The following is a 54,356-nucleotide window of genomic DNA, read 5'->3' as shown; positions in this document are numbered from 1 at the left end:
GCATCCTGCAGATCTTCTAATCCGGCTACTTTTGTGTCACTGTCTTTTAATGATATCAGGACTACTTGATTGTTTACTACATTCGCCCTTGTGCCTGCCTTCACAAGTCCGTCTGTTTCCAATTGATCCATCTGCTTTTGGGCTGCCGAAAAGAAGATATCGCATTCGTAACCTTCTTCAATCTGGGTCAGCAGGGTGCCTGAGCTGTCTGCATTAAATGTAATCTTCACTTCCGGATGTTCTTTATGATAAGCCTCTGCCAGTTCCTGCATGACCGTATTCAGGCTTGCTGCAATAAATACCTGAATTTCCGTTTCCTCTGCTTCCTTCTTTGTGTCTGCCTTAGCTTCTGTTTTGCCACTGTCACTTTTAGAAGCGCAGCCTGTAATGCCTGCTGCCATACATAATACCAGTAATACGGAACATACCTTTTTTTTCATCGTTTTTCTCCTTTAATTCTGTTTTACTTTCTGGCTTATTCAATAATGTGAATCTCGTCTCCAGGCTTGATATGTCCGCCTTTCAACACCTCGGTAAATATGCCCTCTCTGGGCATAATACAGTCCCCCATCACTTTATATATCTCACAATGTGCATGGCACTGCTTTCCGATCTGCGTCAGCCGGAGCACTGCATCTCCAGCCTGAAACCGGGTTCCTATGGGGAGTCTGCTTAAATCATATCCTTCCACGATAAGGTTTTCACCGAATGCACCGAATTCTACTTCCGCACCTTTTTTCCGAAATTCTTCTATCTTCTCAAAGGATAACAGACTGACCTGCCTGTGCCATTTCCCCGCATGGGCATCTCCCGCAATCCCCCAATCTTCCCGGAGCTCTGCCTGATATACTTCTTGTTTTCGTGTCCCCTTTTTTTCACTGACACATATCCCTTTAATTACGCCCATGTCTATCCTCCTATCTGGCTCATGTCTTTCTTTTCTGTAATCGCAGCTTCCTGCTCAAACTGATGCATCCCGGGTTTATTTCTAATCGCCTTTTCAAGCAGCCGGCGAACCTTTGCCAGGTCCCCTGACCGAACTGCCTCCTTTACAGAAATACTCTCTCCAAAACAGAGGCATGGCTTCAATTGTCCTGTTGACGTCAGGCGGATACGGTTGCACTGGCTGCAGAATTTCCCATGTATTGCACTGATGAATCCGATACTGCCTCGAAACCCGGCTATCTTATAATAAATAGCCGGGCCGTTCCCATGCAGGCTTTCGTCTCGTATGACCGCCCCGAATTCCTCTTGTATCTTTTCTAAAACAACCGTATTGGCTATCGTCTCATAGGATTTCCCATGCCCTATAGGCATCATCTCTATAAACCGCACATCCAACGGATAGGTGGCAGCTAACCTGGCAATAGGCTTCCACTCTTCCTCATTCATATCACGCTGCAGAACAGCGTTCACCTTTACACGGATACCAAGCTCCAGGCTTTGAATTATTCCGTTTAGAACAGCGGGAAGAGCATCAAATCCGGTAATCTCCCGATATTTCTCCTGGTCTAACGTATCCAGGCTAACGTTAATCCCATCGATTCCGGCCTTTCTTAAGTCCCCGGCATAATCCGGGAGCAGGACTCCATTGGTGGTAAGAGTCACCTGTGTAATTCCGGTGATCCTCTTCAGGCTGTGTACCAAAGACACGCAGTCTTTTCTTACAAGCGGCTCTCCCCCTGTTATCTTAAGCTTATGGATGCCGAGCGCTGCGGCCTCTTTACAGATCAGTTCAATCTCATCTAACGTAAGAATCTCATCTCTTGGCAATAGCTCTATACCGTCAGGCATACAATACCTGCATCTTAGATTACAGCGGTCAGTAATGGACAGGCGCATATAATCTATTTCTCGTTCATAGGTATCTTTCATAATCCGGCCCCTTTACCAAAACCACAATTGGGATATGTACATACATCGCAGGATAGACACAGGCCGCCTTCTCCCATGCCGATAAAATCCGATGCCGCAAGCCTCTCCCCCGCCAGCACCCTCGGCAGTATCAAGTCAAAAATGGTTCTTTTCGCATACATCACACAGCCCGGCAGTCCCATGACCGGCACTCCATTCTTACCGTAGGACAAGAGGAACATCGCTCCCGGAAGCACCGGTGCACCATAGGTGATAATGTGAGCGCCTGTATTCTTAATTGCAAGCGGGGTGCGGTCGTCCGGGTCTACGCTCATCCCTCCGGTACAAATAATCATATCCATTCCATTTTCCTGCATCTTTAAAATCGCCGCGGTAATCATCTCATGATTATCATCACAAATATCGTGCATAGCCATCCGGCTTCCGTATTCTTTTAATTTTTCTTCCAGGACAGGGGTAAATGCATCTTTTATTCTTCCTTTATACACTTCGCTGCCTGTTGTAACTACACCCACTTTTTTAGGCTCAATCGGCAGTATTTGAAAAACAGGCCCTCCCTGCCCTGCTTCTTCCGCCTTTTCTAATTTTTCTTTCTCTATCATCAGCGGAATAATCCTCGTACCTGCAATCTTATCTCCCTTTTTTACCGGAAAGTCACCATGCCTTGAAGCAATCATCATCTCGCCCAATGCATTGATCTTGCGAAGTTTTGGACGGTCTATCTTCAATAAGCCATCACGGTCGGCAATCAGTTCGATCTTCCCTTCTTTCACCTCGCTGCCATGCATGTGATTGCCTTTGCAGATATGATATAAGACAGCCGCCGCATCATTTTCATGTATCATATGTTCGCTGTTCTCCCAGATATACAGATGCTCCTTGCCGACGCTTAACAGAAGCGGGATATCCTCTTCCCGCACGATGTGTCCTTTCCGAAACACCGCATCCTTCGTCACACCTGGAATAATCTGTGTAATATCGTGACATAGCATATGTCCGACTGCATCTTCTGTCCTCACCATTTTCATAACTTTCATCCCCCTCCGTCATCGGCCGTCTACGCTTTTATAATCCCCGCTCTTACCGCCGGTTTTCTCCAGCAGATGGATATCTGTCATTACCATGCTTTTATCCATGGCCTTACACATATCATATATGGTCAGCAGCGCCACACTTACCCCTGTCAGCGCCTCCATCTCCACGCCTGTCTTCCCGTCTGTTTTGACGGAGCAGACAACCCGTATTTCACTGTCTTCCTCATTGATGTCAAAATCAATGGTGCATTTCCGGATAAGAAGTACGTGACACATTGGGATGATTGCCGCCGTTTGTTTCACTGCCATGATTCCTGCCACTCTGGCTACCCCAAGCACATCCCCTTTTGCAGCAGACTGCTGTACGACAGCGCGTATAACTTCGGGGCTCGTCTTAATAATTCCGGCCGCCGCTGCCGTTCTGTCCGTCACCTTCTTTTCAGATACATCTACCATTATCGCATTTCCTGCCTTGTCAAAATGTGTAAATTCGCTCAACGTATTTTACTCCTGACTATTCATATTTTCAAATAACTTCTGTGCATATTCTTTAATCTGCCTGTCCACTTTCGAGTATACGCTCATCAATTCTTTCCCCTGTTCCGTCACGATACAGCCGCCGCCATTTTTCCCGCCGTGAAGTCTTTGTACCAGCGGAAAGCCAAGTTCCTTTTCCGCCGTGTTCAGAATTTTCCATGCTTTAGAATAAGAAAGCTTTGATATTCTGCATGCATCCTTCATGGTTCCCGTTGATATCAGCTCTTTTAAAAGCATGGCAACTCCCGGTCCGAAAAACACATTGTCCCCAGCTATTCTTACAGTAATTACGGGACGGTACCGCGTCTTATTTCCTGACTTTTCCTCCATTTTTCTGCTCCTCTATCCTGAAAGTTTTCCTGCTGCCCGCTTACATATCAGCTCTCCTGCAATGCTGACCGCAATCTCTGCCGGTGTCTCTGCCTTGATGGCTGTACCAATCGGCATGTGGCACTTGCCGATCTCCTCTTTCGTATACCCGTCATTCAACAGACGCCCGGATACATAAGCGATCTTATTACGGCTTCCCATAATTCCCATGTAGAATGGATGATACTTTAGAAGCCGCGTCTGCACCTCATAGTCATGCTGATGCCCTCTCGTCATAATTACCACATAGTCACAACTTTTAATATGGATATGTTCCTCTATTTCATTATAGTCGCAGACCAGCGTCTCCACAGCATCCGGGAACCGCTCTTTGCTGGCGAATTCCCTTCGGTCATCTGTGACGAAGCACGGAAAGCCCAGATGTGATAAAAGAGGCACCAGTTCCTGTGCCACATGTCCACCGCCAAAGACATAGACGATCCCGGTTTCTACCAATGATTCTATATAATAATTACCAGAGCCGGTTTCCAGATAAGCCGGCTTGTTTTTCATCAATTTTATTATCTCTTCATACTCCTTGTAGCCTGCCGCTTCCTCTTTGGTCATTACACGCATATCCCAGGTGTCTGCGTCTGTCACATGAAGCAATAGCCATGCATCCTGTGCCTTCCCGCACTGTGCGATGACCGCCTCCATGCACGGAATATCCTTCTTGCATAAGTACTGGAACAAGACTTGTACCTGGCCTCCGCATACCATACCCATATCCGCGATATCCGATTGTCCCAGGTTATATCCGGTCATAAAGGACCTCTTTCGCTCCAGCAGCTCTCTCGCCTTAATTGCTGCCTGGTATTCTACATTGCCGCCGCCGATAGTTCCTGACATCTCCCCGTCCCTGGACAGCCACATCCTTGCGCCTGCCCCTCGGGGGACAGAACCCTTTCCGGCAATAATCGTGACTAAGATCACATCGATATCTTCCTCTAATTTTCGTTTTATCTGTCTAAATGTTTTTTCCATATTATCCTCCCGAGTTTTTTTATAAAACAACTCGTTGTCTTATCATCATATCACGTTATTTTTTCAACTGCAAGAACAGTTTTATTTGCAATACAGAGTTCACTCTGTTTCGTTGAAAAACAAAGTTCCATATGCTATACTTGGATTAGCGTCAGTTTACAAGGGCACACACGCCCTTGTAAACTGACGCTAAACAAAAACGTACATATCAAGAAGGGATTATTCTATACTATGACTGAAATAAATGAAACACAGGAACTATCCAGGCAGCAGCTAAAGTCAAAGGAAACGAAGGCCAGGATATTCCGCGCCGCCAAGTCTATCTTGAAGAAGCAGGGATATGAGGCGCTGTCTATCAAAAACATCTGCGAGGAAGCCGGCGTCTCTAACGGCAGCTTCTACCACCACTTTAAGACAAAAGACGATCTTCTCTCCTACTATATCGAAGAGCAGCCGAGCATCAATCCCGACTACCTAGACCTTCCGGGTAATACAGAGGAAGCCAAGACGACCATCGTCCATGTGTATCTGAATTACGTAACCTACTGCAGAGAGCTCGGCGTGGAGTTCATCTCCAACTACTATACGCCCAAGAACCAATCGCTGAACCCGCTCATACGTACGGAACGCCCTTATCCAATCGTAACGGTGCGCAACTACCTGGACAAGGCAATCAAGGCGGGCATCGTCACCCCCCGCACGAGCCTTGACGATATCACCACAGACATCCGGATGATCGTCATCGGCAACGTATTTGAATGGTGTCTCAAAAGCGGCAAAGCAGACTTCGAGGGCAACATGCGCCGCTCGCTGGAGACATATCTGGACGGGGCGCTGTAAACTTTCTTACCAGTCAGGAGGCCATACATGTATACTTTCATCGTCAACCCAAATGCCCGCTCCGGACTTGGGCACAAGGTCTGGAAAGATATCGAATGCTCGTTAAAGGAACGCGGAACGGATTATCGGGCATATCTGACAAAGTACCAGCGTCATGCCACCAGTATTGCAAGAGAACTCACCTGCGGCGGGCAGCCATGTACGCTTATCGTGCTCGGCGGCGACGGTACCGTCAATGAGGTCGTGAATGGTATCACGGATCTGAGCCAGGTGACATTCGGCTACATCCCCATCGGCTCGAGCAATGACTTCGCCCGCGGCCTCGGACTGTCTACGGATCCCCTGACGGCACTTGGTCATATTCTGGCACCGTCCAAATATACATATATTAATGTAGGGGTCATGTCCTATCAAGGTAAGAGGCGGCGTTTCGCGGTAAGCACCGGTATCGGCTTCGATGCGGGCGTCTGCCACCAGGTCGTGGTCTCCCGTCTCAAAGTCCTGTTGAACAAGATCGGGCTCGGCAAGCTGTCTTATGCCGGAGTCGCGCTGAGTCTCATGATGTCCCTGAAACCGGGCAAAATGACCGTCACGCTCGATGACAGCCGGAAGATGGAGTTTGAATCTGTCTATTTTACTGCTGCCATGAACACGCGTTACGAAGGAGGAGGCTTCAAATTCTGCCCGGATGCCGACCCCTCGGACGGCCTTCTCGATGTCATCGTGATCGCCAACATGTCCAAGCTGAAGGCGCTCGCCCTCCTTCCCACTGCCTTTAAGGGCTGGCACGTCCGTTTCAAAGGGATTCATATCTTTACTTGCAGGAAGGCGGATATCGTGAGCAGGACACCGCTTCCGGTCCACACGGACGGCGAACCGATCTTCCTCCAGAGGCATATTTGCGCCTCCCTCGAGCCCCAGAAAATGAAACTCATATTATCTTAGATTAAGGAAAGGGATTCCGCCGTTATGTATATGATACTTGTTATCTTCCTTCTTATCCTCCCGCTCTATTTCTTTGCCGTCTGGCCACGTACCTCGAGGAAAGAGCAGATGCGGCGCTATGAGCACACGCTTTTTGCCCACCGGGGATACCACTGTATATCACGGGGCATCCCGGAGAACTCTCTGTCTGCCTTTCGGGCTGCTGTTAAGAAGGGATATGGAATTGAACTGGATGTCCATCTGACCCGGGACCGGAGGCTGGCCGTGTTCCACGATGACGACCTGCTGCGCGTGTGCGGCAGCAAGGAATCCATAGAGAATCTCACATACGAAGAACTGGGGCGCTACCGCCTGTCTGGCACGAAAGAGCATATTCCCCTGTTCACAGACGTGCTCTCTCTCGTCAACGGCCAGGTGCCGCTGCTCATAGAGATGAAGATTCCCTCTTCTGCCACCGATATCTGCAGCGTCTTATATGAGACGCTGCAAAGCTATCGCGGGCCTTTTCTGGTCCAGTCCTTCAACACGATGGGGATACGCTGGTTCAAGCAGCACGCGCCAGGCGTGCTGCGAGGGCAGCTGTCTGATAACCTGACGAAAAAGAAGAGCAGGGAACCGTGGATTCTGCGGTTTATGGTGCGCTATCTCCTCACCAATTTTCTCGGAAGGCCGGACTTCATCTCCTACAAGCTGGCAGATCTCCCGAACCTCAGCGTATCCGCCCTCCGCTCTCTGGCCCATACCCCTGTAGCCGTGTGGACGCTGCGTACAGAAGCCGCCCTTGCGGAAGGGATCCGCTGCTACGATATGCAGATATTTGAAAAACAAAATGAAAATTATTAACAAATAATGAACATTGTTGTTGATTCTTTTTTTTCATGTTATAATCCGTGTTGAACCAAGAATATGATTTTATTGGCCGAAAAAGAAAAAGGGGTAATATGAATGAAAGCCTGGAATAAGGTAACGCATTTTATTAAAAAATACAGGCACGCATGGGTGTTCTTATACGTATTCATCTATATGCCATGGTTCGTCTATCTGGAAAAGCATGTCACCAGTCATTTTTACCTGATACATTCACCGCTGGACGACTACATTCCATTTGTGGAATACTTTATAGTGCCCTATCTGCTCTGGTTCTTCTTTATCGCGCTTGCCATCGGTTATTTCTTCTTTACCGACAGGAAGGGATTTTACCAGCTCACCGCGTTTTTGTTTACAGGGATGACCATATTCCTCATCATCTGCTCGGTGTTCCCGAATGGTTTGAATCTCCGTCCGGTCGTGTTTGAAAGGGATAACATGTTTGTAGATATGGTACAGAGGCTCTATACTACCGATACGCCTACGAACGTCCTGCCAAGCATCCACGTGTTCAATTCCATCGGTGTTACGATAGCCGTGTCCCACAGCAGTGCGCTTAAGAAGCATAAGACCATCCAGTACGGCACCTATATGATGGCATTTTTGATTATTCTATCTACCATGTTCCTGAAACAGCATTCCGTGACAGACGTTATTGCCGCCGCGGCAATGGCATGTGTCCTCTACCCGCTCGTATATGTAACTCAGGAAAAGAAAGCGCCGAAGCTTTCCCATCAGCCAATCTGAAAGGCTGGCTTACTACAATAATAAAGGAGACGATAACTATGTATGCAGAATTCAGTGAAAACCTCGTGACAGGAAATGAGATGATTGACGCTCAGCACAAAGAATTGATCGAAAGGATGAACGGCCTGCTCGAGAGCTGTGAAGGCGGCAATGAGAAGCTCACCGCTATCAAGACCCTTGACTATCTGTCCGATTATACAGATTACCATTTCAAGGCAGAAGAACAGCTCCAGAAGGACATCGAATATCCGGGATACGAGAAGCACAAGGCACAGCATGAAGTATTCAAGCAGACGATCAATGAACTTCAGGAGATGCTGCAGGAAGAAGAAGGCCCGTCAGAGGCTTTCGTGGAGAAGGTAGAAGAAAACATCGTAAAATGGTTCTACGTCCACATCGAAGGATTTGACCGCTCTGTAGCAGAGTACAAGTTCATGCGCGGCAACAACGAGAGACTGTAAAATCTGACAACATAAAAAGAAGGGGCCTGGCCCCTTCTTTTTTCTGTCCGTTGGACTTTCATGTTCCTGCACTGCCGTACGCATGTCCCTCGTCCTGCACCAGTGTTACTGCCTGTACTTCTCCTGTCCAAGCCGGATGTCGATGAAGTCTGTATAATGTTCAAATGCTGCGGGTACCGGATACTTCTCCTGGACCTCTTCCGGGCGGACGAACAGGAAATCTTCGGAACAGGAATTCTCGAGCTCGTCCACCCGGATGAGATATCCCGTCATGTGCCACTCGACATGGCTGAAAATATGCTTTGCATCCCCAAGGCACCTTATGTGGATCGGGGCCAGCCCGATACGCCTGCTATAGTCAAGCGCCTCCTCTTCTGTCAGCCTGCCCTTTACATTGGGCAGCTCATACATTCCGGCAAGCAATCCCTTCCTGGGACGCTTTCTGACCGCCGCAGTCTCCCCGTCCCGGAAGATGAACACCGTCCGCTCCTCGACTCTTCGCGCACGCTGCTTTTTCTTTACCGGGAGGTCCGGCTCTATCCCCATCTGGTGCGCCCTGCACAGCTTCCGGGCCGGACATTCCCCGCATTTTGGCTCTCCGTTCGGCAGACAGACGATAGCTCCAAGCTCAATCAATCCCTGGTTGAAGTCGCTGGCCGCGTCCGCGGGAATGACCTCTTGAAGCTTCCTCTCGATGTCTTTGCGGACACTCTGCTTCATAATGTCCTCCGTGCTGGCCAGTATCCGCGAGACGACCCTCAGCACGTTACCGTCCACGGCAGGCCTCGGGATACCGTAGGCAAACGCGCTGACTGCACCGGCCGTATAGCTCCCGATCCCTTTCAGCGATAGTATCTCCTCATAGGTTCCCGGGAATTCGCCGCCGTAGTCTGCCATGATCTGCTGTGCCGCCTTCTGCATATTGCGCACCCTGTTATAGTATCCAAGCCCTTCCCAGAGCTTTAGCAGCGTATCCTCATCGGCCTGCGCCAGATCCTTTACCGTCGGAAGCGCTTTCAGGAACCGTTCGTAATAGGGCTTCACCGCTTCTACCCTCGTCTGCTGGAGCATGATTTCCGACACCCATACATGATAGGCATCCGGCTGCTCTCTCCATGGCAGATCCCTCTTATTGCTGCGGTACCAGCGGGTGAGAGGTTCTGCCAGCTCATACAGAAGCGGCTCATGAAGGATTACGGGAACCTCTTTGTCGAGCGTGATGCTGCCGGGATCCACTTCACAGTCATAGGCCACCACATGGACGCCGGCTCCGGCAGCCTTTCTAAGCGCCTCGCCAAAGGCCGGATGCGTGTCCATATTCGGGGTAAAGCAGCGCACATCCTGCATCTGTATGACAAAGAACACATATGCCTCATATCCTTCCTTCACCGCTTCGGTAAGCTCCTGCACATGTTTGACGGCCCTCTCGCTGGGGGCATCCGGGAACCGCACGACGCCGTCTTCTTCCAGCGTCACGCCCTTCACCTCCACAAGAATCTTCCTGTCCCCGGCCTCCACATACAGGTCGATCCTGGAATTACGGTACGTATACTCCGGACGGATGAGACGGATGCCTTCTGTAAAATGCCCCTCCTCCATCCACTCCTGCACCACCCGGTTCGGTATCTGGGAATCCATGTTGATCATGCGGTCCCCTTTTCTGACGCTGATCAGATCCCATGCCGTCTTCCTCTTAGGGTTCTTTGACTCCTGCACGTATACCTCCGCCCCCGTAAGGAGAAGCTCTGCGCAGCGGCCCGTGTTCTTGACATGGACCGTCTCCTTCCTTCCGTCTAACTCGATATATGCGATAAACCGGTTCGGACGCTCCAGAAACGTCCCTTTCCTGATTCGTTCGTACTTCATCGTTCTTCTCTCCTGACCTTTCCCTTACGTTTACAAAAGCCATTCTAGCACAGTCTGCGGCTTCCCGCCAATACAGAATCATATTCTTCCTGAATTTGCATAGTCATCTTCTATAGCCATATCAGTATTTTCTATAGGCAAATGTATCGTTTGTCCTATACAATGCCGCCATAACAACGTACAATATTCCTACAGCTATAAAAATGAAGAAAGAGAGGTTTACGTGTAATGGATTTACAGACACCCATATATGAAATAAAGCTGCTCAGCTCACTTGTGAAGGTCTTCCCGGACGAGGCTCCTGTCTATCGGCCGGAGTGCCTTCCCTTAAGCTCGCTCAAAGGGGAGACCGTATCCTTCCAGGCCGCCTGCACCGTTTCCAACACCTTTTTCAAGACAGAGGCGAAAGTAGCCATCCAGTCTCCGCTAAAGGACTTGATCCGGGTGCGCAATGTGCAGAACGTTCCCGTAGGCCGCGCATGCAATCCGGAGACAGACGACAACTATCTGAGGACCACCTCAGGAATGTACCCCGATCTGCTGCGGGACCTGACCGATGACACTACATACATCTATCCCGGAATGTGGCGCAGCCTCTGGATTGATATCAGAGTCCCGGAAGATATGGTTCCTGGCGTATATCCGATAAAAATATCATTGGTGGATGAGGGGCGAACGCTCTGCAGCTCTGAAAGCTCCGTCACCATATATGATGCCGTGCTGCCGAAGCAGGAGATCATGCACACCGAATGGATGCATGCCGACTGCCTTGCAGACTACTATCATGTCCCTGTATTTTCTGAGGAGCACTGGGCGATCTTAAAGAACTTCTTCCTGGAATATACGGACAGAGGATGCAACATGATGCTGACCCCGTTATTCACTCCTGCTCTTGACACGGCTTTCGGAGGGGACAGGACCACGGTACAGCTTATAGACGTCACCGTAGAAGGCGGTACTTATACCTTTGGCTTCAGCCGGCTGAAGCGCTGGGTGGACCTCTGCCGTGCATGCGGCATAGAATACTTTGAGATGTCCCATCTCTTCTCCCAGTGGGGCGCCAAATATCCGCCGAAGATCATGGCCGACGTGGAAGGCCGGCAGGAAAAGATATTCGGCTGGCACACGCCCGCCGTCGGAGAATATACCCGCTTTCTCCACGCCTTCCTTCCCGAGCTTACCGGTAAGCTCAAAGAATGGGGCATAGATAAGGTTACCTACTTCCATCTGTCGGATGAGCCCCGCCCGGACGACCTGGATACGTACCGGCAGGCGAAAGAATCTGTGGCAGGCCTGCTGGAAGGCTTCCATACCTTCGACGCCCTCTCCAGCTACGAATTCTACCGGCACGGCCTTGTAGACAAACCGATTCCCGGCAATAATGAGATCGACGAGTTCCTCGGGCACGGGCTTACCGATATGTGGACCTATTACTGCGTCGGACAGTACCTCGAAGTGAGCAACCGGTTCATGTCCATGCCGTCGCTGCGCAACCGAATCTATGGCATCCAGTTATATAAGTACAACATCATCGGCATCCTGCACTGGGGATACAATTTCTATAACAGCCAGTTCTCCCTTGAGCATATCAATCCGTATGAAGTCACGGACGCAGGGGGAGGCTTCCCCGCTGGTGATGCATTCCTCGTATATCCGGGAGCCGGCGGACAGCCGGAAGAGTCCTTACGCATGATGGTCCACTACGAGGCGCTCTGCGATCTTCGGGCCTGCCGTCTGCTGGAATCCCTCACAAGCAGGGAATATGTCATGGAGCTTATCGAAGAAAATCTGGCGGAGCCTCTGACGTTCAAGCGGTTCCCGAAATCAGACATGTACATGATCTGGCTCCGCAACCGGATCAACAAAGAGATTGCCGCAAGGACTTCACTTCATACCGCTTAAGGTCATGCCTTTGATGAACTGCTTCTGGAACAGAATGAATATGACGATCATGGGCATCATGATCATCGCTGCCGCCGCCATCGTGGCGGATAAGTCTACCGTCCTCTGGCTGTCGAAGATGACAAGTCCGAGGGGCAGCGTCATCTTGTCGATATCATTGAGCATCAGCAGCGGATTCAGATAATCGTTCCAGTTTGCCATGGCTGTAAAGATGCCGATGGAGCCGATGGCCGGCTTTATATTGGGCAGTATCACGCTCCAGTATATCCGCAACGGCCCGGCTCCATCCATCTTTGCCGCCTCACAGAGGCTGTCCGGCACGTCCGCGATGAACTGCTTCGCCAGATAGATGGAAAACGCGCTCACAAGCGCCGGAACGATCAGCGCCCACTTCGTGTTGAACAGATGCAGCTTCTGTATCATCAGATACCGTGGAATCATCGTCACCTGCGGCGGCACCATCATCGTCGCAAGCAGCAAGACGAACAGCATCTTCTTCGCCCGGAACTGATACTTGGCAAATACATACCCAATCAGCGTACTTGTGAGTATGACTGCTGCCGTGATACAAACGGTGATAAACATGCTGTTCGCAAACCAGTGCCCGATAGGGGCTTTGGCAAAGGCAGTCTTATACCCTTCCAGCGTCCATTCCTCCGGAAAGAACTTTGTCTTGTTCGTACGGATGTCCGCATTCGTCTTAAAGGATATCATCAGCATCCATGCCATGGGATACATCATGGCAGCGGAAAACAGGCTCAGGAATGTAACGATTACATAATGGTATTTCTTCTTCATCATTCATAACTCCAATCTGCACGCATCATCTTGTTCTGTATCATCGCCACCACAAATACGATCAGAAACAGTCCTGCCGCAATGGCAGAGGCATACCCCATATCAAAGCTTATGAAGCTTGTCCTGTATATATAGTTCGTCAGCACCATGGCCGAGTTGTTCATGCCGCCCTTCGGGGCAAAGATGCGGAACTGGGCAAACATCTGAAAATAGTTCGCCATCGTCATAATGGCGACAAACGCGAACGTACGGCCCATCAGAGGCAGCTTGATCGATAGGAACCGTCGTATGGGACCTGCGCCGTCGATAGCCGCGGCTTCGTCAAATTCCTTCGGCACCCCTTCTATGCCGGCGGTAAACAGCACGACATTATAACCGATATCCGCCCAGAGCGTATACACGATTATAAGCATCATCAGAGGAAGTGTCGTGAGGAACCAGTTCTTGGGAGCTGTCCCGAAGACTCTTCTATCCCCTGTCTCTTATATTCTTCATGCAGTTCCGCCGCAAAAGACACGTACAGGTACAAAAGGAGCTGTTCCTTCTGTTCCTCTCTCCCGGCCTCCCGCAGAAATCGTTCCGTATCCTTGTAGAATAACTCCTTCCACCTCCCGCTCCTTTTCTTCATAATATTTCTCTCAATCATATGTGCGATTGTATCGATGTCCGGAACGATTTCCGGATAACGGCATATATATTTCGGATACGGGCTGTCTTTCAATCCTTCCAGCAATATTACGTCCGTCTCCGGAAATGCCTGTACAAGCTCACGTTCTGTGATGCCCGGCATGCGTACCGTTTTAAACCGCCTGTCTCCGGTCATGTGATGCAGGACGGGACGGACGAGAAGTTCCATCCCTGCCGCAGCTCCGAACGGTCTTGACTATTCTTCTCTCTGACATATGAATCCTCTACTTTCTCACATAGACAATACTTGTTATTTTATGTTATATTGATACTGCTGTCCACCTATGGCAGCAGCAAAGGAGTTATCGAACCATGAGTATTTTAACTGTAGATCATCTATCCCATGGCTTTGGCGACCGTGCCATCTTCCATGATGTCTCCTTCCGTATGCAGAAGGGCGAGCACATCGGTCTGGTAGGCGCGAACGGGGAAGGTAAGTCAACTTTTTTTAATATCGTGACCGGCAGGCTGATACCGGATTCCGGCAGAGTAGAATGGGCCAAAGGCATCCACATCGGCTATCTGGACCAGCATACCGTTCTGGAAAAAGGGATGGCCATACGTGATGTCCTAAAATCTGCCTTCTCCCATCTCTTTGATCTGGAGGCAAGGATGAACGACATCTGCACCGAACTTGGCTCGGCGGACGAAGACCGCATGAACCTCCTGATGGAAGAGCTGGGCACGATACAGGATACGCTGACCCTGCACGATTTTTATATGATAGATGCCAAGGCAGAAGAAGTAGCACGTGCGCTCGGACTTATGGACATCGGGCTGGATAAGGATGTCACCGACTTAAGCGGAGGCCAGAGGACACGGGTCCTGCTCGGCAAGCTGCTCCTTCAGAAGCCGGATATCCTGCTGCTCGACGAGCCTACCAATTATCTCGATGAAGAGCATATCAGCTGGCTGAAACGCTACCTTGATGAATACGAGAATGCTTTTGTCCTCATATCCCATGATATCCCGTTCTTAAATGACGTGGTCAATATCATCTACCATATGGAACATCAGGAACTGAACCGGTATGTAGGAGATTATGACGAGTTCCTGAAAGTATACGAGGTCAAGAAAGCACAGCTGGAGGCCGCCTACAAACGCCAGCAGCAGGAAATCAGCCAGCTTAAGGACTTCGTCGCCAGAAACAAGGCCCGGGTCTCCACCCGCAACATGGCCATGTCAAGACAGAAAAAGCTGGACAAGATGGACGTTATCGAGCTGGCGGCAGAACGGCCCAGGCCGGAGTTCCATTTCCGCACCGGGCGTACGCCTGGCAAATATATCTTTGAAGTCCGGGATTTCGTAATCGGATATGACGAACCCCTTTCCCAACCGCTGGACTTCGTGCTTGAGAGGGGGCAGAAAATTGCCCTGACCGGGGCCAATGGCATCGGTAAGACGACATTGATTAAGAGCCTCCTGGGTCTTGTCCCTCCGCTTTCCGGCACGTGCGAAACAGGGGAAAATATACTGCCCGGCTATTTCGAGCAGGAAGGGGATTATAACAACAAGACGACCTGCATCGAAGAGATCTGGCAGGAATTCCCTTCCTTAAGCCAGTATGAAGTGCGCTCTGCCCTTGCAAAGTGCGGGCTCACGACAAAGCATATCGAGAGCCAGGTGCGGGTGCTCAGTGGCGGGGAGCAGGCGAAGGTACGCCTGTGCAAGCTTGTGAACCGTGATACCAACGTCTTGCTCCTGGACGAGCCTACCAACCATCTCGATACAGACGCCAAGGACGCTCTAAAGTCTGCTTTAGAGGAATACAGGGGAACCATGCTTCTCATCTGCCATGAACCTGAATTCTATCAGGACATCGTCAATGAAGTGTGGGACTGCAGCAAATGGACGACCAGAATCGTATAGGCCGTCCATTCCTCAGTTTTCTCCCGAATGCTGCCGTATCGCCTCTGTCACGGATATTCGGGAAATATCATGCTCTCCGTAAATATCCGCTCATAGCTCTCCGTCTCCGCCAGCTCCATATACTCCATCTTCCGGGCCAGTTCTTCCACTTCCTGCCTCGCCCTTTTTGACATCAGTGTCATATAGGCTCCGGTCTTAGAAGAATTTCCTACATATATCAGCTTATCTTCCACTTCTATCGGCAGGATTCCGGTTCCTGTCAGCGAATCTGCCGACAGATGGGCACCGAACTGGCCGGCTATCATCACTTTATCAAGGTCATGCATAGAGATTCCGGCCTTGGCAAGCAGAGCCGTAAACCCGGAAAGTATCGCCCCTTTGGCGAGCTGTACCTGCCGGACATCCCCCTGGGTGACGAGCAGCCTCGGCTCTTCATGCAGGATAAACTCCCGTTTGGAACCGTTCATCTGTATCATCGGATACCGGTAATCTGTTTCCGGCAGCTTATCTTTCTTGATAAATGCCCCGGTCTTTCTGACAATCCCAGTGCGCAGAAGCTCCTTCACCACTGCCAGGATTCCACTGCCGCAGATTCCCGCCGGCTCTTTGTTATCTATCGTTGAAAGCTTCACTCCCTGTTCCGTAATCACGGCGTACTCTACCGCTCCTTCCGCGGCACGCATCCCGGAGCTGATGTTCATCCCCTCCAATGCCGGGCCCGCGGCACAGGAACAGCACAGCAGCCTTCCGCCGCTTGCAAGCACAATCTCGCCATTTGTCCCGATATCGATGAACAGCACGTTCTCTTTTTCTTCCTGGAGGCGGCACACGTAAGCACCCGCCACGATATCTGCACCGTTATATCCGGACACTTGTGGCAGACAGTAGAGCTTCGTACCCTCTCCGGCCTCTAGCCCGATCTCCTTGGCCGCCAGTTCACGGGCCTCTTTAAATACCGGTTCATAAGGCGCCCTTCCAATCGGCCGGGCATCCACGCCAAGAAGCATATGCATCATCGTGCAGTTGGCAGCCACATGGATTGCACAGATTCCTTCCTTGTCCACAGCCGCCTCCCGGCACACCTCTTCTATCATGGCGTTGATGGAGCGGACGATTGCGTCCTTCAGCTCCTCTGCTCCCTGGTCCGGATTCTCATACTCATAAGTAATCCTCGTCAGCACATCCTGTCCGTATCGCTTCTGGGCATTGAGCATAGATGCATCCGCCAGCTCCTTTCCTGTTCGGAGCTCGACCAGGGCCGTTACGACTGTGGTCGTACCGATGTCTATGACAATGCCGTATCCATCCTCAAAAGAATCCATCTCGAACTCCGGCACATATCCATTTGTCAGCACCTTGTGTATTTGGTCCCTGTTCAGCAGTTCCACTTCCACATCGCCCTGGACATCCGCCATACAGGCCAGCCGGATTCCGGCCTCCTGCTCCATGGGGCTTAACCGGCTGCTTTCCGTGCCGGTCGGCTCTGACAGTATTCCGCTTGATACCTTAATCTTGCATTTTCCGCATACTCCAGTTCCGTTACACGGATTATCTATGAATATGCCGGATTCCAACAGCACGTTCAGCAGATTCTCCCCCGTCCTGCAGGAAATCTTCTCCCCGCTTTCCCTTATCGTCACCGAAGCCATCTTACACATCCTCCTTCTGACACTCTGGCCGCCTCCTCCACATCATCTTCTTCCATATCAACTACGCCGTCCGACAGCTTTTCAACAATTCTTCCTTTTCACCCATCTGTCCTCTCCTTTACATTAGCTTCACCGTCTTTATGACTGCATTCTCCAGCTTATAGTGTATATTTTTGATACACATCTGCCCTACAAATGCTGTTTTGCCGACCATCTCGATACAGGCGTCGCCATAATCTGACGGTCCGGACAATCGTGCATCCAAAAGCTCTGCCTTCTTTGTCCCGAGAAGAGCAAATGTAGTCTTTGGACATAGAAGTACGAGCGTCTCGCCTTCCATCCTCTCCTCGACTCTTTTCAGAAATTCATAGGTAAAGTCTTCCACTACCTGCTCTGCCATCTTCGGGCCAAGGATACTAAGCCCTCCGGAAGAATCTGCATAGCTGATCATATCCACCCCATACTTCCTGGCTTCTTCCATAAAACGCAGAATCTCTTCCCCAAACTTCCAGAATACGTCTTTCATCAGATCTGGCTTTTTGCGCATAGCCTTGAATACATATTTCGCATCGATCAGTACATTCAGAATGGTAAATGGCCCGGACACCTGGAGCACTACATGTTCGCCTTCCCTTCTAAGCGCCTGACAGGCAAGGAGCACTTCATGAATCCTTCCTTTCCGGAAGTCCATCTCCGGCAGCTCTAGCAGCTCTTCCGGAGCCGTACAGATATATGCTTTGGCCCTTGGGCCCGTCTTTTCATTCCCATAATTGATGATGCCGCCCATCGCTTCGGCCTCAACCGTATGGCAGAAGGGCAGCCCGCAGAAGGATGACCCGTCGTGCACCTTCAGCGCCTTTGAAAGGGCGGCCATCGTCTCCCAGTGCATATATGCGTCGGGAAACTGTAAGTTAAGATTGCTCGTCACCTCTTCATTGATGCCAGCGGAGTTGTCGTACGTACAATGAAAATCTTTTATCTCAGCCATCATGGCTGCTCCCCCCTTATGCATCAACCAGGCTTTTTGCATATTCTGCCGCTTCTATGGCGCTGCCGGTGTAGCCGTCTGCGCCTATCTTCTTAGCAAATGCAGGGGATACCGGGGCGCCTCCTACCATTATCTTTACTTTGCCGCGCAGTCCGGCTTCTTTCAGCTTATCAATGACAATCCCCATTCCCGGCATCGTAGTGGTCATGAGGGAGGACATGCACAGTATGTCCACGTCATTTTCTTTTACATAGTCGACAAATTTGTCGAGAGGCACGTCACGTCCGAGGTCACAGACATCAAATCCGCCAGTCTCCATCATAATCTTCACAAGATTTTTCCCGATATCGTGGGTGTCCCCTTCCACCACTCCGATGGCCACCTTTCCGATACTCGTATGCTCAGAATCTAGCAGATATTTCTGGAATTCCTCAATTCCTGCATACATGGCGTCAGAGCATACGATGAGCTCCGGAACGAAATACTCGCCCTCTTCGTACAGCCCGCTGGCCCGTTTCATCCCATCCACAAGGCCTCTTAGCATCCCCTCCTCAGGGTCATAGCCGCACGCGATATACTCCTTTACTACATCCACCACTTCTTCATCTTCCATGTCAAACACACAGTCCGACAGCTTTTTCAGCAATGCTTCTTTCGTCTCCATCTCGTTCCTCCTGTTTCGCAAATTAGAATATAGAACACGTGCATAAGCGGCCGAAGGAATATCCTATGCAAAAAAACGGCAGAGAAAGGACAGCACAGCCGCTGTCCTTTCCCCACCAAAAAGAATCTCAGCGGGCTGTCCTGGATTCACACCAGATTCCCTTTTCAATGCCGCAGCATCACTATATACGTTACTGCTTATATGATAACACAGATAATTTTCACGTCCTAATTGATAATCCTAATGTCTTTATAGAGGCTTTCTATGAATCCAGGCAAAAGACTCTCTTAATTTATCTCCCGAAGTATATGGAAGACAATCGCGGCATCGTCATGGGGCCATATCCACATCAGCTTTTCATCGCTGATACAATTGAGTCTTGCTGTTACAATCATGCCTGCTATCCGCGCGCGCAGGCCACACAAGGTAAGTACCAGAACCTTATATTTCTTGACATTGACCCCGGACCGGTTCAGTGCGACCTCATTGGAACTGGTTAATAGGCAGTAGTTGTCATTGGTGTACAGTTACTATCGTGTTTAAAAATGATATATGCTCGAGTTAAGCGTACACAGGTAATGGAGAGATCTTAATATTCAGTTTCTGAAGTAACTATTGACAAATTGGATTAAAAGATATAACATCTAAACATGAACAATGTTCATATTGCAGAAGTGATGTATAAATAGTACGGTAGTATAAAAAGATAAAATTCTTGAGATAAATAAAAACGACTGTTTTAAAGTGGGAAAAATTAAACAACAAAATGAACTTTGTTCATAACAGACAGGGAGGTGTAAATATTAAAGTAAAAAGAAAAACGTTACTACTTATTGCAAGTCTGGTTTGGATGGCTGCTGGTTTTAATATTTCTAAAATTGGCTTTCTTGCATATATAAGCTATTTCTCGATTATGAATATAGCACTCACCAGTATCATATTCTTTATGTTTTGGTTTTTCGTATTTAACAAACTGGTAACAAAACATACAAAGCGAATAACAGAGTACTTAAATGAAAAACAATATTTTTGGAATTTTTTTGATATTAGGTCATTCTTTATTATGGCTATGATGATAACATTCGGAATTGTTATAAGATCTTATGGTTTAATGCCAGAAGTAGCTATAGCTGTATTTTACACAGGATTAGGAACATCTTTACTACTTGCTGGAATAAAATTTGGAATCAATTTTATAGCGTTTAAAAAACAGGAGGAAAAATAACAATCCTCAGAGTTTGACGTCTGGAGGCCTACAAATCTAGCAGTGAAAAACCGTAGATTTTATGCATCACGAAAAGTGAATTGCATATACCTACGGTTTTCCATATTTATCATAGTGCCATATCAAATCTCTTTCACAGGTGGTATATTTGACTTCATTACTTTAGTTATTCATCTGATTTTATAATATCTTCGATAGGAACTCCTGAAGCCTTGGTTCTTTCGGGTTTCCGAAGAACTCTGCCGGACTTGCCTGTTCCTTTATCTGTCCTTCATCCATAAAGATGACCCGGGTCGCCACTTCCTTGGCGAATCCCATCTCATGGGTCACCACGACCATTGTCATGCCATCCTGGGCAAGCTGCTTCATAAGTTCCAGCACTTCCCCTACCATCTCAGGGTCAAGGGCAGATGTCGGTTCATCAAAAAGCATCACTTCAGGATCCATCGCCAGAGAACGTATGATAGCAATCCTCTGCTTCTGTCCTCCTGACAGCTGCGAAGGATACGCGTTCGCTTTCTCCTCCAGCCCTACAAGCCTGAGCAGATCCATGGCTTTCTCTTCTGCCTCTTCCTTGCTCTTCTTCAGCAGCTTGACAGGCGCAAGCGTAATATTCTGCAGTATCGTCTTGTGGGGGAACAGGTTAAAATGCTGGAATACCATCCCCATCTTCTGGCGGTGCTTGTTGATATCCACATTCCTGCCGGTAATATCGGTACCTTCAAAGTATACATGTCCTCTGGACGGCACTTCCAGCAGGTTGAGGGAACGCAGGAAGGTAGACTTGCCGGATCCTGACGGTCCTACGACAACGACCACTTCCCCTTTGCGTATTTCTTCGGATACTCCGTCAAGTGCATGCAGCTCCCCAAATATTTTATGCAGTTCTTCTACTTTGATTAATGTCTCTCCGTTAATGGTCACTGCTCCTCAACCTCCTTTCCAGCATATTTACAAGCTTTGTAAATATCAATACCATGGCCAGGTAGATAAGGGCGACGCCGATGAGGGGCATAAAAGCATCAAATGTCTGGCTCCTTATGATATCTCCGCCCTTCGTCAAATCCTGCATGGCAATATAGCCGGATACGGATGTCTCTTTCAGGAGCACGATAAATTCATTTCCAAGCGCAGGCAGTACATTCTTGAATGCCTGCGGCATTATAATATGTATCATCGTCTGGACGTAATTGAATCCCAGGCTCCGCCCCGCTTCAAACTGCCCGTTGTCGATGGACATGATACCAGAGCGGAATATTTCCGCCACGTAAGCTCCCGAATTGATGCCGAACGCCAGAACCGCCACGAACACTTTGTCGACATCCGTGCTTCCGAATATGACAAAGTATATGATAAGCAGCTGAACGACGACAGGAGTCCCACGTATAACCGTCAGGTACAGCTTGCACAGCAGATTCAGAATCTTGAGCTTTCCTGTCCTGTCGTAAGTGGAGCGCACGATTGCCACAAGGAACCCTAGCGCAATACCGATGAGCACAGCAAAAAACGTGATCTGAAGCGTGACCTTCAGACCGTCCAGCAGATATTTCCAGCGGTTCTCTTCTATAAAATTTGCAACGAATTTATCCTGCCATGTCTGTAACATACCCTACATCCTTATCTCTTTATTCTGCATCATCTGCATTGATGTATTTATCTACGATTTCGTCCAGCTTGCCATTTTCTTTCAGCTCATTCAGCGCGTCATTGATCTTCTTGAGCAGATCGTCATTTCCTTTATCTACTGCAAGCGCATACTCTTCCTCTGTAAACGCTTCGTCCAGAATCTTAATCCCTTCCGCCTGTTTTACAAATTCTTTGGCTGGCTCGCCATCGATGACTACCGCGTCAATCTTGCCCTGCTGTACGGCCTGGACCGCCTCGAATCCTTTATTGTAACGTTCCACTTCTGCATCTTTGATGTCGCCGGCATACATATCGCCTGTCGTTCCAAGCTGTACACCTATCTTCTTGCCTTCCAAATCGTCCGGCCCTGCCACGTCGCTGTCTTCCTTTACCATGATTACCTGGGTTGCCTTTGCATAAGTATCTGTAAAGTCGACATTCTTTTTACGGTCCTCTGTCACGGTAAGCCCGGCTGCGCCAAAGTCAGCTTTTCCGCTTGTAACGGCTGGAATGATAGAGTCAAACGCCATATCTTCAATCTTCAGCTCCATTCCAAGCTTATCAGCGATAGCCTGTGCGACCTCTGCATCGATTCCGACGATTTTGTCTCCGTCGCGGAACTCATATGGCGGGAACTCCGCGTTCGTTGCCATTACCAGCGTGTCTTTGGATTCCTTATCACCATCGTCACTTTTCTCATCCTTCTTGGAACCACATGCGGCCAGGGAGACGACACAAGCTCCAACCAGCAGTACGCTCATTAATTTCTTGATTTTCATAATAGTATTCCTCCAAATCTAATTGATAAATTATTCTGCATAAAAATACAAGTCTAGTACATATTTTATCATGTTTTCCGGGAAAAACAAGTAGAATCTGCAATGAATTGTGAGTTTAGTGAAGTGGCTGCGGACTGGGAGCCGGGTGGCATCTGCTCCGATGCGTACGAGGCTCTGACTATTTCACGTATCCCTAACCCTGCGGAATGTGCGCCGACAGCGGCTTACATCCCGCAGGATAAGGGCTACGGAAAGGATTCTCCGCCTCTTCCGCTTACACCTGCGCATCTCCCACCCGGCTCCCCGCCCGCTATCTACTTCACTTAACAAGGGCGAGTGCGGCTGTGTGACGTTACTGGCCAGCGGATGGCCGCTGGCTGCGTAAGTTGAGTGATAAAATATCGCAAGCTTAATGTGAATAACACAAAGAGCAGATGAATGATAAGAGTTTTGCTAGTCCAGATGAATCAGGCTGGCGAATATGTTCGTTGTCAAGCATTTGCAGCGAGGCGTACACGCCATTACTGCAAGAAGAGCCGGAACCAGGCAGGGGATGTCATCTCATACACATCCCCGTACCTGATTCCGGCTCTTCTTATATTAGGATTTCTCTTCGGCAAAGGGCTTAGCTTGCTTAGCCCTCTATCTCTATACTTACACAAACAAAGCACTTCCATCAGCCAGTAGTGTCACACAGCCGCCCTCGCCCGTGCCAGTAAAGTAGATAGCCGAGGGGGAGGTATGGGACAGATGCGCAGGTCTAAGCGGGAGGGACTTAAGAATCCTCACCAGATTCCTTGGCTTGTGGGGTGAGAGCCGCCATCGGCGAACATTCCACAGGCTTAGGAATCTGTGTGATAGTCGCAGTTCCCGGACGCATCGGAGCATCTGCCCCATACCTCCCCAGCGGCGTCCACTTCACTAAACTCCCATTTATTTGAGGAAAATCTGCACCGCAGCCGATATGACTATTATCCCGCCCAGCACGATCCGGTACCATCCGAATATTTTGAAGTCGTGTTTCTTGATGTAGCCCATCAGGAAACGAATCGCCACGATGGACAGGCCGAATGATACGATGCAGCCTAGCATGAGCAGGCCGAATTCCGCACCTGTAAAGTGGAAGCCGAACTTGATGAGCTTTATGAGGCTTGCCCCAAACATCGCAGGTATCGCGAGGAAGAAGGTGAATTCCGCCGCAATCTCTCTTGAAACTCCGATAATCAGCGCGCCGACGATGGTCGCGCCCGATCTGGACGTCCCCGGAATCAGCGCAAGCATCTGGAAGAACCCTATCCACAGCAGCATCGGTACCGTGAGGTCGGATATCCGGCTTATGCTCGGTTTCCTGTGGGCATTACGGTTCTCGATTATGATAAACAGCACGCCGTACAGGATGAGCATGACCGCTACCGGCAATGGTTTATAGAACAGTTCGTCAAGAATATCATTAAACAGTATGCCGATAATCCCGGCCGGAACAGAAGCGATTACCACTTTAATCCACATCTGCCATGTGAGCATCTTCTGCTTCCTCGACTTGCGTGGAGAAAATGGATTCAGCTTGTGAAAATAAAGTACGACAACCGCCATGATAGCCCCGAGCTGGATAACCACGTTGAACATCTCCATAAACCCGTCCGACATGCCCGGCTTCAGCACATCCCCTACAAGTATCAAATGCCCCGTACTGCTGACCGGCAGCCATTCCGTGATTCCTTCTACAATCCCCAGAATAATAACTTTAATAATATCTAACATCCTTTTCTCCCTTCTTAATCCACAGTGTATCTGCAGTCGCTTTCTGCACCCTGCGCCACATCTTATACAGCTATCCTGCCATAAGGCTACAACACATACTCTTCGATTACCCTGGCAACGCCGTACTCATCATTTGATACTGTCACGAAGTCCGCCGCACTTTTCACTTCGACAGAACTATTCTCCATAGCAACGCCGAAGCCTGCTTTCTTCAGCATCTCTATATCGTTAGCGCCGTCACCAAGCGCCAGAATCTCTTCCCTTTTAATATGAAGCATCTCACCGAGCCGCAAGAGCGCGTTGCCCTTATTGACTCCCTTAACACTTACTTCGATATTATTGACAAGCGCTCCGGTCACTTCGATTCCTTCCACTGCCTTCAGCTCATCGAGCGCTTTTTGCTTATCTGCCAGATCAGCAAATACAGCCTGTACTTTATCTACCGCTCTGCCTTCGGTTTCAAATTTTCTTCTGATATCATCAACCGGCGTCCTTGTGGACAGAATATAGTCCGCCATTGCTGATATTCCGAAGAAATCTTTAATCCGTACGAGCATCTTTTCTTCTGCAAATCCCGCTCCGTCATAATATACTTCTCGTAGTGTATCATAATGTTCGTAAATATCCAATACTTTTCGCGCAATCTCCGGAGGGACAAGTTCTTCAAATATCACTTTATTACGGACAGTATCCATAACTCTTCCGCCATTGGCTGTTATCGCATACCTGATTCCCGGAAAATACAGAATCTCTTCCGGGATAGCTGTCAGCGGCCTTCCCGTAGCGGGAAGCATTACGACACCACGGGCGGCAGCTCTCGTTATAGCGTCCTTCGCCCGTTCTGTGAATTCCTTTTTCGTCGTCAGCAGCGTGCCGTCCAGGTCAAATGCCACCATCTTAATATCGTTTATCATATACCGTCAGTTCCTTTCTGTCCTTAGAAAACAGAAGCAGCGACTGGCTGATCTTATCTGATGAACTATCATACGCCTGTCTTCCGTGGTCAACCATCTTTCTGACCACTTCCTCCTGTCCCGCTGCCGCAAATAAGACCATGTCTTTCGTCGGTGCCATGACTACTATATCGTCTTTCAGCTTATCTACGCATACCTGCCATATATGCTTAAAACAGAGTGAACTGCACTCGTGATGCCCGTCTGCGATGATGGCAAAGGCGCCATACCACGTATTGCCTATTACAAATTCCACATCTCTTATCAGATTCTCACAGGACAGATGATATAATTCTTCTATATCGCAGCCAGGCGGCAGCATATTATCCTTCAACACCTCGAACGTATCATCGCCGCGTTTAATTACAAAGATTATTTTCAACTCGCCGACAAAAGATACGACCGGAGCATCTTTCTCGGATATATGCTTTCCGTTAAGCGCATGATTATCGGTAAGCGCCTCCTTAACCCACGGATACACCGCGTCTTTGATATTATCATACTTATAGTGTTCTTCCTCGTATTTTCTCATAAGGTCCTTTCCTCCACGTCCATACATTCTATGTACTATTTTAACAAAATTTGCTTTATAAAGCAATTTGTTGTATAATAGAAAAGCACTCGCTAAAAAGGGAAAGGAAATGTATATGAAGAGTACGAAAAAGAAACGTATATTGCGTGCTGCTATGTGTCTTACTTGCGCCGTAACAATTGCTTCTGTTAATACGTCGGTATATGCAGAACCTTCAACAAACGAGTTAGAAGGAAAGACTTCTGATCTGCAGGGGGAGCTCAATGACCTCAACAGTCAGCTGTCCGCTTTATGTGACGAACTGGATGCAACATCCTCTAAGATAGAGGAGCTGTCTGCCGCGGTCGAAAAGTCCAAGCTGGATGTAGCCGCCGCTAAGCTTAACGAGGATGCCCAGTATGATGCCATGAAGGACAGGATCAAGTTCATGTATGAAGGCGGCAGCGCCTCATTGCTTGAGATTCTTTTTTCATCCGAAAACATGGCTGATTTTCTAAACAAGGCAGAATTTGTAACTAATATAAGTACATACGACAGACAGATGTTGGACGAACTTCAAACAGCCCGTGCCGACATTGAGAAGAAACAGGGAACCTTAGAAACACAACAAGAAGAATTAGCGGGATTGCAAAGCGACCTGGAAGCAAAGCAGGAAGCATTAAATGCGAAGATATCTTCTACTTCAGGTGAATTATCCGAGTACAGTGCACAGCTGGAACGTGCGAAAGCCGCGGCGGCGGCAAGCAGAACCGCCCAGGATAATTCTGTTGCCGGCCCTACTACAGCGCCAGGCAAGACTGACAATGGTAATAATAACAATACGAACGGCAATAATGGAGGGACTGTCAACAACGGAGGTTCTATAGATGCCAATGTATCTGATACAGCGTTATTTGCCGCTATACTTGAGTGCGAGGCCGGTGGCAGCTACGATGGGATGCTGGCTGTTGCCACGGTTATCATGAATCGGGTAGCCAGCCCGAGTTATCCGAATACTATCAGCGGAGTCATCTACCAGTCAGGCCAGTTCGCGCCTACATGGGACGGCAGCCTGAACCGGGTTCTGGCGAGAGGGCCGTCACAATCAGCCTATTCAGCCGCCCAGGCGGCGCTTGGCGGAGCGAGGCATTCTGCAGTTCTTAACTGCTATTCGTTCAACGCTGCATGGACAGGCGCTTCAGGCGTCAACGTAGGCGGCAACGTCTTCTGGTAGACGCAAGGTCTGCCGCACATCCGGTATGAAAAAGTAATCCGGAGAAGAACTTACGTATTCTTCTCCGGATTTTTGTTATCTAATTACCCCTGTCGGAATGCTGCGGCTTTTATTGATAGTCCATTACATCTATCCATTTCATGAGGAATTCCTTTTCCAGTTCGTTATCCTTCGTAAGCTGAGCTGCTGCCACGATTGGAAGCCATTGCTGTACATACTGCCTTGCAGTGTCAGATTTCTTACAGAATATCTTCAGATACAGGTCCGCTGTCTCCTTGTTCTTCAACGCGAACAGCAGATACGTCATGGCTGCGTCCGCACTGGCATTGCCCTGCGTGGCATGTGCCCAGTCGACGATTGTCATCTTACCGTTCTTTCCTACAATCACGTTGCTCGGGTTGAAGTCCCCATGGCAGACTTTATCATGCTTCGGCATGCTGTCAAGCCTCGTCAGCAGATCATACCTCGTCGTGGCGTCCAGTTCCTTCAATCCGTTAATCTGCCGGGCCAGCTTATCATGAAGCTTGTTGAGCAGGGGGGACTTCCTGCCGTGCATCTGGAGCTGGAGGTCCACAAAATCTTCCATATACTTCTCCATATTATCTGCATCGACAGCCATCATCTCTTCCAGCGTCTTGCCATCTTTATATTCGATGACAAGAGACCACCTGCCGTCAATCTCCGTCACTTCCTTAACCTTCGGTATATCAAGACCCGCAGCCTCCACCCTTGCAGTATTCAGCGCCTCGTTGAACACGTCTGCCTTCGGATGCCCCGGATGAAAGACTTTGACAATGTCCTTTTCACATTTATACACCTTCTTATGTGGTCTCTCAACAATCAATACAGCATTTTCCATATTCATAACCCTGCCTCCTTTTAGTATATACAGCCGTTCATTTATTAGATACTGCCATTATACACCCCCAAGATTCATTTGGAAAGAGAATTTGATATATTTTTAACTTTTTATTTTCACTATATTTTATTGTTAATATTTTAACCATTCTCTAAAGGTACACGGTTGTCTTCATATAGGTACACCACAAAATGCAATTAGGGACGTAACAAAATTCAAAAAGGTTACGTCCCTAATTACAAATTATATTATTTACCGTAGAAGCATTTCAGGTATATTTCTTTGATTTCTTTCATGAGCGGATATCTCGGGTTAGCTCCTGTGCACTGGTCGTTGAAGGCCTGCTCTACCATGTCATCCAACGTATCTAAGAAGTATTTCTCGTCGATGCCGTAATCTTTGATCGTCTTTTTGATACCTATCTTTTCTTTCAGATCTTCCAGCTTAGCTATGAAGCTGTCGAGCACTTCCTGATCATCCTTGCCCTGGCAACCTGCGAAGCGTCCCAGTTCTGCGTATCTTGCAAGCGCATGTGGATACTCATACTGTGAGAATGTCCCCATCTTAGTCGGCACTTCTGCCGCATTATATCTGATAACCTCTGTGAGGACGACTGCATTGGCTACACCGTGCGGCAGATGATGGAACGCGCCCAGTTTGTGTGCCATGGAGTGGTTGAGCCCGAGGAACGCATTGGCGAATGCCATGCCTGCCATACAGGAGGCGTTAGCCATCATCTCACGCGCTTTCGGATCATTTGCCCCATTTTCGTATGCAGAAGGCAGATACTCAAATACATTCTTCACTGCTTTCATCGCAAGCCCGTCTGTATAGTCTGTAGCCATGATTGATACATATGCTTCTATCGCATGAGTCATGACATCGATGCCAGAAGCGCTTGTAAGTCCTTTTGGCTGTGTCATCATATTGTCTACATCGACGATAGCCATATTCGGAAGCAGCTCGTAATCAGCTATCGGCCATTTGACGCCTGTGTCTGCATCTGTGATGATTGCAAACGGCGTCACCTCGGAACCTGTTCCTGAAGAGGTCGGAATCGCCACAAAGTATGCCTTTTCACCCATTTTCGGGAAAGTGTACACCCTCTTGCGTATATCCATGAAGTCCATTGCCATGTCTTCAAAGTCAGCTTCCGGATGCTCGTACATCACCCACATGATCTTGGCTGCGTCCATGGCAGAACCTCCGCCAAGAGCGATAATCGTGTCAGGCTCAAACTGCTTCATCTGATCGGTACCCTTCTGTGCACACTGCAGCGTCGGGTCTGGCGCCACTTCATAGAAGCATGTATGCTGGATGCCCATCTCGTCTAACTTCTCTTCAATCGGGGCAACATAGCCGTTCTTATATAAGAAGGAATCCGTTACGATAAATGCTTTTTTCTTCTTCATAACTGTTCCAAGTTCATCAAGTGCTACAGGCATGCAGCCTTTCTTAAAGTATACCTTCTCAGGCGTTCTAAACCAAAGCATGTTTTCTCTCCTCTCAGCAACCGTCTTGATGTTAATCAAATGCTTTACTCCAACGTTTTCTGATACGGAGTTGCCTCCCCAGGAACCGCATCCAAGAGTCAGAGACGGAGCAAGCTTGAAGTTATATAAGTCACCGATTCCGCCATGGGATGAAGGTGTGTTGATAAGTATTCGGCATGTCTTCATAGCTGCCGCGTGTTTTGCAATCTTTTCCTGCTCCGCCGGATGTACGTACAGGGATGCCGTATGTCCGTATCCGCCGTCAGCTACGAGCTGCTCTGCCTTTGCAAGCGCTTCATCATATGTCTTCGCCCTGTACATTCCCAGTACCGGTGAGAGCTTTTCATGGGCAAATTCTTCTGAGATATCCACAGATTCGACTTCGCCTATCAGAATCTTCGTATCCTCCGGAACTTCAACACCGGCGAGCTTAGCAATCTCATAGGCAGACTTTCCGGGAATCTTGTTGTTGAGGGCGCCGTTTATAATAATCGTCTTACGCACCTTGTCGAGCTCCTCGCCCTTCTTCAGGAAATAGCACCCTCTATAGGCGAACTCTTTCTTCACCTCATCATATATGCTGTCAAGAACCGTAACGGTCTGTTCCGAAGCACATATCATACCATTGTCAAATGTCTTGGAATGGATAATAGAACTTACTGCCATCTTGATATCCGCCGTGTCATCTATTATAACAGGAGTATTGCCGGCACCCACGCCAAGCGCCGGTTTTCCGGAAGAGTAGGCCGCCTTTACCATGCCCGGGCCCCCTGTAGCAAGCGTAATATCTGCATCTTTCATAACCATATTCGTAAGTTCAAGAGACGGAACATCAATCCAGCCGATAATACCTTCCGGAGCACCTGCCTTTACTGCCGCGTCCAGCACGACCTTGGCCGCCGCAATTGTACAAGACTTGGCAGATGGATGAGGGCTGATGATGATTGCATTTCTCGTCTTCAGGCAGATAAGCGTCTTAAATATCGCCGTAGACGTAGGGTTCGTCGTCGGGATGACCGCTGCTACAAGGCCAATCGGTTCTGCAATCTTCTTGATTCCAAAAGCGGCATCTTCTTCGATTACCCCGCATGTCTTCGTGTTCTTATATGCATTATAGATATACTCTGCAGCATAATGGTTCTTGATGACCTTATCCTCCACGATACCGCGCCCTGTCTCTTCGACTGCCTGCTTGGCCAGCGGAATTCGCATCTTGTTGGCCGCAAGTGCTGCCTCATAGAATATCTTATCAACCTGTTCTTGTGTGTATGTAGCAAATACTTTCTGAGCATCTCTCATCGCTTTCATTTTAGCTTCGAGAGTCTCTACGCTGTCGACAACTGCTGGTATTGCTTCCTTTTTCTTCGCCATTTTTTATGTTCCTCCCGTAATAGTGTTTATCTTTCTTCAGGGCTTAGTATAGTACCTCGTTAAATATTTGTCAATACTTTTTTGATATTTTTTTAACAATATTTTTTGTAACCCCGTCGGCCAAAAAAAAGCTGCACGACCACAAGTGAAAGTATGTCGTGCCAGCGCCGGTCGCGACAGAAGAACCGAGTGTGGGCATATAAGCCCGGCTAAGCCATCCACCCGGTTCTCCGTACCATACGTATATTACATTGTAATCTTGACTATTGCGGCAGGACAGTTAACTGTTTCTACAGCTTCAATACCGTGCCCAGGTTCCTCTCCAGTGCTGAGTCAAAGATATACTTCGCCATGGCCACGTCACAGACAGACATGCCTATGTTAGAGCATACGATCAGTTCATCCTTCCGTTCTCTGCCTTCTTTGATACCAGCCACAATCTCTCCTGTCTCCGCATATATCTCAGGCAGCCCGTCCGGAAAATATCCCATGCTGTCAAACAGCACATGCTCATCCCGGCTGTCAACGATATACTTGTCGGCATTCCTCTGGATATCCGCCTCCCAGAACGTATTCAGGTCACACGGCAGGATTGTCTGTCCTGCATGTACCCACTCCTTCTTCACGACGGCCATATTCTCTCTTGTGATGATAGTCGCAGAACTCATGACATCACAGTTTTCTGCCACATCCTTGGGTGATGCTGCCATGATCAGCTCGATTCCGTCTACTTCATCCTTTACCTGTTCTACGAGCCGCTCCATAGTCTCTCGTCTCACGTCATAGACATATATTTTTTTCAAGTTTTTCAGCTTATGGACGATATATCTCACATGTCCGATTCCCTGAACGCCACACCCGAACATGCCGAACGTCTCAGCATCGGGGTGGAGTGCCGCAGCAGCAATCGAAGTAACTGCCGGAGTACGCATCGCTGTGAGCCATGCCCCGTCCATGATGACCATCGGGAACCCTGTCAGTATTTCATTGAGAATCATAAGCCCTGATGTCTGTGGGAGCCCATATTCTTTCGGATTCCTAGGATAACACTCTATCCATTTCTCTCCACACGCCATCTGTCCCGGTACATAGGCAGGCATTGCATGATAGAACACGTCATCATACGGGTGGATTCCAATCTTTGCCGGCATCTCATACTCTTTCCTGCCGTGGGCATCCAGCGTCTTTTCTATAATTTCGAGCGTCTGCTTCACATCCGGGCCTGCCTCGATGCACTGGTCCTTCGTCAGATAGAGAATCTCGCTTCCTATCTTGATTTTCGATTCGATTTTGTCCTTTTCCTTCTTCAGCATTTCATCCAGGTTCATAGTAGTTCCTCCTTTACAAGTTTTCAGTGAACAGTGTCATACCAATTATTAATCGCGATTAATTTTGGGCAGAATGATTACTTTACAAACCGGAAAACAATCTCTTCCAGACATTTCATAAACTCCTCAGCCTTTCCTGCGGCATCTGGTTCCTGCCCCTGCTGTCTGGCGTCCAGCAAATCCTTCAGATAACCTTTATACAGATGGATGCTCGCGCTGTTCAACAGCCTGGCGTCTTCGGCACTCAACCTATGATCCCTGACGCAGTTCTCAATCATCAGGTAATCCCGGTGGCTGAAATCACCATTAACAAATATAGCCTCCTTCCCCTTTTCAATCATGCCTATCTCTTCTGGGAATATCTCATAATATTCCCTCATTATCTGATCCAGCCTGCCGCTGTATTTACCAAAAAACAGATTGTCAAATATCTCAGGCTTTTCAAAGGAAGATTCGGCAAAGCACCTCCACACCGCAAAATGCAGCTTCAGGCTGTCTTCTATCCGGTCAAAGCACCCTGCAACTTCCCTGAGGTATCCGCTTAAGAACTGAAGTGACGCATACAGCACAAGCTCGTCAAGCCCCGTAAAATACCGATAGATGTTGGCAGGATTGCAGTCCATCATCTTTCCCAGACGCCGGATGCTCAATGCCTGGATCCCTTCCTTCGAAAGAACCTCATATGTAGCCTTAATAAACTGTTCTCTGGAAATATTCTCTTTCATACCCGCTCCGCAATCAATTATGTTGGCTCCATTATAGGCTTACACATTCATGAAGTCAAGATATATGCCCCAAATTACTTTGTCTATCTTCTGTCATTCGCCACGTTATGCCAGATATTGAAAACGGGGTCAGGCCCCTATGGAATATCCATAGGGGCCTGACCCCGTTTTCGTACATCTATTAAGCTATTCTATTATACAAGCTCAAGAAGAACTTCCATAGCCGCATCACCTTTACGCTGTCCAATCTTGACGATTCTCGTGTAACCGCCGTTACGTCCAACATATTTCGGTGCAATCTCATCAAACATCTTAGCGACAAGGTCGACTTCTTTCGTATTCTTCTTTCTTCCTGCCTGTGCGGCCGGAACTTCTTTTACAGGATACAGGACCTTCAGCATTTCACGTCTTGCGTGAAGCCTGCTTGGCATATCCTTCTTAATCTTCTTTTCAACTTCGTCGTAAACAGTAACTTTCTTTCCGTCTACTACTTCTTTCACTCTCTTGCCGTCCTTGTCCTTGCGGGCAACTTTGGCTTTGACAGTTACTTCTTCGAAGTTATCCTTTTCCTTTACAGCCATAGCGATAAGGCCTTCTGCCACTTTACGGATTTCTTTCGCTTTAGATTCTGTCGTAACAATCTTGCCATGGTTGAGCAATGCTGTTACCTGGTTTCTGATTAATGCTTTCCTCTGGCTTGATGTTCTGTCAAGCTTTCTATATTTTGCCATCTTTCTAATCCTCCATTATCCAACATCTGGTTATGCTTCTTCGGACTTACTAGCCAAATGCCCTGCCATGCTCTTTCGGTCTTACTGACAGCGTTATTATTGTTGTGGAAGCCGCTTGAACGTTAGTAGTTCAATCGGCATCGCAAATCACTTCGTGATTTGCTCTATTCTTCGCCTCTGCTCAGGCACAGGCCAAGTTCGTCTAACTTTGCTAACACTTCTTCCAGGGACTTGCGTCCCAGGTTTCGAACTTTCATCATATCTTCCGGTGTTCTGTTCGTCAGTTCTTCAACGGTATTGATTCCTGCTCTCTTCAGGCAGTTGTATGAGCGTACAGATAGCTCCAGTTCATCAATACTCATCTCCAGCACTTTTTCCTTCTCGTCGTCTTCCTTTTCAATCATGACTTCTGCCGCCTGGGCAACTTCTGAAAGGTCGATGAAGAGTTTAAGGTGTTCGCTAAGTACCTTGGCAGCCAGACTGACTGCTTCGTCCGGAAGCAAAGTTCCGTTGGTATATACGTCTAATGTCAATTTATCAAAGTCTGTAATCTGACCAACACGTGTATTTTCAACTGTAAGGTTCACACGCTCCACCGGGGTGTAAATTGAATCAATCGGAATTACTGCGATTGGTAACTCGTCGTTTTTATTCTTGTCAGCACTTACATATCCCCTGCCTTTTGTGATGGTAAGCTCCATGTATAACTTGCTGTCTGCCCCGCCATTCAGTGTCGCAATAACTGTTTCAGGATTCATGATCTCAATATCCTGATCCACCTGGATATCTGCCGCTGTTACAACACCCTCGCCTTCAAATTCGATATAGGCTGTCTTCGGCTCATCTGTCTCAGATGTGTTCTTGATAGCCAGCGATTTCAAATTCATGACGATTTCGGTAACATCTTCTTTCACGCCCGGGATTGAACTGAATTCGTGCAGCACGCCATCGATTTTCACCTGGCTGATTGCTGACCCCGGAAGAGAAGAAAGCATGATTCTGCGAAGAGAGTTACCCAATGTTGTACCATAACCTCTTTCCAGAGGTTCCACAACAAATCTTCCATACTTTTTATCTTCTGAAATCTCAGTTATTTCAATATTCGGTTTATTAAAATCAAACACTAAGTCCACCTCCTGTGGTGTTACGGGTTATTATTTAGAATATAATTCGACGATTAACATCTCGTCTACAGGAACATCGATTGCATCTCGTGCGGGAAGTTCCTTTACAGTCCCTTTCAGGTTTTCGGTATCTACTTCTAACCAGCCCGGAACCAGACGTCCTCCTGTAACCTCCAGGATTCCTTTGTATCTCGGAGAGCTTTTGTGTTTTTCTTTGATTTCAACAACATCACCGACTTTCACAATGTAAGAAGGGATGTTAATCTGTTTTCCGTTCACCATTACATGCTTGTGGTCGACAATCTGTCTTGCCTCACGTCTTGTTCTGGCAAGCCCCATACGGAATACGACATTGTCGAGTCTTGACTCAAGGAGAATCATCAGGTTCTCGCCGGTCATCCCGTTCATCTGCTTTGCTTTCTTGTAATAGTTTCTGAAAGGTTTCTCTAATACGCCATAGATAAATTTTGCTTTCTGCTTCTCACGTAACTGGAGACCATACTCGCTCATTTTTCTGTTAGACCTTTTTAACTGTCTGTTGGATTTTTTATCAATTCCTAAAAAGATTGGATCCATACCAAGTGAACGACATCTTTTAAGAACCGGAACTCTGTTTACTGCCATATCTACGATTTCCTCCTATTTATAACAGCGGATATCAGCAATCCGCTTCACTACTTGCTTAAAGTAAGCATCCGATCTTCGGCTGCTCACTAGACTCTTCTGCGTTTCGGTGGGCGGCAACCATTGTGTGGTACCGGAGTTACATCCTTGATGCTTGTAACATCAATTCCGCATGCCTGAAGTGCACGGATTGCTGCTTCTCTCCCTGAACCTGGTCCCTTAACCATAACGTCTACTGATTTCAAGCCATGTACCAATGCCGCTTTAGCTGCTGTCTCAGCTGCCATCTGAGCTGCATAAGGAGTAGATTTCCTTGAACCTCTAAATCCCAGACCGCCTGCACTTGCCCATGAAAGAGCATTACCCTGAGCATCTGTCAATGTAACAATCGTATTGTTAAATGATGACTGGATGTGTGCTTGTCCGCGTTCAACGTTTTTCTTGACACGTTTCTTTGTCACTTTCTTTGTAACTTTTTTTGCCATAATAAAACTAACCTACGCTTTCCTTTTTATTCATTAATGTGTTGCTTATTTCTTCTTATTCGCTACTGTTCTCTTAGGACCTTTTCTCGTTCTTGCGTTTGTCTTCGTCTTCTGTCCACGAACCGGAAGGCCTTTTCTGTGGCGGATACCTCTGTAGCATCCGATTTCCTGCAATCTCTTGATGTTCAGGGCAATCTCTCTTCTGAGGTCACCTTCTACTGTCTGGGTCTCTTCAATTACAGCACTGATCTTCTTAACGTCTTCGTCTGTAAGGTCTCTGCAGCGAATGTCAGGATTGACTCCTGCCTCGCTTAGGATACGTGTCGCACTCGTCCTTCCGATACCATAAATATAAGTAAGTCCGATTTCTACACGTTTGTCTCTTGGTAAGTCTACACCTGCTATACGAGCCATGTGAATTTCCTCCATTTTCTTTTTGATTGAATTCTTCCGTGCCATCTCGATTCCGCTTCGCTACATCTCGATGCGGGCTTTCGCCCTATACATCTTTCCCAATTTGTCTTTATGCAGGCAAGCCTGCAAAAGCCAATTGTGAAATCTGTGCACGTCTCATTTAGTTGCATATCGTCTCTAACTGGGGAGCTTTGTCTGCTCCCAGGCGTGTCGGTATGCACGCCCTTTCCGGCCACCGGATGTCTCCGTGATGACGGGCCGGTATTATAAGCAATATACGAGGATATTCACCGGCTAATGGTGCGTCCTTGTATATTTTAAATAGTCTACACACCTCCTGGTGTGTCTACTATCAGCCGCCTATTTTGTGTGCATAATTTGATAACATGGATAGAAAGTTCCGTGCGCCTAAGCTCGAAAATACTTCGCTAAGGCTTGGGAACGGTCTTCCCACTAAGTTTAAGCTTCGCTTTCACTAAGTGCTCGGTACCTAGCCTTGTCTCTGCTTATGCTTTGGATTCTCGCAGATAATGCGAACGCTTCCTTTTCTCTTAATTACTTTGCATTTTTCGCAAATTGGTTTTACTGATGATCTAACCTTCACGTCAAATCCTCCTTTCATCCATTGCTCTGCCTACGTTTTCGGCGCGTTTCCAGTTTTGCCCAGAAACACGCTTATATATTATAGCACCTGCCGTCAAACAAAGTCAATAGATATTTGAATATTATTTATCTCTCCAGATAATCCTTCCTTTTGAAAGGTCATACGGAGATAATTCCAATGTCACTTTGTCTCCGGGCAGTATCTTTATAAAGTTCATACGCAGCTTTCCGCTGATATGCGCGAGCACCTGGTGCCCGTTCTCAAGCTCTACCTGAAACATGGCATTAGGCAGTTTCTCCACTACTTTTCCTTCAATCTCAATTACGTCAGCTTTTGACATATTATAAATCCTCCTGATTCTCTCTATCCTTATTAAAATTTTTAAGTATCTGTTTTATAGCTGCATCATCTGCTGCTGTCACATCGAACTCCCTCCTGATAGGCTGTATATGCTTTTTTTTCTTCTTTTTCAGCCTTTCGAGAGTTCTAATCCTGCCGTCTGCTAAATATACATATGCATCATCGGTGTCCATTATAACATAAACCTGACCCTTATCATGACCCGCCTTTGATTTTGCTAGCATTCCTGTCTTTACTTCTTCCATATCTGATGTCCTCTTTACTTAAATCATTTCGATAAGGTCAAAAGTTTCGGTTCATCGTCTGTTATCAATACCGTATTTTCGTAATGGGCAGATAAAGCGCCATCCCTCGTGACCACGGTCCAGTCGTCGTCAAGCCAGTCTACTTCCCAGGTACCGGCATTGATCATCGGTTCTATCGCAAGTGTCATTCCTGCCTTGAGCTTCACGCCTTTTCTGTTCATCTCATAATTCGGTATCTCCGGTGCTTCATGCAGATTTGTTCCGATTCCGTGGCCGCACAGGTCACGTACCACCCCATAACCGAAGCTTTCTGCATATCTGCCAATAGCTGCCGAAATTTCAAATAGATAATTGCCTTCTTTTGCGTATTTTATACCTTCAAAGAAGCTTTCTCTGGTAACTTCTGCCAGTTTAGCGGCTTCTCTGCTTATTTCTCCGATGCCGTGCGTCCGTGCGGCATCGGAGTGATATCCCTTATATATGACCCCCGCGTCGAGGCTGACGATATCGCCCTCCTTTAGAATGCGGTGCTTATCTGGTATGCCATGCACGACTTCTTCATTGGCGGATACGCAGATAGATGCGGGATAGCCGTTGTAATCGAGGAAGGAAGGGATACAGCCATAGCTCCTTATCACTTCCTCCCCGAGTACGTCTATGTCCTTGGTACTCATACCTGGATGTAACGCTTTGGCAAGTTCATCGTGGACGATTTCCAGAATCCGTCCGGCTTCTGTCATCAATTCAATTTCCCTGCCCGATTTTATACTGATCGGCATAACCTACGCTCCTAAGATTTCTACAATTGCCCGGAAGACATCTTCGATATCCACAGTCCCGTCAACCGTCTTTAATATGCCGGCATTTGTATAGTAGTCTATCAGCGGCTGCGTCTGTTCATGGTATACGCCAAGACGCTTCTCCACCGTTTCCGGCTTGTCGTCATCACGGAGGATCAGGCCGCCCCCGCACGTGTCGCAGATGCCGTCCTTCTTTGTCGGCGCATACTCCAGATGATATGTGGCTCCACATGTCACGCAGGCACGGCGCCCACCCATCCGGCGTACGATATTCTCGTCCGGCACGTCTACGTCTATGGCAAAGTCCACCTTCTGCCCGAGCTCCGCGAGCGCTTTATCCAAAGCCTCTGCCTGTGGTATCGTCCTCGGGAAGCCGTCAAGCACATAGCCGTCGCGGCAGTCGTCCTGATTCACCCGGTCTACGACCAGATCCACTACCAGGTCGTCCGGCACGAGCAGCCCCTGATCCATATACGTCTTGGCTTTTTTGCCGAGCTCTGTACCATTCTTAATATTCGCTCTGAAGATATCACCAGTTGAAATGTGAGGAATACTGAATTTCGCGGCAATTTTCTTTGCCTGAGTTCCTTTGCCCGCCCCCGGCGCGCCTAACATAATAATTTTCATAATATGTGTTCCTCCTTATAGCATTTTAACCCGCAGAAAAAAATTCTGCGAGTTCAAAATGGTGTTAATTATTTAAAAATCCCTTGTAATTACGTACAAGCATCTGTGATTCTATCTGCTTCAGAGTCTCCAACACAACACTGACGATGATGATAAGCGACGTACCGCCGAACGATACTTTCGCCCCAAGCCAGCCGTTAAAAAATATTGGAACGATCTGTATAAGTACAAGGCCGCATGCTCCGACAAAAATAATATAATTCAATATTCTTGTCAAATATTCAACTGTCGGTTTTCCAGGGCGGATACCCGGTATAAATCCTCCGCTCTTCTTCATGTTGTTTGCTATCTCCAAAGGATTGAATGTAATGGATGTGTAGAAATAGGCAAAAAACACGGTGAGGATGATATATACGAGCAATCCCCAGGAATACTTCAGGTTTTCCGGGTTACACCAGTTCCCCTGATTCATGCCCCGCAGGATTTCACTTCCGATACCCGTTCCGCCGTCCTTTCCGAGGAAAGATGCGATTACGATTGGAAACTGCATCAGAGATGATGCAAATATAATCGGAATGACGCCCGCGGTATTAATCTTCAGCGGAATGTGCGTGGACTGTCCACCGAACGTTTTTCTCCCGACCACCTTTTGCGAATACTGTACCGCAATTCTTCTCTCACCGTCCTGAAGTACAATGACAAATACGACGAGAGCTATGATGATTGCCAGGATGATGACGACGGCCAGCCCTCCAGAGGCAAGGCTTTTTCCTTTGACGAACTGTTCAAACAGCGTTGTCATGTCGTTTGGAATACGAGAAATAATATTTATCACAAGTACGATAGAGATACCATTTCCGACTCCTTTTTCTGTAATCCTTTCACCAATCCACATCAGAAGCGCACTTCCGGCAGTCAGCGTCAGGACTACGATTGCCGCATTTACAAAGTTGTACTCGACAAGCAGTCCTCTCCGTCCAAAACCTACCGCCATCGCCGTAGATTCAATGAGGGCAAGGGCAACCGTGAGGTAACGTGTAATCGCTACAATCTTCTTTCTTCCATCCTCTCCTTCTTTCTGCATTTCCTCCAGCTTCGGAATCGCTATCGTAAGGAGCTGCATGATGATGGAAGAAGTAATGTATGGTGTAATACTTAGAGCGAACACAGACATCTGCTCAAAGGATCCACCGGTGAAAGCGTTAAACAAGTTAAACGCTTCCCCCGTATTCTGTGCAAAGAAATCTTTGATGTAACTTGGATCCACACCAGGTGTTGGCAGTTCAGATCCAATTCTTATCACGATTAACATCAAAAACGTATATCCGATTTTTTTGCGAATATCCTTTATTTGAAATGCCTTTCGGAAAGTTTCTAACATTAGATCACCTCTGCTTTTCCACCTAAAGCCTCAATCTTAGCAGCAGCGCCTGCACTGAACGCATTTGCCTGTACTGTAAGCTTCTTCGTCAGCTCCCCGTTGCCAAGGATCTTGACGCCGTCTTTCGGGTTCTTGACGATTCCCTGCTCCAGTAAAGTCTCAACTGAAACAACCGCATCGTTATCGAACACTTCAAGAGCGCTTACATTGATACCAACGATATCTTTAGAGTTTCTGTTCGTGAAACCTCTCTTTGGTATTCTTCTATATAACGGCATCTGGCCACCTTCAAAACCAGGTCTTGTAGCTCCTGAACGAGCTTTCTGGCCTTTATGTCCCTTGCCGGCCGTCTTACCATTTCCAGAGCCGTGTCCACGTCCTCTTCTGAAATTATCACTCTGTTTTGCGCCGTCAGCAGGTCTTAAGTTAGATAAGTCCATTGTGACACCTCCTATCTGATTGTTATTTTATGCTTCTTCAACTTTTACCAGGTGACAAACCTGTTTGATCATACCTCTTGTTGCTGCGTTATCCGGCAGTTCAACTGTCTTGTTCAACTTCTTAAGTCCTAAAGCTTCAACAGTCTTCTTATGCTTTGGTACAGCACCAATTGTAGATTTAACTAATGTGACTTTTAAATTTGCCATTATGATCTACCTCCTTAGCCTAAGATCTCTTCTACAGATTTACCGCGAAGCTTAGCTACTTCTTCCGGAGTCTTCAACTGGCGTAATCCGTCGATTGTAGCAAGAACTACGTTCTGCTTGTTGTTTGAACCAAGAGATTTTGTACGGATGTTCTTGATTCCCGCCATCTCGATTACAGCACGCGCCGGTCCTCCGGCGATAACTCCGGTACCATCCGGAGCCTTCTTAAGCAATACGGAAGCTCCTCCGAATTTACCGATAAAATCATGTGTAATACTATCGTTTTCATCTAATGCTACAGTAATAAGATTTTTAGCTGCATCTTCTTTTCCCTTGCGGATTGCCTCAGGGATTTCAGTAGCTTTTCCTAAACCTGCACCAACATGGCCGTTTCCGTCGCCTACAACTACTAAAGCTGTGAATCTGAAGTTACGACCACCCTTAACAACCTTGGTAACACGTTTAATTGATACCACTTTTTCATTTAATTCTAATTGACCAGCATCAATTCGTACTTGTTTCATGTGTGCTCCTCCTTCTAGAAATTCAAACCAGCTTCTCTAGCTGCGTCTGCTAATGCCTGAACTTTTCCCTGGTATATGAAGCCGCCTCGGTCAAAGACAACATCTTTAATACCTTTTTCGATTGCTTTTTCAGCAATCACTTTACCTAAATATGCTGCCGCTGCAACGTCGTTGGTTTTTTCCAGGTTTGCTTTCACATCTTTCTGAAGAGTGGAAGCTGCAACCAGAGTGCTGCCAACTGTATCGTCAATAATCTGTGCATACATATGATTATTGCTTCTGAATACGGCTAAACGCGGGCATTCAGACGTACCGCTGAAACGGTTACGTAATTTTCTGTGTTTATTAACACGAACTTTGCTTCTTGACTTTTTGCTAACCATTTTCACACTCTCCTTATTTATTTCTTACCAGTCTTACCAACTTTACGTCTGATAACTTCATCAGCATACTTGATACCCTTGCCCTTGTATGGCTCCGGTCTTCTCTTGTCTCTGATCTCAGCTGCGTATTGGCCTACTTTTTCTTTATCGATACCTTTGACGATGATCTTGTTCTGGCCTTCCATGACCGTCTCAACACCTTCCGGATCCGTCATTTCTACCGGATGGGAGTATCCAAGATTCAATGTCAGCTTGTTTCCTGATTTTGCCGCCCTGTATCCAACACCGTTCACTTCCAGAACCTTCTGGTATCCGTCCGTTACGCCTACAACCATGTTGTTGACGAGTGTTCTTGTAAGACCATGTAAAGATTTCATCTTCTTCAAGTCGTTCGGTCTTGTAACAACGATTGTATCGCCTTCCTGCTTGATTTCCATCTCTACAGGAAGCTCTTTTTCAAGGGTTCCCTTCGGACCTTTAACAGTCACTTTATTATTCTCTGCAATCTCAACAGTTACACCTGCCGGAACTGCAATTGGCAGTCTTCCTATACGTGACATACCTGTTCCTCCTTAACTTAAATTCTCGGAACGGGAGCTTAGCCCGCTCTGTTTTCAGTTGCATTACCTCTTTCACCCATTGCATGCTACCAGATGAAAGCCAATACTTCTCCGCCTACGCCGAGCTTTCTTGCTTCTTTATCTGTGATGACGCCCTGGTTTGTCGATATGATTGCCGTTCCGAGTCCGCCTAATACTTTAGGAAGCTCGGCACTGTTAGCGTACACACGAAGACCTGGTTTAGAGATTCTCTTAAGCCCTGTGATAACTTTCTCATTCTTGTCTGCACCGTATTTTAACGTGATGTGGATTGTCTTGAACACGCCGTCTTCTACGATATCGTATTTCTGGATATAACCCTCATCTAACAGGATGTTCGCAATAGCGGTCTTCATCTTTGATGCAGGTACATCTACTGTATCATGTTTGGCAGTATTAGCATTACGGATTCTCGTAAGCATATCTGCGATTGGATCACTCATAGTCATTTATCCTATACCTCCTTTTTTGTGGAAGTTCTTCTCGCTAAGCTCACATAGATGTGTCGCTAAGCTCCAAGAACGGCCTTGCACTAAGTTCGAGCTTCGCCTGACGGCTCGCTTTCACTAAGTCGCTTTCGGCCTACCAGCTTGCTTTCTTAACGCCTGGGATCTGTCCTTTATATGCCAACTCGCGGAAGCAAACACGGCAGATTCCATATTTTCTTAAATATGCGTGCGGTCGTCCGCAGATTCTGCAACGATTGTATTCTCTTGTGGAGAACTTCTGCTTACGCTGCTGTTTTACTTTCATTGCTGTCTTAGCCATAATTTACCTCCTTATTTTGTAAATGGCATGTTGAACTGTGTTAACAATTCACGCGCCTCTTCGTCTGTCTTTGCAGTTGTAACAAAGATGATATCCATCCCTCTCACCTTATCTATCTTATCGTATTCAATCTCAGGGAAGATGAGCTGCTCCTTGATTCCAAGGGCATAGTTTCCTCTGCCGTCGAACGCGTTCGGGTTGACCCCTCTGAAGTCACGTACACGAGGTAATGCAAGGTTGATCAGACGGTCAACAAATTCATACATCTTTTCTCCTCTTAAAGTAACTTTACATCCGATTGGCATTCCTTCTCTTAACTTGAAGTTCGCTACAGATTTCTTTGCTTTACAGATAACTGCTTTCTGTCCTGTGATCTTCTCCAGGTCAGCTACTGCCGACTCTAAGATCTTAGCATTGTCTTTTGCCTCGCCAACACCCATGTTGATAACAACTTTTTCAAGTTTTGGCACTTCCATAATATTTTTATAACCGAACTTTTTATTCATCGCCTCGACGATTTCGTTCTGGTAATGTTCTTTCAGTCTACTCAAAGTCATGGACCTCCTTCCTCAAATTAATCAATCACTTCGCCTGTTGATTTAGCGTAACGTACTTTCTTGTCGCCTTCCATCTTGAATCCGACTCTCGTGGCCTGACCCTTGTGGACATACATTACATTAGAAACATCGATAGGCCCTTCCTGATGGACGATGCCGCCATTCTGATTAGAAGCACTGGGTTTCGTGTGCTTTGTCAGCATGTTGACTCCTTCAACGACAACCTTACCGTCTTTCTGGTTAACGGCTACTACTTTGCCTTCTTTGTCTTTATCTTTACCGGCAATCACTTTTACCGTGTCGCCTTTTTTAATTTTTAACATTGACATCTTACGCGCACCTCCTTATAGTACTTCCGGAGCCAGAGATACAATTCTCATGAACTGCTTCTCACGGAGCTCTCTTGCTACTGGCCCGAAGATACGGGTTCCTCTTGGTGTCTTGTCATCTTTTATAATAACAGCAGCATTTTCGTCGAAACGGATATAAGAACCGTCTTTACGGCGTGTACTGTATACAGTACGAACAACTACAGCTTTTACTACATCGCCTTTTTTAACAACGCCGCCTGGTGTTGCATCTTTAACAGTCGCAACGATTATGTCGCCGATGCTTGCATATCTTCTTGTCGAGCCGCCAAGCACACGGATGCACAGTAACTCTTTGGCACCTGTATTGTCTGCTACTTTAAGTCTGCTTTCTTGCTGTATCATGCAGGTTTCCCTCCTTATACTATTTCACTTTTTCCATAACTTCTACAAGTCTCCATCTCTTGTCTTTAGACAGAGGTCTTGTTTCCATAACTTTTACTTTGTCGCCAATGTTGCATTCATTTGCTTCATCATGTGCTTTCAGCTTGTATGTTCTCTTTACGATCTTCTTGTAAAGCGGATGTTTTACATGATCTTCTACTGCAACTACTATGGTCTTATCCATTTTATTGCTGACAACCTTGCCCACGCGGGTTTTTCTAAGATTTCTTTCCACAGTTTAAGCTCCTTTCCGGATTATTCCGCAGCATTTGCCTTCTCGGTAATTACTGTCTGAATTCTGGCAATGTTTCTTCTTACTTCTTTAATTCTGCTTGTATTGTCTAACTGGTTTGTTGCGTTCTGGAATCTTAAGTTAAAAAGTTCCTTCTTAGCAGCTACTAATTCTTCATTCAGCTCTGCAGCTGATTTTGTTTTTAAATCTTCTACAAATGCATTAATTTTCACTGTTATCACCGCCTTCTAAGTCTGCGCGAGAAACTACTTTACATTTACATGGCAGCTTGTGAGTAGCCAGACGAAGCGCTTCTCTTGCAACTTCTTCGGATACGCCCGCGATTTCAAACATGACGCGGCCTGGCTTGACAACTGCTACCCAGTACTCTAAGGTTCCTTTACCAGAACCCATACGTGTTTCAGCTGGTTTCGTAGTTACAGGTTTATCAGGGAATATTTTAATCCATACTTTACCGCCACGCTTGATATAACGTGTCATAGCGATACGGGCAGCCTCTATCTGGTTGGAACGAATCCAGCAGGGCTCCATGGCAACGATACCATATTCACCGTTTGTAATCTTGTTTCCACGAAGCGCTTTTCCCTTCATGGAACCACGGAATTGTTTACGACGTTTAACTCTTTTTGGCATTAACATTATTTATCGCTCCCTTCCTTTGCTGCTTTTTCCGGAAGAACTTCGCCTTTGTAAATCCATACCTTCACACCAACTTTGCCGTAGGTAGTGTTAGCCTCAGCGAATCCGTAGTCAATGTCTGCTCTCAGTGTCTGAAGAGGAATCGTACCCTCGCTGTAGAACTCCGTACGGGCCATATCTGCTCCGCCGAGTCTTCCTGATACGGAAGTCTTAACACCGAGCGCTCCTGATTTCATAGTTCTGGACATGCAGGACTTCATCGCACGTCTGAAAGATATACGGTTCTCCAGCTGCTGCGCAATGTTCTCAGCCACGAGCTGAGCATCTTTGTCCGGTCTCTTGATTTCTTTGATGTCTACAACCAATTTCTTATCTGTGAACTGCCTAAGCTCACCTTTTACTTTCTCAATCTCAGATCCGCCTTTACCGATCACGACACCTGGCTTAGCTGTATAGATGATAATCTTCACGCGGTCGGATGCTCTCTCGATTTCAATACCGGAGATACCTGCGCTGTATAATCTTTTCTTAAGATACGTTCTGATTTCATGGTCTTCCACAAGGTAATCGGCGAATTCTTTCTCTGCATACCACTTAGAATCCCAATCTTTAATAATGCCGACTCTTAAACCATGAGGATTAACTTTCTGTCCCATGTCTGCCCTCCTTATCTTTCATCAAGCACAAGTGTGATGTGGCTCATTCGTTTCTCAATTCTGTAAGCCCTTCCCTGCGCTCTAGGTCTGATTCTCTTCATTGTTGGTCCTTTGTTTGCATAAGCTTCTGCAATGTAAAGGTTCTCAGCGTTCATGCCGTTGTTGTTCTCAGCATTCGCGATTGCAGATTCTAATAATTTCTTTATTAAGCTGGAAGCATATCTTGGATTATAAGTTAAAATACCAAGCGCTGTTGTTACATCCTTGCCTCTGATGGCATCTAATACGAAACATGCTTTCTGGACAGAAACTCTTGCATAAGATAACTTTGCAGAAGGTCTTGTGTCTTTGTTAGCATTTCTCTCTCTCTTGATTTGGGATCTGTGTCCTTTTGCCATGGATGAACCCTCCTTTCGAATATATGGTTACTATCTTACTTTAGATTTCTTTTCGTCTTTTCCATGTCCTCTGTATGTCCTTGTCGCAACAAACTCACCGAGCTTGTGTCCGACCATATCCTCTGTCACATATACAGGTACATGTTTTCTTCCGTCATGAACGGCTATTGTATGTCCAACCATGCTTGGGAAGATTGTAGAACGGCGAGACCAAGTCTTGATGACAGACTTATCTCCGGCTGCGTTCATTGCATCAACCTTCTTGAGCAGGCTTGCGTCTGCGAATGGTCCTTTTTTAATAGAACGTGACATAAGTTCTAACCTCCTTGAAAACTGAATTATTTAATCGCTTTACCATCTCTTCTTCTTACAATCATCTTGTTAGAAGCTTTGTTTTTCTTTCTCGTCTTAAGACCAAGTGCTGGCTTGCCCCAAGGTGTACATGGACCCGGACGTCCGATTCCCGTCTTACCTTCACCACCACCGTGTGGATGGTCATTCGGGTTCATGACAGAACCACGTACGGTAGGTCTGAAGCCCATATGGCGCTTACGTCCTGCTTTACCGATGTTGATCAGGTTGTGGTCTCCGTTTCCTACGACGCCTACAGATGCTCTGCAGATGATTGGGACCATTCTCATCTCCCCTGACGGAAGTCTCAGAGTTGCATATTTTCCTTCTTTGGCCATCAGCTGAGCGCTGTTGCCTGCGGAACGGACAAGCTGTCCGCCTTTTCCCGGATACATCTCCACGTTGTGGACCTGCGTACCTACCGGAATCTCAGAAAGAGGAAGGCAGTTGCCGGCTTTCACCTCTGCTTCAGGACCGTTCATGACCTTCATGCCCGCTTTCAATCCTTCTGGTGCAAGGATATAGGCTTTCTCGCCGTCTGCGTAGCAGATCAGTGCGATGTTGGCTGTTCTGTTCGGATCATACTCGATTCCTACTACAGTTGCCGGAATACCGTCTTTCTTTCTCTTGAAGTCGATGATTCTATATTTTTTCTTAGCTCCGCCTCCGCGGTGCCTAACTGTTATCTTACCTTGATTATTACGTCCTGCCTGTCTGCTCTTTGGAGCTAACAGAGATTTCTCTGGAGTTGTCTTCGTGATTTCCGCGAAATCAGACCCAGTCATCTGTCTTCTGGAAGGCGTATATGGGTTATATGTTTTGATTCCCATGATTACTTCTCCTTTCAATACTTGTTTAATGTCACGGTTGCTATCCGTATGGTCAGGGTACCTCTAATGAATCTCCAGTTCCGTGCGCCTAAGTTCAGCTTACGCCTCCGGCCCGGCTTCACTAATGCTTGGGAACGGCCTTCTCACTAGACTCAAGTTGGCGCCGACGCTTGACTTTCGTCAAGTGTCCAGTGCCTACAGCCCCTCGAAAATCTCGATATCTTTGCTGTCCTCCGTAAGCTGGACAACTGCTTTCTTTGTCTTTGCAGTCATACCGAACTTCATCGTACCGCGCACTCTTTTCTTCTTTCCTGCCCGGTTCATCGTGTTGACACTCTTTACCTTGGCACCGTCGAACATCTTCTCAACAGCTTCTTTTACCTGAGACTTTGTAGCCTGTGGGTGTACAAGGAATGTATATTTCTTCTCACCCATAAGCTCCATGCTCTTCTCTGTAACTACCGGCTTAAGGATTACATCATAATATTTAATATCAGCCATTATGCGTACACCTCCTCGATTCCGGCAACAGCAGCTTTCGTTGCAATTACCGTGTTGTATTTTAAGATATCATACACATTAATCGTATTAGTCTTTGTCGTCTTGATGTCCGCTACGTTTCTTGCTGACAGCTCAACATTTCTATTGCCGTCTTCTAATACTACTAATGCTTTAGATACATCCAGGTTCTTCAATACATTTACAAAATTCTTTGTCTTGATCTCGTCAAATGCGATTTCATCGACAACGATGAATTTCTTCTCTTCTACTTTAGAAGTAAGGGCAGATTTAAGAGCAGCCCTCTTCTCTTTCTTATTCATCTTGAATGAATAATCTCTCGGTGTCGGGGCGAATACAACTCCACCGCCTGTCCATTGAGGAGCTCTGGTAGATCCCTGTCTTGCATGACCGGTCCCTTTCTGCCTCCATGGTTTTCTTCCGCCGCCGGAAACTTCAGAACGTGTCTTAGCCTTCTGCGTTCCCTGACGTTTATTTGCAAGCTGACTTACAACTGCCATGTGTACGAGGTGCTCGTTTACTTCCACACCAAATACCGCATCGTTCAAGTCGATAGTGCCAACTTCTTTACCTTCGATATTATAAACAGATACGTTTGCCATCTCTAGTTTCCTCCTTCCTGAGTCCAAGCTTAGACTGCTTTGACTGCTTCTTTAATTGTTACTAAAGATTTCTTTGGTCCCGGTACGGAACCTTTTACTAAGAGCAGATTGTTCTCAGCATCTACGCGTACAACTTCAAGATTCTGAATCGTGATTCTCTTGCTTCCCATATGTCCAGGCATCTTCTTGCCTTTGAATACCTTACTCGGGTCAGAAGCAGCACCGTTGGAACCTGCGTGGCGATGGAACTTGGAACCATGTGTCATCGGTCCTCTGTGCTGGTTATGTCTCTTGATTGCACCCTGGAAACCTTTACCCTTTGATATCGCTGTCGCGTCGATCTTATCGCCAGCTGCAAAGATGTCAGCTTTGATTTCCTGTGCAAGCTCATATTCAGATGCATTTTCAAATTTGAACTCTCTTACAAATCTCTTGCCGGTTACTCCTGCTTTTGCAAAATGTCCCTGCTCTGCTTTTGTAACTCCATGGCGGTGAACGATCTCTTTCTTCCCGCTCTTGTCTTTGTTGACAGTTTTGTCTTTCTTGTCAACGAAGCCGACCTGCACTGCATCGTAACCGTCATTCTCAGCCGTCTTAACCTGTGTTACGACACAAGGTCCGGCCTGAAGTACCGTTACAGGTGTAAGTGAACCGTCTTCGTTGAAGATCTGAGTCATTCCGACTTTCGTAGCTAAAATAGCTTTCTTCATTATAATTACCTCCTGTGATTTACAGCGGAACGCCGCTATGGACGTTCATCCTAAATTTTAGGAATTACTGCGTCTTATTTGTTTTTCATTTTGATATCAATGTACACGCCTGCCGGCATCTCCAGTCTGGATAATGCATCTACAGTCTTCTGTGTAGGTGTGATGATATCGATAAGTCTCTTATGAGTCCTCTGCTCGAACTGCTCTCTGGAATCTTTGTACTTGTGAACCGCTCTTAAGATTGTGACTACTTCCTTCTTTGTAGGAAGTGGCACCGGTCCGCTCACCTGTGATCCATTTTTCTTTACAGTTTCGATGATTTTCTTTGCGGATGCATCAACGAGCTGATGATCATACGCCTTCAATGTGATTCTCATTACTTGACTTGCCATAAAAAAAGTCGCCTCCTTTTCGTACTTATAACTTCAGTACGACAAGCGGTGACTGTACACTCTCCCGTGTGTGTCGTGAGAAACTCACACGTTGTTACCACATTCCAGTGGCCGTTATAGTTCGTACAGTGACTTGTCGCCAGTTTCCTAACTTGACATTCGCTCCACGGAAAACCTGCCGTCTATGGGCAGCAACCTCACGCTTCTACGCTATCAATGTCACAGCTTTTTTAGTATATATGAAACAAACGCTTTTTGCAAGGTTTTTTGTGCAGATATTGTATTTTTTTTGATACAATACCTCCTATCGCATACGGCCCAAACCTTAATATCATAATTCCTTTTTCACTTCCGTCGATTCGATTATGTCATCAAATACAGGTTCCCACATATCTCTTTCCTCCAAATTACAGTAACATGCATAGAGATACTGCCGGCCAAAACATTCAAACGTAACCATCATATGGAACCAGCTCTTCCCTTCCGTTTCTGAACTGTAGCATAGTTTAACCATATCGATATCATGTATCCGGTTTTCCCAAATTCCAATCCCTTCAAAACCCTGCTCCTCCGATTGCACGGCAGCATACATCTCCTTCATACGCTGCTTCTAAATACTAAAGGTTTTCTTTATTTTCTCCATCACTTTCATCCTTTGCATATTCTAACTCATATATCTCTATCGTTTCTCTTAACCTGCAGCATTCCTTTTGAAGCGTCTTGACGTGCTCGTCCATCTGCGCTTCTGCGGCGGCGGCACAGCGACGCATCCTTTCCGCACGGCCTTCTATCCTTCCTGAGAATTCATCCCCGTTCCCCTCGCTAACAATACGTCCCAGCAGCGCAAAGATGTCCCTGTGCCGCTGCTGCGCCTCTTCACGGCAGTATTCTATCTTCTTGAGCTCTTCTTCCGTCTCTGCCAGCTGAATCTCCAGTTTCCTACGTCCCTCTTCGTATTCTACACAATGCTTATCCATTTCGTCCGCTCTTCACCTCCATCGTATCGACGATATCGTTAAATACAGCCTCCCAAATGTGTCTTTCTTCTATATTACAGTACCCTGCAAAAAGATACTGCCTGCCGAACGCTTCAAATGTGACAAGCATGTGGAACCACCCGGCATCTCCAGACAAAGAACTGTAACATAATTTTCCCATATGTATATCATGCACCTCTTTTTCCCATATGCCAATCTTGCTAAAACCGCACTCTTTCTTGCTCAATACCCAGTACAGTTCCTTCAGGCACTGCTTTATCCCTTTTGGCTCTGACGGCCTCATCTTAAAGGCAGCATAAACTTCCATATCATTGACAAACACGACATCCGGATATATCTCTTCCACTCCTTCGGGCATCCTCCCTGTGACGCTTTGTATAAAGTCCGGCGGAAGCGCCGCATCAAGTGTATCACCGCATAATTTTACCTTATTTTTAATATTCATATGGCTGATTGCTCCTTTTCGTTTGAATAACCGTTTATTAAATCCGGCTAAGCTTATTCTATCTGTTCTTCCCCATACCACTGTGCATCAGTTAGTTCAAAATATCTATTATCAGTATTTGTATCAATAAGTGTTATTTTTTCTCCATCTAATTCTCTTTTTACCACTTCACGCACATAACAGTCCTCCGGCGCTATACCGGTAACGGGCTGTATCTCAAACAAGCATCCTATGATGACCTGAGCGTACATTCCCCACTCTAACGACGTAATCTCGCACCCCTCTTTTAAAATATATGTTACTTTTGTAAAATCCTTATTTATTGTTATCTCCAGCCCTCTATCCCATCCATCTTCTATTCGCTTATTCAGGGCATCTTCACTCGTACTTATCCAGTTCTCCAATTGCTTACCCGTCACGGTCATCGAGAGCGTTCCATCCTCATTTAATTTGGCCTCTTCGTATAACTCATGTCCATAGTTTCCTTCTTCCAGTTCCTGCATCACATCTTCGGGAGTCTCAGTTGATGATTGGGATAAACCGACTAGAAAAGCGGGCTGTATGAACTCCATCGTCTCTCCTTCCGGAATCTTTATCTTGCGTTCCACCTTCACTTCATCATGCTGCAGGTTCGTTTTAACCGGCCATAGCTCCAGTCCTCGTTCATATGCATATTTTACATATAATAGCACCAGTATCATGACTGCCATGCTGATATATCCAAGGGCCCTTTTTATCTTCTCCATCTCCCTTTCCCCTCCGCTCGTTATGATTATATTATCGACGTAGGTGCTCTGGCTGATAACCGTAGAAATGCCCCTGGAGAGCTATAAATGCCTTTGTTATTCTGTAAATTAAAGATTATTGAGCCACCTATGCCTACTCTATTTCTTCTTCCCCATACCACTGTGCATCTGTTACCTCATAATACGCTCCCGGAGACACTGCATCAATAATCACCACTCCGTCCGACTCCCTTTTTACCACTTCACGTACATGGCAGTCTTCCGGCGCTATACCAGTGAAGGACTGTATCTCAAACAAGCATCCCATGATGACCTGAGCATCTATGAGCCACTCAAGTGAGGATTTCTTACACCCCTTCTTTAATGTATACGTTACTTTTGTAAAGTCTTTATTGATTTTTATCTCCATGCCTTTATCTTTATTAGCCTCTATTCTCCTATTTATGGCCTCTTCGCTCGTACTTATCCAGTTCTCCAACTGCTTACCCGTCACGGTCATGGAGCGCGTTCCATCCTCATTTAATTTGGCCTCTTCATACAACTCATGTCCATAGTTTCCTTCTTCCAGTTCCTCCATTACATCTTCGGGAGTCTCTGTGGACGATTGGCATAGGCCGATCAGAAAAGCGGGCTGTATAAACTCCATCGTCTCTCCTTCCGGAATCTTTATCTTGCGTTCCACCTTCACTTCATCATGCTGCAGGTTCGTTTTAACCGGCCATAGCTCCAGTCCTCGTTCATATGCATATTTTACATATAATAGCACCAGTATCATGACTGCCATGCTGATATATCCAAGGGCCCTTTTAATCTTCTCCATCTCTCTATCCCCCTCCGCCCATTATGATTATATTGCCGACACGGGTACTTTGACCGATAACTGTAGTAAAACCCCTGGAGATTCATAGATTTTCTTTTGTGATTCTGTAATTTTAAGTGCACAATTCTTACCATACTTATTCTGTTTCTCCTGACCCGTACCACTCTGCATCAGTGATTTCAAAATATCTATTTTGGGAATCTGTATCAATAATTACTTTTCCATCTGTTTCTCTCTTTACCACTTCACGCACATAACAGTCTTCCTGAGCCACTCCCGTAAAAACTTGTGCCTCAAATAAACTTCCTAGAATAACCTGTGCATCCATCCCCCATCCCATGAAGGATGTCTCGTATCCTTCTTTCATTATGTATGTTACTTTTGTATAGTCTTTTTTTATTTTTATCTCCATGTTTTTTTCTCTATTATTTTCTATTCTTGTGTTTATGGCATGTTCTCTTGTGCTTATCCAGCGCTCCAATTGTTTCCCGGTCACAGTCATGGTAAGGGTTCCATCCCCATTGTCTTCAAGCTTTTCAAACCACGAATGGTCTTCATTTCCATCTTCTAATCCCTCGATTGAATCATCTATCGTCCCAGTTGAAGAATGATATAAACCAACCAAAAATGCTGGCAATATAAACTCTTTCGTTTTTCCTTCAGGAATTTTTATTTTGCGTTCTATTTTCACTTCATCGTTCCACAAATTTGTTTTGACCGGCAGCAACTTGCTTCCTTGTTCATACGCGTATATAATATATAGCAATAGCAGTATCGTAACCGTTAAACCGATATATCCAAAGACTCTTTTTTCCCTGTCCATCCCTTTCCTTATCCTCTCCTACAATTATATTACTGGTACAGGTACTCCCACTGGAATCGGTAGTAGAATACCCTGTAATTCCAAGACTTCCTTTGGCACATCTGTAATTTCCAGTTCGTAAGCTTCCATTAGGCTCTCCTCCCAGTCCGTTTTGGTCTGTCGAAATTCCAGACCGATTTTACTGGTAACAAAACATCTATCTCTATAAGCCGTCGTGGCTCCCCACTCAATTTTTGTCGATTCTTCTTTCGCAGAATAAAATATTTCTGTATATGCAGTCGAATTGCTGTTCAAATCGAAAGAATACTTAATACCAGTTTCTGTACCGCTCTTTTTCGCCTCCAGATTCCCAATCTTCACTCCCCAATCGGCCAATATCTCCCTGTTCTTTGATATGGCCACATCTACGGAATGGGGATTCTCCAGATCCGTCCCTATGCGCTTTGCCACTCCCCCATACAGCACAAGCCCATCTGCCAACGGTATCCTCATCTCCCCGTCCAGCATCTGCACCGACAGGTTCGGGATATATTTCCCGATCAACTTCGCCACCTTGTCGACATACTCCAGCTGTTCTTCTGCATCAAGCGCCATGAACTCCT

General features: G+C 46.9%; 73 protein-coding genes (1 of these 73 running past the window's edge). 10 read left to right on the top strand and 63 right to left on the bottom strand.

Annotated elements, in window-relative coordinates; genetic code table 11:
• The 7 genes in view from modA to HJV72_RS13560 are tightly spaced (at most 35 nt apart) and all read right to left on the bottom strand, a layout consistent with a single transcriptional unit that may run on beyond the window.
• Nucleotides 1-440, bottom strand: partial view of a molybdate ABC transporter substrate-binding protein gene (gene modA / locus HJV72_RS13590; RefSeq protein WP_208071656.1) — the 5' portion only. The gene continues 439 nt to the left of window position 1, outside the view; only the first 440 of its 879 coding nucleotides appear in the window; its start codon is at nucleotides 438-440; its stop codon lies off the left edge, out of view.
• 35 nt (nucleotides 441-475) lie between these two features.
• Nucleotides 476-907, bottom strand: coding sequence for an MOSC domain-containing protein (locus HJV72_RS13585; RefSeq protein WP_208071654.1), 432 nt, complete (start codon nucleotides 905-907; stop codon nucleotides 476-478).
• A 2-nt stretch (nucleotides 908-909) separates the two neighbouring features.
• The gene (gene moaA, locus HJV72_RS13580) at nucleotides 910-1,875 is read right to left on the bottom strand and encodes a GTP 3',8-cyclase MoaA (RefSeq protein ID WP_208071653.1); all 966 of its coding nucleotides are present in this window, start codon (nucleotides 1,873-1,875) and stop codon (nucleotides 910-912) included.
• A complete protein-coding gene (locus tag HJV72_RS13575) occupies nucleotides 1,872-2,903 on the bottom strand; it encodes a molybdopterin-binding protein (protein ID WP_208071651.1) in 1,032 nt (343 codons plus the stop codon). The genes moaA and HJV72_RS13575 overlap by 4 nt, the downstream gene beginning before the upstream one ends.
• Before the next feature lie 18 nt (nucleotides 2,904-2,921).
• Nucleotides 2,922-3,407, bottom strand: a complete 486-nt coding sequence (gene moaC / locus HJV72_RS13570; protein WP_208071649.1) for a cyclic pyranopterin monophosphate synthase MoaC — start codon at nucleotides 3,405-3,407, stop codon at nucleotides 2,922-2,924.
• Nucleotides 3,408-3,413: 6 nt separating this feature from the next.
• Complete coding sequence (locus HJV72_RS13565) at nucleotides 3,414-3,776, bottom strand: winged helix-turn-helix domain-containing protein (RefSeq protein WP_208071647.1); 363 nt, start codon at nucleotides 3,774-3,776, stop codon at nucleotides 3,414-3,416.
• A 12-nt stretch (nucleotides 3,777-3,788) separates the two neighbouring features.
• Complete coding sequence (locus HJV72_RS13560; protein WP_208071645.1) at nucleotides 3,789-4,799, bottom strand: XdhC family protein; 1,011 nt, start codon at nucleotides 4,797-4,799, stop codon at nucleotides 3,789-3,791.
• Between the two features lie 231 nt (nucleotides 4,800-5,030).
• On the opposite strand from HJV72_RS13560, the gene HJV72_RS13555 reads away from it, so the two are divergent.
• The 5 genes from HJV72_RS13555 to HJV72_RS13535 all read left to right on the top strand — a co-directional run bounded on the left by HJV72_RS13555 (nucleotide 5,031) and on the right by HJV72_RS13535 (nucleotide 8,659).
• Nucleotides 5,031-5,639 carry a TetR/AcrR family transcriptional regulator gene (locus tag HJV72_RS13555; protein WP_208071643.1) on the top strand — a complete coding sequence of 203 codons (609 nt, stop codon included), beginning with the start codon at nucleotides 5,031-5,033 and terminating at the stop codon, nucleotides 5,637-5,639.
• Between the two features lie 27 nt (nucleotides 5,640-5,666).
• On the top strand, nucleotides 5,667-6,584 hold the full coding sequence (locus HJV72_RS13550; protein ID WP_208071641.1) for a diacylglycerol/lipid kinase family protein: 918 nt from the start codon (nucleotides 5,667-5,669) through the stop codon (nucleotides 6,582-6,584).
• A 24-nt stretch (nucleotides 6,585-6,608) separates the two neighbouring features.
• Entirely contained in the window at nucleotides 6,609-7,427 is an 819-nt protein-coding gene (locus HJV72_RS13545; protein WP_208071639.1) for a glycerophosphodiester phosphodiesterase, read from the top strand.
• A 102-nt stretch (nucleotides 7,428-7,529) separates the two neighbouring features.
• Entirely contained in the window at nucleotides 7,530-8,198 is a 669-nt protein-coding gene (locus HJV72_RS13540; RefSeq protein WP_066572824.1) for a phosphatase PAP2 family protein, read from the top strand.
• Nucleotides 8,199-8,236: 38 nt separating this feature from the next.
• A complete protein-coding gene (locus HJV72_RS13535) occupies nucleotides 8,237-8,659 on the top strand; it encodes a bacteriohemerythrin (protein ID WP_066572822.1) in 423 nt (140 codons plus the stop codon).
• Nucleotides 8,660-8,764: 105 nt separating this feature from the next.
• Here the strand turns inward: HJV72_RS13535 and mutY are convergent, their stop codons facing one another.
• A complete protein-coding gene (gene mutY, locus HJV72_RS13530; protein ID WP_208071637.1) occupies nucleotides 8,765-10,525 on the bottom strand; it encodes an A/G-specific adenine glycosylase in 1,761 nt (586 codons plus the stop codon).
• Between the two features lie 228 nt (nucleotides 10,526-10,753).
• On the opposite strand from mutY, the gene HJV72_RS13525 reads away from it, so the two are divergent.
• Complete coding sequence (locus HJV72_RS13525; protein WP_208071634.1) at nucleotides 10,754-12,427, top strand: DUF4091 domain-containing protein; 1,674 nt, start codon at nucleotides 10,754-10,756, stop codon at nucleotides 12,425-12,427.
• Here HJV72_RS13525 and HJV72_RS13520 read toward each other — a convergent pair.
• From HJV72_RS13520 to HJV72_RS13510, 3 genes are read right to left on the bottom strand one after another with little or no spacing between them, the layout of a single operon-like run.
• A complete protein-coding gene (locus HJV72_RS13520) occupies nucleotides 12,410-13,228 on the bottom strand; it encodes a carbohydrate ABC transporter permease (protein ID WP_243765641.1) in 819 nt (272 codons plus the stop codon). The two genes, HJV72_RS13525 and HJV72_RS13520, sit on opposite strands and share 18 nt — an antisense overlap.
• A complete protein-coding gene (locus HJV72_RS13515) occupies nucleotides 13,225-13,641 on the bottom strand; it encodes a carbohydrate ABC transporter permease (protein ID WP_243765640.1) in 417 nt (138 codons plus the stop codon). Before HJV72_RS13515 ends, HJV72_RS13520 begins: the two co-directional genes overlap by 4 nt.
• Nucleotides 13,641-14,081, bottom strand: a complete 441-nt coding sequence (locus HJV72_RS13510; RefSeq protein ID WP_208071632.1) for a hypothetical protein — start codon at nucleotides 14,079-14,081, stop codon at nucleotides 13,641-13,643. Before HJV72_RS13510 ends, HJV72_RS13515 begins: the two co-directional genes overlap by 1 nt.
• A gap of 143 nt (nucleotides 14,082-14,224) precedes the next feature.
• On the opposite strand from HJV72_RS13510, the gene HJV72_RS13505 reads away from it, so the two are divergent.
• Nucleotides 14,225-15,781 carry an ABC-F family ATP-binding cassette domain-containing protein gene (locus HJV72_RS13505; protein ID WP_208071630.1) on the top strand — a complete coding sequence of 519 codons (1,557 nt, stop codon included), beginning with the start codon at nucleotides 14,225-14,227 and terminating at the stop codon, nucleotides 15,779-15,781.
• 47 nt (nucleotides 15,782-15,828) lie between these two features.
• On the opposite strand, the gene HJV72_RS13500 is transcribed toward HJV72_RS13505, so the two are convergent.
• From HJV72_RS13500 to HJV72_RS13490, 3 genes are all read right to left on the bottom strand, one after another.
• The gene (locus HJV72_RS13500; protein ID WP_208071628.1) at nucleotides 15,829-17,430 is read right to left on the bottom strand and encodes an ASKHA domain-containing protein; all 1,602 of its coding nucleotides are present in this window, start codon (nucleotides 17,428-17,430) and stop codon (nucleotides 15,829-15,831) included.
• A 118-nt stretch (nucleotides 17,431-17,548) separates the two neighbouring features.
• A complete protein-coding gene (locus HJV72_RS13495; protein ID WP_208071704.1) occupies nucleotides 17,549-18,418 on the bottom strand; it encodes a uroporphyrinogen decarboxylase family protein in 870 nt (289 codons plus the stop codon).
• 16 nt (nucleotides 18,419-18,434) lie between these two features.
• Complete coding sequence (locus HJV72_RS13490; protein WP_208071627.1) at nucleotides 18,435-19,082, bottom strand: corrinoid protein; 648 nt, start codon at nucleotides 19,080-19,082, stop codon at nucleotides 18,435-18,437.
• 802 nt (nucleotides 19,083-19,884) lie between these two features.
• Here HJV72_RS13490 and HJV72_RS13480 point away from each other — a divergent pair.
• Nucleotides 19,885-20,307 (top strand): hypothetical protein, encoded by a 423-nt coding sequence (locus HJV72_RS13480; RefSeq protein WP_208071700.1) that lies wholly within the window; start codon nucleotides 19,885-19,887, stop codon nucleotides 20,305-20,307.
• A 180-nt stretch (nucleotides 20,308-20,487) separates the two neighbouring features.
• Here HJV72_RS13480 and HJV72_RS13475 read toward each other — a convergent pair whose 3' ends face one another.
• The 3 genes from HJV72_RS13475 to HJV72_RS13465 are packed head-to-tail and all read right to left on the bottom strand — an operon-like array spanning nucleotide 20,488 to nucleotide 22,712.
• Entirely contained in the window at nucleotides 20,488-21,231 is a 744-nt protein-coding gene (locus tag HJV72_RS13475; protein WP_330618991.1) for an amino acid ABC transporter ATP-binding protein, read from the bottom strand.
• Nucleotides 21,221-21,913: an amino acid ABC transporter permease gene (locus tag HJV72_RS13470; RefSeq protein ID WP_066572641.1), complete on the bottom strand. Its 693-nt coding sequence runs from the start codon at nucleotides 21,911-21,913 to the stop codon at nucleotides 21,221-21,223. The genes HJV72_RS13475 and HJV72_RS13470 overlap by 11 nt, the downstream gene beginning before the upstream one ends.
• A 19-nt stretch (nucleotides 21,914-21,932) precedes the next feature.
• Complete coding sequence (locus HJV72_RS13465) at nucleotides 21,933-22,712, bottom strand: basic amino acid ABC transporter substrate-binding protein (protein WP_208071626.1); 780 nt, start codon at nucleotides 22,710-22,712, stop codon at nucleotides 21,933-21,935.
• A gap of 102 nt (nucleotides 22,713-22,814) precedes the next feature.
• Here HJV72_RS13465 and HJV72_RS13460 point away from each other — a divergent pair, with 102 nt between their 5' ends.
• Nucleotides 22,815-23,039 carry a hypothetical protein gene (locus tag HJV72_RS13460; RefSeq protein ID WP_208071625.1) on the top strand — a complete coding sequence of 75 codons (225 nt, stop codon included), beginning with the start codon at nucleotides 22,815-22,817 and terminating at the stop codon, nucleotides 23,037-23,039.
• Between the two features lie 606 nt (nucleotides 23,040-23,645).
• On the opposite strand, the gene HJV72_RS13455 is transcribed toward HJV72_RS13460, so the two are convergent.
• From HJV72_RS13455 to HJV72_RS13445, 3 genes are all read right to left on the bottom strand, one after another.
• Nucleotides 23,646-24,473 carry an undecaprenyl-diphosphate phosphatase gene (locus tag HJV72_RS13455; protein WP_208071624.1) on the bottom strand — a complete coding sequence of 276 codons (828 nt, stop codon included), beginning with the start codon at nucleotides 24,471-24,473 and terminating at the stop codon, nucleotides 23,646-23,648.
• A gap of 86 nt (nucleotides 24,474-24,559) precedes the next feature.
• Nucleotides 24,560-25,387: a Cof-type HAD-IIB family hydrolase gene (locus tag HJV72_RS13450; protein WP_208071623.1), complete on the bottom strand. Its 828-nt coding sequence runs from the start codon at nucleotides 25,385-25,387 to the stop codon at nucleotides 24,560-24,562.
• Nucleotides 25,371-25,958 carry a hypothetical protein gene (locus HJV72_RS13445; protein ID WP_208071622.1) on the bottom strand — a complete coding sequence of 196 codons (588 nt, stop codon included), beginning with the start codon at nucleotides 25,956-25,958 and terminating at the stop codon, nucleotides 25,371-25,373. The genes HJV72_RS13450 and HJV72_RS13445 overlap by 17 nt, the downstream gene beginning before the upstream one ends.
• A gap of 115 nt (nucleotides 25,959-26,073) precedes the next feature.
• Here HJV72_RS13445 and HJV72_RS13440 point away from each other — a divergent pair, with 115 nt between their 5' ends.
• Nucleotides 26,074-27,171, top strand: a complete 1,098-nt coding sequence (locus tag HJV72_RS13440; RefSeq protein ID WP_208071621.1) for a coiled-coil domain-containing protein — start codon at nucleotides 26,074-26,076, stop codon at nucleotides 27,169-27,171.
• Nucleotides 27,172-27,280: 109 nt separating this feature from the next.
• Here HJV72_RS13440 and HJV72_RS13435 read toward each other — a convergent pair whose 3' ends face one another.
• The 43 genes from HJV72_RS13435 to HJV72_RS13225 form a co-directional block, all read right to left on the bottom strand.
• Entirely contained in the window at nucleotides 27,281-28,036 is a 756-nt protein-coding gene (locus tag HJV72_RS13435) for an aminoglycoside phosphotransferase family protein (protein ID WP_208071619.1), read from the bottom strand.
• Between the two features lie 242 nt (nucleotides 28,037-28,278).
• Nucleotides 28,279-30,894: a bifunctional acetaldehyde-CoA/alcohol dehydrogenase gene (gene adhE / locus HJV72_RS13430; protein ID WP_208071617.1), complete on the bottom strand. Its 2,616-nt coding sequence runs from the start codon at nucleotides 30,892-30,894 to the stop codon at nucleotides 28,279-28,281.
• Nucleotides 30,895-31,184: 290 nt separating this feature from the next.
• Nucleotides 31,185-32,222 carry an ornithine cyclodeaminase family protein gene (locus HJV72_RS13425; RefSeq protein ID WP_208071616.1) on the bottom strand — a complete coding sequence of 346 codons (1,038 nt, stop codon included), beginning with the start codon at nucleotides 32,220-32,222 and terminating at the stop codon, nucleotides 31,185-31,187.
• A gap of 77 nt (nucleotides 32,223-32,299) precedes the next feature.
• Nucleotides 32,300-32,947 carry a TetR/AcrR family transcriptional regulator gene (locus tag HJV72_RS13420; protein WP_208071614.1) on the bottom strand — a complete coding sequence of 216 codons (648 nt, stop codon included), beginning with the start codon at nucleotides 32,945-32,947 and terminating at the stop codon, nucleotides 32,300-32,302.
• Between the two features lie 194 nt (nucleotides 32,948-33,141).
• Nucleotides 33,142-33,678: a bL17 family ribosomal protein gene (locus HJV72_RS13415; RefSeq protein WP_208071613.1), complete on the bottom strand. Its 537-nt coding sequence runs from the start codon at nucleotides 33,676-33,678 to the stop codon at nucleotides 33,142-33,144.
• A 164-nt stretch (nucleotides 33,679-33,842) separates the two neighbouring features.
• Nucleotides 33,843-34,802, bottom strand: a complete 960-nt coding sequence (locus tag HJV72_RS13410) for a DNA-directed RNA polymerase subunit alpha (RefSeq protein ID WP_040435987.1) — start codon at nucleotides 34,800-34,802, stop codon at nucleotides 33,843-33,845.
• 30 nt (nucleotides 34,803-34,832) lie between these two features.
• Nucleotides 34,833-35,426: a 30S ribosomal protein S4 gene (rpsD, locus tag HJV72_RS13405; protein ID WP_208071611.1), complete on the bottom strand. Its 594-nt coding sequence runs from the start codon at nucleotides 35,424-35,426 to the stop codon at nucleotides 34,833-34,835.
• An 89-nt stretch (nucleotides 35,427-35,515) separates the two neighbouring features.
• On the bottom strand, nucleotides 35,516-35,911 hold the full coding sequence (gene rpsK / locus HJV72_RS13400) for a 30S ribosomal protein S11 (protein ID WP_004607272.1): 396 nt from the start codon (nucleotides 35,909-35,911) through the stop codon (nucleotides 35,516-35,518).
• 45 nt (nucleotides 35,912-35,956) lie between these two features.
• Nucleotides 35,957-36,325 (bottom strand): 30S ribosomal protein S13, encoded by a 369-nt coding sequence (gene rpsM / locus HJV72_RS13395; RefSeq protein WP_066572577.1) that lies wholly within the window; start codon nucleotides 36,323-36,325, stop codon nucleotides 35,957-35,959.
• Between the two features lie 490 nt (nucleotides 36,326-36,815).
• Complete coding sequence (rpmJ, locus tag HJV72_RS13390; RefSeq protein WP_005339020.1) at nucleotides 36,816-36,929, bottom strand: 50S ribosomal protein L36; 114 nt, start codon at nucleotides 36,927-36,929, stop codon at nucleotides 36,816-36,818.
• Nucleotides 36,930-37,050: 121 nt separating this feature from the next.
• Nucleotides 37,051-37,269 (bottom strand): translation initiation factor IF-1, encoded by a 219-nt coding sequence (infA, locus tag HJV72_RS13385; RefSeq protein ID WP_006445018.1) that lies wholly within the window; start codon nucleotides 37,267-37,269, stop codon nucleotides 37,051-37,053.
• A 1-nt stretch (nucleotide 37,270) separates the two neighbouring features.
• Nucleotides 37,271-37,534 carry a KOW domain-containing RNA-binding protein gene (locus HJV72_RS13380; protein ID WP_066572575.1) on the bottom strand — a complete coding sequence of 88 codons (264 nt, stop codon included), beginning with the start codon at nucleotides 37,532-37,534 and terminating at the stop codon, nucleotides 37,271-37,273.
• A gap of 23 nt (nucleotides 37,535-37,557) precedes the next feature.
• The gene (map, locus tag HJV72_RS13375) at nucleotides 37,558-38,313 is read right to left on the bottom strand and encodes a type I methionyl aminopeptidase (RefSeq protein WP_208071609.1); all 756 of its coding nucleotides are present in this window, start codon (nucleotides 38,311-38,313) and stop codon (nucleotides 37,558-37,560) included.
• A 3-nt stretch (nucleotides 38,314-38,316) separates the two neighbouring features.
• On the bottom strand, nucleotides 38,317-38,961 hold the full coding sequence (locus HJV72_RS13370) for an adenylate kinase (protein WP_208071607.1): 645 nt from the start codon (nucleotides 38,959-38,961) through the stop codon (nucleotides 38,317-38,319).
• A gap of 64 nt (nucleotides 38,962-39,025) precedes the next feature.
• Nucleotides 39,026-40,342: a preprotein translocase subunit SecY gene (gene secY, locus HJV72_RS13365; protein WP_049729982.1), complete on the bottom strand. Its 1,317-nt coding sequence runs from the start codon at nucleotides 40,340-40,342 to the stop codon at nucleotides 39,026-39,028.
• The gene (gene rplO / locus HJV72_RS13360; RefSeq protein ID WP_049729981.1) at nucleotides 40,342-40,782 is read right to left on the bottom strand and encodes a 50S ribosomal protein L15; all 441 of its coding nucleotides are present in this window, start codon (nucleotides 40,780-40,782) and stop codon (nucleotides 40,342-40,344) included. The genes secY and rplO overlap by 1 nt, the downstream gene beginning before the upstream one ends.
• Before the next feature lie 27 nt (nucleotides 40,783-40,809).
• A complete protein-coding gene (gene rpmD / locus HJV72_RS13355; protein ID WP_049729980.1) occupies nucleotides 40,810-40,989 on the bottom strand; it encodes a 50S ribosomal protein L30 in 180 nt (59 codons plus the stop codon).
• Nucleotides 40,990-41,003: 14 nt separating this feature from the next.
• A complete protein-coding gene (rpsE, locus tag HJV72_RS13350) occupies nucleotides 41,004-41,513 on the bottom strand; it encodes a 30S ribosomal protein S5 (protein ID WP_006445011.1) in 510 nt (169 codons plus the stop codon).
• A gap of 14 nt (nucleotides 41,514-41,527) precedes the next feature.
• Nucleotides 41,528-41,896 carry a 50S ribosomal protein L18 gene (gene rplR, locus HJV72_RS13345; protein WP_208071605.1) on the bottom strand — a complete coding sequence of 123 codons (369 nt, stop codon included), beginning with the start codon at nucleotides 41,894-41,896 and terminating at the stop codon, nucleotides 41,528-41,530.
• Nucleotides 41,897-41,913: 17 nt separating this feature from the next.
• The gene (gene rplF, locus HJV72_RS13340) at nucleotides 41,914-42,456 is read right to left on the bottom strand and encodes a 50S ribosomal protein L6 (protein WP_208071603.1); all 543 of its coding nucleotides are present in this window, start codon (nucleotides 42,454-42,456) and stop codon (nucleotides 41,914-41,916) included.
• Nucleotides 42,457-42,542: 86 nt separating this feature from the next.
• Entirely contained in the window at nucleotides 42,543-42,944 is a 402-nt protein-coding gene (gene rpsH, locus HJV72_RS13335) for a 30S ribosomal protein S8 (RefSeq protein WP_049729977.1), read from the bottom strand.
• A 133-nt stretch (nucleotides 42,945-43,077) separates the two neighbouring features.
• A complete protein-coding gene (locus HJV72_RS13330; protein ID WP_006427396.1) occupies nucleotides 43,078-43,263 on the bottom strand; it encodes a type Z 30S ribosomal protein S14 in 186 nt (61 codons plus the stop codon).
• Nucleotides 43,264-43,274: 11 nt separating this feature from the next.
• A complete protein-coding gene (gene rplE, locus HJV72_RS13325) occupies nucleotides 43,275-43,814 on the bottom strand; it encodes a 50S ribosomal protein L5 (protein WP_066581209.1) in 540 nt (179 codons plus the stop codon).
• A 23-nt stretch (nucleotides 43,815-43,837) separates the two neighbouring features.
• A complete protein-coding gene (gene rplX, locus HJV72_RS13320) occupies nucleotides 43,838-44,149 on the bottom strand; it encodes a 50S ribosomal protein L24 (protein ID WP_132277254.1) in 312 nt (103 codons plus the stop codon).
• A gap of 15 nt (nucleotides 44,150-44,164) precedes the next feature.
• Nucleotides 44,165-44,533 (bottom strand): 50S ribosomal protein L14, encoded by a 369-nt coding sequence (gene rplN / locus HJV72_RS13315; RefSeq protein WP_208071602.1) that lies wholly within the window; start codon nucleotides 44,531-44,533, stop codon nucleotides 44,165-44,167.
• Nucleotides 44,534-44,552: 19 nt separating this feature from the next.
• Nucleotides 44,553-44,807 (bottom strand): 30S ribosomal protein S17, encoded by a 255-nt coding sequence (gene rpsQ, locus HJV72_RS13310; RefSeq protein ID WP_006445004.1) that lies wholly within the window; start codon nucleotides 44,805-44,807, stop codon nucleotides 44,553-44,555.
• Nucleotides 44,808-44,827: 20 nt separating this feature from the next.
• Nucleotides 44,828-45,037, bottom strand: coding sequence for a 50S ribosomal protein L29 (gene rpmC / locus HJV72_RS13305; protein ID WP_006445003.1), 210 nt, complete (start codon nucleotides 45,035-45,037; stop codon nucleotides 44,828-44,830).
• Entirely contained in the window at nucleotides 45,027-45,464 is a 438-nt protein-coding gene (rplP, locus tag HJV72_RS13300) for a 50S ribosomal protein L16 (RefSeq protein WP_006445002.1), read from the bottom strand. Before rplP ends, rpmC begins: the two co-directional genes overlap by 11 nt.
• On the bottom strand, nucleotides 45,464-46,120 hold the full coding sequence (rpsC, locus tag HJV72_RS13295) for a 30S ribosomal protein S3 (protein ID WP_208071600.1): 657 nt from the start codon (nucleotides 46,118-46,120) through the stop codon (nucleotides 45,464-45,466). Before rpsC ends, rplP begins: the two co-directional genes overlap by 1 nt.
• Nucleotides 46,121-46,131: 11 nt before the next feature.
• Entirely contained in the window at nucleotides 46,132-46,518 is a 387-nt protein-coding gene (gene rplV / locus HJV72_RS13290; RefSeq protein WP_004607294.1) for a 50S ribosomal protein L22, read from the bottom strand.
• A gap of 30 nt (nucleotides 46,519-46,548) precedes the next feature.
• Complete coding sequence (rpsS, locus tag HJV72_RS13285; protein ID WP_066572538.1) at nucleotides 46,549-46,830, bottom strand: 30S ribosomal protein S19; 282 nt, start codon at nucleotides 46,828-46,830, stop codon at nucleotides 46,549-46,551.
• 26 nt (nucleotides 46,831-46,856) lie between these two features.
• A complete protein-coding gene (rplB, locus tag HJV72_RS13280; RefSeq protein ID WP_208071598.1) occupies nucleotides 46,857-47,699 on the bottom strand; it encodes a 50S ribosomal protein L2 in 843 nt (280 codons plus the stop codon).
• Between the two features lie 195 nt (nucleotides 47,700-47,894).
• The gene (gene rplW, locus HJV72_RS13275) at nucleotides 47,895-48,200 is read right to left on the bottom strand and encodes a 50S ribosomal protein L23 (RefSeq protein ID WP_208071596.1); all 306 of its coding nucleotides are present in this window, start codon (nucleotides 48,198-48,200) and stop codon (nucleotides 47,895-47,897) included.
• A complete protein-coding gene (gene rplD / locus HJV72_RS13270) occupies nucleotides 48,200-48,820 on the bottom strand; it encodes a 50S ribosomal protein L4 (RefSeq protein ID WP_208071594.1) in 621 nt (206 codons plus the stop codon). The genes rplW and rplD overlap by 1 nt, the downstream gene beginning before the upstream one ends.
• 29 nt (nucleotides 48,821-48,849) lie before the next feature.
• A complete protein-coding gene (gene rplC, locus HJV72_RS13265; RefSeq protein WP_208071592.1) occupies nucleotides 48,850-49,530 on the bottom strand; it encodes a 50S ribosomal protein L3 in 681 nt (226 codons plus the stop codon).
• Between the two features lie 74 nt (nucleotides 49,531-49,604).
• On the bottom strand, nucleotides 49,605-49,922 hold the full coding sequence (rpsJ, locus tag HJV72_RS13260) for a 30S ribosomal protein S10 (protein ID WP_004607300.1): 318 nt from the start codon (nucleotides 49,920-49,922) through the stop codon (nucleotides 49,605-49,607).
• Between the two features lie 331 nt (nucleotides 49,923-50,253).
• A complete protein-coding gene (locus HJV72_RS13255) occupies nucleotides 50,254-50,523 on the bottom strand; it encodes a hypothetical protein (protein ID WP_208071590.1) in 270 nt (89 codons plus the stop codon).
• 16 nt (nucleotides 50,524-50,539) lie between these two features.
• Complete coding sequence (locus HJV72_RS13250) at nucleotides 50,540-50,899, bottom strand: hypothetical protein (protein WP_208071588.1); 360 nt, start codon at nucleotides 50,897-50,899, stop codon at nucleotides 50,540-50,542.
• On the bottom strand, nucleotides 50,892-51,365 hold the full coding sequence (locus tag HJV72_RS13245; RefSeq protein WP_208071586.1) for a hypothetical protein: 474 nt from the start codon (nucleotides 51,363-51,365) through the stop codon (nucleotides 50,892-50,894). Before HJV72_RS13245 ends, HJV72_RS13250 begins: the two co-directional genes overlap by 8 nt.
• Before the next feature lie 53 nt (nucleotides 51,366-51,418).
• Nucleotides 51,419-52,111: a hypothetical protein gene (locus tag HJV72_RS13240; RefSeq protein WP_208071584.1), complete on the bottom strand. Its 693-nt coding sequence runs from the start codon at nucleotides 52,109-52,111 to the stop codon at nucleotides 51,419-51,421.
• 133 nt (nucleotides 52,112-52,244) lie between these two features.
• Nucleotides 52,245-52,931: a hypothetical protein gene (locus HJV72_RS13235; protein ID WP_208071582.1), complete on the bottom strand. Its 687-nt coding sequence runs from the start codon at nucleotides 52,929-52,931 to the stop codon at nucleotides 52,245-52,247.
• Nucleotides 52,932-53,067: 136 nt separating this feature from the next.
• Nucleotides 53,068-53,754 carry a hypothetical protein gene (locus tag HJV72_RS13230; protein WP_208071580.1) on the bottom strand — a complete coding sequence of 229 codons (687 nt, stop codon included), beginning with the start codon at nucleotides 53,752-53,754 and terminating at the stop codon, nucleotides 53,068-53,070.
• Between the two features lie 24 nt (nucleotides 53,755-53,778).
• The coding region (locus tag HJV72_RS13225) for a hypothetical protein (RefSeq protein ID WP_208071578.1) at nucleotides 53,779-54,356 on the bottom strand (578 nt) is incomplete at its 5' end.

The organism is Extibacter sp. GGCC_0201 (genome assembly GCF_017566055.1).
In the GTDB taxonomy this organism is placed as follows: domain Bacteria; phylum Bacillota; class Clostridia; order Lachnospirales; family Lachnospiraceae; genus Extibacter.
Note: the sequence above shows the minus strand (reverse complement) of the source record. Positions and strands in the feature narration are given on the sequence as shown.

Coding starts and splice junctions, on each gene's coding strand:
- rplP (WP_006445002.1), bottom strand. CDS start 45,464: ATGTTAATGCCAAAAAGAGTTAAACGTCGTAAACAATTCCGTGGTTCC.
- HJV72_RS13240 (WP_208071584.1), bottom strand. CDS start 52,111: ATGGAGAAGATAAAAAGGGCCCTTGGATATATCAGCATGGCAGTCATG.
- HJV72_RS13585 (WP_208071654.1), bottom strand. CDS start 907: ATGGGCGTAATTAAAGGGATATGTGTCAGTGAAAAAAAGGGGACACGA.
- rplB (WP_208071598.1), bottom strand. CDS start 47,699: ATGGGAATCAAAACATATAACCCATATACGCCTTCCAGAAGACAGATG.
- HJV72_RS13230 (WP_208071580.1), bottom strand. CDS start 53,754: ATGGACAGGGAAAAAAGAGTCTTTGGATATATCGGTTTAACGGTTACG.
- HJV72_RS13450 (WP_208071623.1), bottom strand. CDS start 25,387: ATGATAAACGATATTAAGATGGTGGCATTTGACCTGGACGGCACGCTG.
- rpsM (WP_066572577.1), bottom strand. CDS start 36,325: ATGGCTCGTATAGCAGGTGTAGACTTACCAAGAGACAAACGTGTAGAA.
- HJV72_RS13575 (WP_208071651.1), bottom strand. CDS start 2,903: ATGAAAATGGTGAGGACAGAAGATGCAGTCGGACATATGCTATGTCAC.
- HJV72_RS13540 (WP_066572824.1), top strand. CDS start 7,530: ATGAAAGCCTGGAATAAGGTAACGCATTTTATTAAAAAATACAGGCAC.
- HJV72_RS13445 (WP_208071622.1), bottom strand. CDS start 25,958: ATGAGAAAATACGAGGAAGAACACTATAAGTATGATAATATCAAAGAC.
- HJV72_RS13515 (WP_243765640.1), bottom strand. CDS start 13,641: ATGATGCTTATAATCGTGTATACGCTCTGGGCGGATATCGGTTATAAT.
- infA (WP_006445018.1), bottom strand. CDS start 37,269: ATGTCAAAAGCTGACGTAATTGAGATTGAAGGAAAAGTAGTGGAGAAA.
- HJV72_RS13545 (WP_208071639.1), top strand. CDS start 6,609: ATGTATATGATACTTGTTATCTTCCTTCTTATCCTCCCGCTCTATTTC.
- HJV72_RS13495 (WP_208071704.1), bottom strand. CDS start 18,418: ATGGCTGAGATAAAAGATTTTCATTGTACGTACGACAACTCCGCTGGC.
- HJV72_RS13370 (WP_208071607.1), bottom strand. CDS start 38,961: ATGAAAATTATTATGTTAGGCGCGCCGGGGGCGGGCAAAGGAACTCAG.
- rpsE (WP_006445011.1), bottom strand. CDS start 41,513: ATGAAACAAGTACGAATTGATGCTGGTCAATTAGAATTAAATGAAAAA.
- rpmD (WP_049729980.1), bottom strand. CDS start 40,989: ATGGCAAATTTAAAAGTCACATTAGTTAAATCTACAATTGGTGCTGTA.
- rplD (WP_208071594.1), bottom strand. CDS start 48,820: ATGGCAAACGTATCTGTTTATAATATCGAAGGTAAAGAAGTTGGCACT.
- map (WP_208071609.1), bottom strand. CDS start 38,313: ATGCCGATCAGTATAAAATCGGGCAGGGAAATTGAATTGATGACAGAA.
- rplF (WP_208071603.1), bottom strand. CDS start 42,456: ATGTCACGTATAGGAAGACTGCCAATTGCAGTTCCGGCAGGTGTAACT.
- rpsK (WP_004607272.1), bottom strand. CDS start 35,911: ATGGCAAAAAAAGTTACAAAGAAAGTGACAAAGAAACGTGTCAAGAAA.
- adhE (WP_208071617.1), bottom strand. CDS start 30,894: ATGGCGAAGAAAAAGGAAGCAATACCAGCAGTTGTCGACAGCGTAGAG.
- rplX (WP_132277254.1), bottom strand. CDS start 44,149: ATGTCAATGTTAAAAATTAAAAAAGGCGACACGGTAAAAGTGATTGCC.
- HJV72_RS13250 (WP_208071588.1), bottom strand. CDS start 50,899: ATGGATAAGCATTGTGTAGAATACGAAGAGGGACGTAGGAAACTGGAG.
- HJV72_RS13470 (WP_066572641.1), bottom strand. CDS start 21,913: ATGTTACAGACATGGCAGGATAAATTCGTTGCAAATTTTATAGAAGAG.
- HJV72_RS13245 (WP_208071586.1), bottom strand. CDS start 51,365: ATGAATATTAAAAATAAGGTAAAATTATGCGGTGATACACTTGATGCG.
- rpsH (WP_049729977.1), bottom strand. CDS start 42,944: ATGACTATGAGTGATCCAATCGCAGATATGCTTACGAGAATCCGTAAT.
- HJV72_RS13455 (WP_208071624.1), bottom strand. CDS start 24,473: ATGTTAGATATTATTAAAGTTATTATTCTGGGGATTGTAGAAGGAATC.
- rpsD (WP_208071611.1), bottom strand. CDS start 35,426: ATGGCAGTAAACAGAGTTCCGGTTCTTAAAAGATGTCGTTCACTTGGT.
- rpsJ (WP_004607300.1), bottom strand. CDS start 49,922: ATGGCAAGTCAAGTAATGAGAATCACATTGAAGGCGTATGATCATCAG.
- HJV72_RS13440 (WP_208071621.1), top strand. CDS start 26,074: ATGAAGAGTACGAAAAAGAAACGTATATTGCGTGCTGCTATGTGTCTT.
- rplR (WP_208071605.1), bottom strand. CDS start 41,896: ATGGTTAGCAAAAAGTCAAGAAGCAAAGTTCGTGTTAATAAACACAGA.
- HJV72_RS13555 (WP_208071643.1), top strand. CDS start 5,031: ATGACTGAAATAAATGAAACACAGGAACTATCCAGGCAGCAGCTAAAG.
- secY (WP_049729982.1), bottom strand. CDS start 40,342: ATGTTAGAAACTTTCCGAAAGGCATTTCAAATAAAGGATATTCGCAAA.
- HJV72_RS13520 (WP_243765641.1), bottom strand. CDS start 13,228: ATGATGAAGAAGAAATACCATTATGTAATCGTTACATTCCTGAGCCTG.
- HJV72_RS13415 (WP_208071613.1), bottom strand. CDS start 33,678: ATGGCAAAATATAGAAAGCTTGACAGAACATCAAGCCAGAGGAAAGCA.
- HJV72_RS13565 (WP_208071647.1), bottom strand. CDS start 3,776: ATGGAGGAAAAGTCAGGAAATAAGACGCGGTACCGTCCCGTAATTACT.
- HJV72_RS13525 (WP_208071634.1), top strand. CDS start 10,754: ATGGATTTACAGACACCCATATATGAAATAAAGCTGCTCAGCTCACTT.
- HJV72_RS13425 (WP_208071616.1), bottom strand. CDS start 32,222: ATGAACCTGGATGAAATGCTGAAGAAGGAAAAGGACAAAATCGAATCG.
- rpsC (WP_208071600.1), bottom strand. CDS start 46,120: ATGGGACAGAAAGTTAATCCTCATGGTTTAAGAGTCGGCATTATTAAA.
- HJV72_RS13460 (WP_208071625.1), top strand. CDS start 22,815: ATGAATTGTGAGTTTAGTGAAGTGGCTGCGGACTGGGAGCCGGGTGGC.
- HJV72_RS13510 (WP_208071632.1), bottom strand. CDS start 14,081: ATGGAACTTCTCGTCCGTCCCGTCCTGCATCACATGACCGGAGACAGG.
- HJV72_RS13235 (WP_208071582.1), bottom strand. CDS start 52,931: ATGGAGAAGATTAAAAGGGCCCTTGGATATATCAGCATGGCAGTCATG.
- HJV72_RS13255 (WP_208071590.1), bottom strand. CDS start 50,523: ATGAAGGAGATGTATGCTGCCGTGCAATCGGAGGAGCAGGGTTTTGAA.
- HJV72_RS13560 (WP_208071645.1), bottom strand. CDS start 4,799: ATGGAAAAAACATTTAGACAGATAAAACGAAAATTAGAGGAAGATATC.
- rplV (WP_004607294.1), bottom strand. CDS start 46,518: ATGGCAAAAGGACACAGATCCCAAATCAAGAGAGAGAGAAATGCTAAC.
- rplO (WP_049729981.1), bottom strand. CDS start 40,782: ATGGACTTATCTAACTTAAGACCTGCTGACGGCGCAAAACAGAGTGAT.
- rplW (WP_208071596.1), bottom strand. CDS start 48,200: ATGGCTGATATTAAATATTATGATGTAATCCTTAAGCCGGTAGTTACA.
- rplC (WP_208071592.1), bottom strand. CDS start 49,530: ATGAAGAAAGCTATTTTAGCTACGAAAGTCGGAATGACTCAGATCTTC.
- HJV72_RS13380 (WP_066572575.1), bottom strand. CDS start 37,534: ATGGAAGAAGTAAAGACAGGAATGCTAGCAAAATCAAAGGCGGGTCAT.
- HJV72_RS13420 (WP_208071614.1), bottom strand. CDS start 32,947: ATGAAAGAGAATATTTCCAGAGAACAGTTTATTAAGGCTACATATGAG.
- rplN (WP_208071602.1), bottom strand. CDS start 44,533: ATGATACAGCAAGAAAGCAGACTTAAAGTAGCAGACAATACAGGTGCC.
- HJV72_RS13330 (WP_006427396.1), bottom strand. CDS start 43,263: ATGGCTAAGACAGCAATGAAAGTAAAACAGCAGCGTAAGCAGAAGTTC.
- HJV72_RS13550 (WP_208071641.1), top strand. CDS start 5,667: ATGTATACTTTCATCGTCAACCCAAATGCCCGCTCCGGACTTGGGCAC.
- mutY (WP_208071637.1), bottom strand. CDS start 10,525: ATGAAGTACGAACGAATCAGGAAAGGGACGTTTCTGGAGCGTCCGAAC.
- rpsS (WP_066572538.1), bottom strand. CDS start 46,830: ATGTCACGTTCTATTAAAAAAGGACCATTCGCAGACGCAAGCCTGCTC.
- HJV72_RS13500 (WP_208071628.1), bottom strand. CDS start 17,430: ATGGCTTCGGTGACGATAAGGGAAAGCGGGGAGAAGATTTCCTGCAGG.
- HJV72_RS13535 (WP_066572822.1), top strand. CDS start 8,237: ATGTATGCAGAATTCAGTGAAAACCTCGTGACAGGAAATGAGATGATT.
- HJV72_RS13465 (WP_208071626.1), bottom strand. CDS start 22,712: ATGAAAATCAAGAAATTAATGAGCGTACTGCTGGTTGGAGCTTGTGTC.
- HJV72_RS13505 (WP_208071630.1), top strand. CDS start 14,225: ATGAGTATTTTAACTGTAGATCATCTATCCCATGGCTTTGGCGACCGT.
- HJV72_RS13435 (WP_208071619.1), bottom strand. CDS start 28,036: ATGAATATGGAAAATGCTGTATTGATTGTTGAGAGACCACATAAGAAG.
- moaA (WP_208071653.1), bottom strand. CDS start 1,875: ATGAAAGATACCTATGAACGAGAAATAGATTATATGCGCCTGTCCATT.
- HJV72_RS13490 (WP_208071627.1), bottom strand. CDS start 19,082: ATGGAGACGAAAGAAGCATTGCTGAAAAAGCTGTCGGACTGTGTGTTT.